This window comes from Streptomyces sp. NPDC032822, from assembly GCF_055578825.1.
The window spans coordinates 112,675-169,457 of sequence record NZ_JBVIOL010000014.1 but is presented as its reverse complement, the minus strand read 5'-3'; the positions used below and the strand labels follow the sequence as shown (position 1 = coordinate 169,457).

Annotated in this window: 49 protein-coding genes (2 of these 49 only partly in view); 26 read left to right on the top strand and 23 right to left on the bottom strand. The window is 72.8% G+C overall.

What is annotated here, in order from left to right; all coding sequences use genetic code 11:
- The 3 genes from ACZ5VD_RS32735 to ACZ5VD_RS32725 all read right to left on the bottom strand — a co-directional run.
- Positions 1-15 carry the beginning of an ABC transporter ATP-binding protein gene (locus ACZ5VD_RS32735; RefSeq protein WP_468551546.1) on the bottom strand. Its footprint begins 756 nt before the window's first position, so 15 of the gene's 771 nt are visible here — the first part of the coding sequence; the start codon lies at positions 13-15; its stop codon lies off the left edge, out of view.
- Positions 16-17: 2 nt separating this feature from the next.
- Entirely contained in the window at positions 18-1,073 is a 1,056-nt protein-coding gene (locus ACZ5VD_RS32730; protein ID WP_468551545.1) for a FecCD family ABC transporter permease, read from the bottom strand.
- A 320-nt stretch (positions 1,074-1,393) separates the two neighbouring features.
- Positions 1,394-1,537 (bottom strand): hypothetical protein, encoded by a 144-nt coding sequence (locus tag ACZ5VD_RS32725; protein ID WP_468551544.1) that lies wholly within the window; start codon positions 1,535-1,537, stop codon positions 1,394-1,396.
- Here ACZ5VD_RS32725 and ligA point away from each other — a divergent pair.
- Together ligA and ACZ5VD_RS32715 are read left to right on the top strand one after the other, a co-directional pair.
- Positions 1,536-3,650 carry an NAD-dependent DNA ligase LigA gene (gene ligA, locus ACZ5VD_RS32720; protein WP_468551543.1) on the top strand — a complete coding sequence of 705 codons (2,115 nt, stop codon included), beginning with the start codon at positions 1,536-1,538 and terminating at the stop codon, positions 3,648-3,650. The two genes, ACZ5VD_RS32725 and ligA, sit on opposite strands and share 2 nt — an antisense overlap.
- 124 nt (positions 3,651-3,774) lie before the next feature.
- The gene (locus ACZ5VD_RS32715; protein ID WP_468551542.1) at positions 3,775-4,998 is read left to right on the top strand and encodes a TolB family protein; all 1,224 of its coding nucleotides are present in this window, start codon (positions 3,775-3,777) and stop codon (positions 4,996-4,998) included.
- 26 nt (positions 4,999-5,024) lie between these two features.
- Here the strand turns inward: ACZ5VD_RS32715 and ACZ5VD_RS32710 are convergent, their stop codons facing one another.
- The gene (locus ACZ5VD_RS32710) at positions 5,025-5,789 is read right to left on the bottom strand and encodes an alpha/beta fold hydrolase (protein WP_468551541.1); all 765 of its coding nucleotides are present in this window, start codon (positions 5,787-5,789) and stop codon (positions 5,025-5,027) included.
- Between the two features lie 370 nt (positions 5,790-6,159).
- Between ACZ5VD_RS32710 and ACZ5VD_RS32705 the strand changes: the two genes are divergently transcribed.
- The 3 genes from ACZ5VD_RS32705 to ACZ5VD_RS32695 all read left to right on the top strand — a co-directional run bounded on the left by ACZ5VD_RS32705 (position 6,160) and on the right by ACZ5VD_RS32695 (position 8,995).
- Positions 6,160-7,251, top strand: a complete 1,092-nt coding sequence (locus ACZ5VD_RS32705) for a C40 family peptidase (protein WP_468551540.1) — start codon at positions 6,160-6,162, stop codon at positions 7,249-7,251.
- Between the two features lie 4 nt (positions 7,252-7,255).
- The gene (locus tag ACZ5VD_RS32700; RefSeq protein WP_468551539.1) at positions 7,256-8,170 is read left to right on the top strand and encodes a hypothetical protein; all 915 of its coding nucleotides are present in this window, start codon (positions 7,256-7,258) and stop codon (positions 8,168-8,170) included.
- 291 nt (positions 8,171-8,461) lie between these two features.
- Positions 8,462-8,995: an excalibur calcium-binding protein gene (locus ACZ5VD_RS32695; RefSeq protein ID WP_468684263.1), complete on the top strand. Its 534-nt coding sequence runs from the start codon at positions 8,462-8,464 to the stop codon at positions 8,993-8,995.
- 124 nt (positions 8,996-9,119) lie between these two features.
- Here ACZ5VD_RS32695 and ACZ5VD_RS32690 read toward each other — a convergent pair whose 3' ends face one another.
- Both ACZ5VD_RS32690 and ACZ5VD_RS32685 read right to left on the bottom strand, forming a co-directional pair.
- Positions 9,120-9,959 (bottom strand): chitosanase, encoded by an 840-nt coding sequence (locus ACZ5VD_RS32690; protein WP_468684261.1) that lies wholly within the window; start codon positions 9,957-9,959, stop codon positions 9,120-9,122.
- Between the two features lie 170 nt (positions 9,960-10,129).
- Positions 10,130-11,101, bottom strand: a complete 972-nt coding sequence (locus ACZ5VD_RS32685; protein ID WP_468684259.1) for a helix-turn-helix domain-containing protein — start codon at positions 11,099-11,101, stop codon at positions 10,130-10,132.
- Positions 11,102-11,237: 136 nt separating this feature from the next.
- On the opposite strand from ACZ5VD_RS32685, the gene ACZ5VD_RS32680 reads away from it, so the two are divergent.
- The 3 genes from ACZ5VD_RS32680 (at position 11,238) to ACZ5VD_RS32670 (ending at position 14,513) form a co-directional block, all read left to right on the top strand.
- Positions 11,238-12,269 (top strand): saccharopine dehydrogenase family protein, encoded by a 1,032-nt coding sequence (locus ACZ5VD_RS32680; protein ID WP_468551535.1) that lies wholly within the window; start codon positions 11,238-11,240, stop codon positions 12,267-12,269.
- A gap of 476 nt (positions 12,270-12,745) precedes the next feature.
- Positions 12,746-13,810 carry a DMT family protein gene (locus tag ACZ5VD_RS32675; RefSeq protein ID WP_468551534.1) on the top strand — a complete coding sequence of 355 codons (1,065 nt, stop codon included), beginning with the start codon at positions 12,746-12,748 and terminating at the stop codon, positions 13,808-13,810.
- Between the two features lie 49 nt (positions 13,811-13,859).
- Positions 13,860-14,513, top strand: a complete 654-nt coding sequence (locus tag ACZ5VD_RS32670) for a hypothetical protein (protein WP_468551533.1) — start codon at positions 13,860-13,862, stop codon at positions 14,511-14,513.
- An 11-nt stretch (positions 14,514-14,524) separates the two neighbouring features.
- Here ACZ5VD_RS32670 and ACZ5VD_RS32665 read toward each other — a convergent pair whose 3' ends face one another.
- A complete protein-coding gene (locus ACZ5VD_RS32665) occupies positions 14,525-15,658 on the bottom strand; it encodes a sulfite oxidase (protein ID WP_468551532.1) in 1,134 nt (377 codons plus the stop codon).
- A 205-nt stretch (positions 15,659-15,863) separates the two neighbouring features.
- Between ACZ5VD_RS32665 and ACZ5VD_RS32660 the strand changes: the two genes are divergently transcribed.
- Complete coding sequence (locus ACZ5VD_RS32660; RefSeq protein WP_468551531.1) at positions 15,864-17,126, top strand: outer membrane protein assembly factor BamB family protein; 1,263 nt, start codon at positions 15,864-15,866, stop codon at positions 17,124-17,126.
- On the opposite strand, the gene ACZ5VD_RS32655 is transcribed toward ACZ5VD_RS32660, so the two are convergent.
- The 7 genes from ACZ5VD_RS32655 to ACZ5VD_RS32625 form a co-directional block, all read right to left on the bottom strand.
- Positions 17,103-17,762, bottom strand: coding sequence for a DUF6629 family protein (locus tag ACZ5VD_RS32655; RefSeq protein WP_468551530.1), 660 nt, complete (start codon positions 17,760-17,762; stop codon positions 17,103-17,105). The two genes, ACZ5VD_RS32660 and ACZ5VD_RS32655, sit on opposite strands and share 24 nt — an antisense overlap.
- Before the next feature lie 142 nt (positions 17,763-17,904).
- A complete protein-coding gene (locus ACZ5VD_RS32650) occupies positions 17,905-18,540 on the bottom strand; it encodes a maleylpyruvate isomerase family mycothiol-dependent enzyme (protein ID WP_468551529.1) in 636 nt (211 codons plus the stop codon).
- 105 nt (positions 18,541-18,645) lie between these two features.
- Positions 18,646-19,254: a TetR/AcrR family transcriptional regulator gene (locus tag ACZ5VD_RS32645; RefSeq protein ID WP_468551528.1), complete on the bottom strand. Its 609-nt coding sequence runs from the start codon at positions 19,252-19,254 to the stop codon at positions 18,646-18,648.
- Positions 19,255-19,330: 76 nt separating this feature from the next.
- Entirely contained in the window at positions 19,331-21,385 is a 2,055-nt protein-coding gene (locus tag ACZ5VD_RS32640; RefSeq protein ID WP_468551527.1) for a galactose-binding domain-containing protein, read from the bottom strand.
- 248 nt (positions 21,386-21,633) lie between these two features.
- Positions 21,634-23,133, bottom strand: coding sequence for a HEAT repeat domain-containing protein (locus tag ACZ5VD_RS32635; protein ID WP_468551526.1), 1,500 nt, complete (start codon positions 23,131-23,133; stop codon positions 21,634-21,636).
- Between the two features lie 353 nt (positions 23,134-23,486).
- Positions 23,487-24,062, bottom strand: a complete 576-nt coding sequence (locus ACZ5VD_RS32630; protein WP_468551525.1) for a phosphatase PAP2 family protein — start codon at positions 24,060-24,062, stop codon at positions 23,487-23,489.
- Positions 24,055-25,434 (bottom strand): diacylglycerol/lipid kinase family protein, encoded by a 1,380-nt coding sequence (locus tag ACZ5VD_RS32625; RefSeq protein ID WP_468551524.1) that lies wholly within the window; start codon positions 25,432-25,434, stop codon positions 24,055-24,057. The genes ACZ5VD_RS32630 and ACZ5VD_RS32625 overlap by 8 nt, the downstream gene beginning before the upstream one ends.
- A 379-nt stretch (positions 25,435-25,813) precedes the next feature.
- Between ACZ5VD_RS32625 and ACZ5VD_RS32620 the strand changes: the two genes are divergently transcribed.
- Positions 25,814-26,929 carry an SGNH/GDSL hydrolase family protein gene (locus tag ACZ5VD_RS32620; RefSeq protein WP_468551523.1) on the top strand — a complete coding sequence of 372 codons (1,116 nt, stop codon included), beginning with the start codon at positions 25,814-25,816 and terminating at the stop codon, positions 26,927-26,929.
- Between the two features lie 34 nt (positions 26,930-26,963).
- On the opposite strand, the gene ACZ5VD_RS32615 is transcribed toward ACZ5VD_RS32620, so the two are convergent.
- The 4 genes from ACZ5VD_RS32615 to ACZ5VD_RS32600 all read right to left on the bottom strand — a co-directional run bounded on the left by ACZ5VD_RS32615 (position 26,964) and on the right by ACZ5VD_RS32600 (position 32,182).
- Complete coding sequence (locus ACZ5VD_RS32615; RefSeq protein ID WP_468551522.1) at positions 26,964-27,620, bottom strand: YceI family protein; 657 nt, start codon at positions 27,618-27,620, stop codon at positions 26,964-26,966.
- Positions 27,621-27,839: 219 nt separating this feature from the next.
- Positions 27,840-29,432: a solute symporter family protein gene (locus tag ACZ5VD_RS32610; RefSeq protein WP_468551521.1), complete on the bottom strand. Its 1,593-nt coding sequence runs from the start codon at positions 29,430-29,432 to the stop codon at positions 27,840-27,842.
- Positions 29,426-29,866: a DUF485 domain-containing protein gene (locus ACZ5VD_RS32605; protein ID WP_468551520.1), complete on the bottom strand. Its 441-nt coding sequence runs from the start codon at positions 29,864-29,866 to the stop codon at positions 29,426-29,428. Before ACZ5VD_RS32605 ends, ACZ5VD_RS32610 begins: the two co-directional genes overlap by 7 nt.
- 501 nt (positions 29,867-30,367) lie before the next feature.
- Positions 30,368-32,182: an FAD-binding dehydrogenase gene (locus ACZ5VD_RS32600; protein ID WP_468551519.1), complete on the bottom strand. Its 1,815-nt coding sequence runs from the start codon at positions 32,180-32,182 to the stop codon at positions 30,368-30,370.
- A gap of 228 nt (positions 32,183-32,410) precedes the next feature.
- On the opposite strand from ACZ5VD_RS32600, the gene ACZ5VD_RS32595 reads away from it, so the two are divergent.
- The 11 genes from ACZ5VD_RS32595 (at position 32,411) to ACZ5VD_RS32545 (ending at position 47,586) form a co-directional block, all read left to right on the top strand.
- A complete protein-coding gene (locus ACZ5VD_RS32595) occupies positions 32,411-33,166 on the top strand; it encodes a carbonic anhydrase (RefSeq protein ID WP_468551518.1) in 756 nt (251 codons plus the stop codon).
- Between the two features lie 629 nt (positions 33,167-33,795).
- A complete protein-coding gene (locus ACZ5VD_RS32590; RefSeq protein ID WP_468551517.1) occupies positions 33,796-34,749 on the top strand; it encodes a GNAT family N-acetyltransferase in 954 nt (317 codons plus the stop codon).
- Between the two features lie 163 nt (positions 34,750-34,912).
- Positions 34,913-35,431, top strand: coding sequence for a hypothetical protein (locus tag ACZ5VD_RS32585; RefSeq protein ID WP_468551516.1), 519 nt, complete (start codon positions 34,913-34,915; stop codon positions 35,429-35,431).
- Between the two features lie 115 nt (positions 35,432-35,546).
- Complete coding sequence (locus ACZ5VD_RS32580; RefSeq protein WP_468551515.1) at positions 35,547-36,215, top strand: class F sortase; 669 nt, start codon at positions 35,547-35,549, stop codon at positions 36,213-36,215.
- Positions 36,216-36,372: 157 nt separating this feature from the next.
- Positions 36,373-36,822 carry a hypothetical protein gene (locus tag ACZ5VD_RS32575; protein ID WP_468551514.1) on the top strand — a complete coding sequence of 150 codons (450 nt, stop codon included), beginning with the start codon at positions 36,373-36,375 and terminating at the stop codon, positions 36,820-36,822.
- 279 nt (positions 36,823-37,101) lie between these two features.
- Positions 37,102-38,613 carry an acyl-CoA carboxylase subunit beta gene (locus ACZ5VD_RS32570; RefSeq protein WP_468684273.1) on the top strand — a complete coding sequence of 504 codons (1,512 nt, stop codon included), beginning with the start codon at positions 37,102-37,104 and terminating at the stop codon, positions 38,611-38,613.
- 81 nt (positions 38,614-38,694) lie between these two features.
- On the top strand, positions 38,695-40,470 hold the full coding sequence (locus ACZ5VD_RS32565; protein ID WP_468551513.1) for a fatty acyl-AMP ligase: 1,776 nt from the start codon (positions 38,695-38,697) through the stop codon (positions 40,468-40,470).
- Positions 40,467-44,477 (top strand): acyltransferase domain-containing protein, encoded by a 4,011-nt coding sequence (locus tag ACZ5VD_RS32560; RefSeq protein WP_468551512.1) that lies wholly within the window; start codon positions 40,467-40,469, stop codon positions 44,475-44,477. Before ACZ5VD_RS32565 ends, ACZ5VD_RS32560 begins: the two co-directional genes overlap by 4 nt.
- 21 nt (positions 44,478-44,498) lie before the next feature.
- On the top strand, positions 44,499-45,443 hold the full coding sequence (locus tag ACZ5VD_RS32555; RefSeq protein WP_468551511.1) for an alpha/beta hydrolase: 945 nt from the start codon (positions 44,499-44,501) through the stop codon (positions 45,441-45,443).
- 122 nt (positions 45,444-45,565) lie between these two features.
- Positions 45,566-46,795: a PucR family transcriptional regulator gene (locus tag ACZ5VD_RS32550; RefSeq protein WP_468551510.1), complete on the top strand. Its 1,230-nt coding sequence runs from the start codon at positions 45,566-45,568 to the stop codon at positions 46,793-46,795.
- 149 nt (positions 46,796-46,944) lie between these two features.
- Positions 46,945-47,586, top strand: a complete 642-nt coding sequence (locus ACZ5VD_RS32545; RefSeq protein WP_468551509.1) for a cutinase family protein — start codon at positions 46,945-46,947, stop codon at positions 47,584-47,586.
- Positions 47,587-47,700: 114 nt separating this feature from the next.
- Here ACZ5VD_RS32545 and ACZ5VD_RS32540 read toward each other — a convergent pair whose 3' ends face one another.
- The 4 genes from ACZ5VD_RS32540 to ACZ5VD_RS32525 all read right to left on the bottom strand — a co-directional run bounded on the left by ACZ5VD_RS32540 (position 47,701) and on the right by ACZ5VD_RS32525 (position 52,670).
- Positions 47,701-49,425, bottom strand: coding sequence for a hypothetical protein (locus ACZ5VD_RS32540; protein ID WP_468551508.1), 1,725 nt, complete (start codon positions 49,423-49,425; stop codon positions 47,701-47,703).
- A gap of 174 nt (positions 49,426-49,599) precedes the next feature.
- Positions 49,600-49,773, bottom strand: a complete 174-nt coding sequence (locus tag ACZ5VD_RS32535) for a CsbD family protein (protein WP_468551507.1) — start codon at positions 49,771-49,773, stop codon at positions 49,600-49,602.
- A gap of 90 nt (positions 49,774-49,863) precedes the next feature.
- Positions 49,864-50,502, bottom strand: coding sequence for a class I SAM-dependent methyltransferase (locus ACZ5VD_RS32530; RefSeq protein WP_468551506.1), 639 nt, complete (start codon positions 50,500-50,502; stop codon positions 49,864-49,866).
- A 263-nt stretch (positions 50,503-50,765) separates the two neighbouring features.
- Entirely contained in the window at positions 50,766-52,670 is a 1,905-nt protein-coding gene (locus tag ACZ5VD_RS32525) for a DUF1996 domain-containing protein (RefSeq protein ID WP_468684272.1), read from the bottom strand.
- A gap of 269 nt (positions 52,671-52,939) precedes the next feature.
- On the opposite strand from ACZ5VD_RS32525, the gene ACZ5VD_RS32520 reads away from it, so the two are divergent.
- From ACZ5VD_RS32520 to ACZ5VD_RS32505, 4 genes are all read left to right on the top strand, one after another.
- Positions 52,940-53,473, top strand: coding sequence for a DoxX family protein (locus ACZ5VD_RS32520; protein WP_468684256.1), 534 nt, complete (start codon positions 52,940-52,942; stop codon positions 53,471-53,473).
- 146 nt (positions 53,474-53,619) lie between these two features.
- Positions 53,620-54,348, top strand: a complete 729-nt coding sequence (locus tag ACZ5VD_RS32515; RefSeq protein ID WP_468684255.1) for a nucleotidyltransferase domain-containing protein — start codon at positions 53,620-53,622, stop codon at positions 54,346-54,348.
- Complete coding sequence (locus tag ACZ5VD_RS32510; RefSeq protein ID WP_468551503.1) at positions 54,345-54,638, top strand: BON domain-containing protein; 294 nt, start codon at positions 54,345-54,347, stop codon at positions 54,636-54,638. Before ACZ5VD_RS32515 ends, ACZ5VD_RS32510 begins: the two co-directional genes overlap by 4 nt.
- Positions 54,635-55,360 (top strand): metallophosphoesterase family protein, encoded by a 726-nt coding sequence (locus ACZ5VD_RS32505; protein WP_468551502.1) that lies wholly within the window; start codon positions 54,635-54,637, stop codon positions 55,358-55,360. Before ACZ5VD_RS32510 ends, ACZ5VD_RS32505 begins: the two co-directional genes overlap by 4 nt.
- 13 nt (positions 55,361-55,373) lie before the next feature.
- Here the strand turns inward: ACZ5VD_RS32505 and ACZ5VD_RS32500 are convergent, their stop codons facing one another.
- Complete coding sequence (locus tag ACZ5VD_RS32500; protein WP_468684253.1) at positions 55,374-56,558, bottom strand: amidohydrolase; 1,185 nt, start codon at positions 56,556-56,558, stop codon at positions 55,374-55,376.
- A 171-nt stretch (positions 56,559-56,729) separates the two neighbouring features.
- On the opposite strand from ACZ5VD_RS32500, the gene ACZ5VD_RS32495 reads away from it, so the two are divergent.
- Positions 56,730-56,783: the beginning of a hemerythrin domain-containing protein gene (locus ACZ5VD_RS32495; protein ID WP_468684252.1), read on the top strand. 510 nt of this gene lie beyond the right edge of the window; 54 of the gene's 564 nt are visible here — the first part of the coding sequence; its start codon is at positions 56,730-56,732; the stop codon falls past the right edge of the window.

Genomic DNA, 56,783 nt, shown 5'->3' with positions numbered 1-56,783 from the left:
GATGTCGAGCCTCATGGTCAGCGCCCTCCGAAGGCGTAGCCGCCGCGTCGCATGAGCAGCAGGAAGACGGGCACCCCGACCACCGCGGTGATCACTCCGACGGGCAGTTCGGCGGGCGCGAGCAGAAGCCGTGACAGCACGTCCGCCCAGACCAGCAGCACCGCACCGGCGAGCGGCGCCACGGCCAGCACCCGTCGGTGGTCGGCGCCGACCAGCATCCGCACCACGTGCGGCACCATCAGCCCGACGAACCCGATCGCGCCGCTGACCGCGACGACCGTCCCGGTCACGGCCGCGGTGACGAGGAAGAGTTCCCTGCGCAGCCGCCCCGGTGGAACGCCCAGCGCGGCGGAGGTCTCGTCGCCCATGGCGAGGGCGTTGAGCGGCTCGGCCCGCCACCGCAGCCACGCCCATCCGGCCGTCACGGTCACGGCGGCGAGCGGCACCTGTGCCCAGCCGGCCCCGCCGAGGCTGCCCAGCAGCCACATCATCGCCGAGCGGGCCGCCTCGCCGCGGGCCGCGCCGAACACCATGACGGTCGTGACGGCCTCGAAGCCGTACGCCAGTGCCGTCCCGGTGAGGATCAGCCGCAGCGGGGTCAGCCCGTGCGGGGAGCGGGCCACGGCGTACACGAGCAGCATCGCGGCGAGCGCCGAGACGAACGCGGACACCGACAGCGCCCACACCCCGAGGCCCGCGAACGCCCCGAGCAGGATGACGGCGTTGGCACCGACCGCCGCCCCGGAGGAGATGCCCAGCACGAACGGATCGGCGAGCGCGTTGCGCACCATCGCCTGCACGGCCACACCGACGGCCGAGAGTCCCGCTCCGACGACGGCCGCGAGCACGACCCGTGGCAGCCGGATCTCCCAGACGATGGTGTACGAGGCGAGGTCCCCGGGGGGCAGGGTCCCGCCGGTGAGCCCGGCCCACAGGAGGCGGAACACCTCGGCCCGGCCGATGCCGGACGCCCCGAGCGACACCCCGCACACGAGCGACACCAGGAGGAAGACGGCGAGCCCGGCCACCAGGGGCGGGACCGGTATGCGGCTGGGGGTGGGGCTTCGGCGCACGGTCGGGGCGGTCCTTCGCCTGGGGCCGCCTGGTGGACATCGGACAGGAGACGGCCCGTACGACCGTGCCGGCCGCGCGGTCCCCTCTCGCAGTCCACGGCGAGCGTTCAACGGGTCGCACCACCCACGGGCGATCGGACTCGCGCGACGGACCGTTCGACCGCCGCGCACACCGTTGCGGGTCAGCGCCGGACTCTCACCGGACTTCCCCCGCGGGAGGCAGCGGGAGCGTAACAAACGCGACCGGCGGTCCCACGGCCGCCCCACCTCGCGGCACCTCCCCCTGCCCACCTCTCGGACAGGGAGTTCCGCCTCGCCCCTCACCTCGGCACGGCCGGAAGCGGGGCCTTGCCGCCGCCGACCATGCGGACGTCGGCGGCGAGGAGGTCCCGCGGTCCGTGACACGGCTCGGGCGGCGGCGCCCCGGGGGCGTTGTCAGTGGTGGCGGGCAAGATGGCGTACATGACCACACCAGCTGCACAGATCGTGGATGCCGCCGCCTACGCGCAGGCCGTCGAGGACGCGGTGAAGGCCTCGGCCGCCTACTACGCGGGCGGCACCTCGCCGCTCGACGACGACACCTACGACCGGCTGGTGCGCGGTATCGAGGCGTGGGAGACCGGCCATCCGGACCAGGTGCTGCCGGACTCCCCCACCGGGAAGGTCGCCGGCGGTGCCGCGGAGGGGGACGTCCCGCACACGGTGGCGATGCTGAGTCTGGACAACGTGTTCTCCGCCGAGGAGTTCACCGACTGGACCGCGTCGGTGGCCCGCCGGATCGGGCACGAGGTGTCCCGGTTCAGTGTGGAGCCGAAGCTGGACGGTCTCGCGGTCGCCGCCCGCTACACCCGCGGCCGGCTGACCCGGCTGATCACCCGCGGCGACGGGACGGCCGGGGAGGACGTCTCGCACGCGATCGGCACCATCGAGGGCCTGCCGGAGCAGCTGGCCGAGCCGGTGACCGTGGAGGTGCGTGGCGAAGTCCTGATGACCACCGCCCAGTTCGAGCACGCCAACGAGGTGCGCACCGGGCACGGCGGGCAGCCGTTCGCCAATCCGCGGGGCGCCTCGGCGGGCACCCTGCGGGCGAGGGAGCGCGCCTACACCGTGCCGATGACGTTCTTCGGCTACGCCCTGCTGCCCCTGCCCGACACCGACACCGTCCTGGCGGAGGAGCTGGGCGAACTCGCGCACAGCGACCTGATGGCCCGGGCCGCCGGGTACGGGGTGAACACCACCGCCACCACCGACGTGCCCGGCAGTACCGCCGACACCGCCGAGCAGGTTCTTTCCCGCGTCCAGGAGATCGCGGCGCTGCGGGCGGAGTTGCCGTTCGGGATCGACGGGATCGTCATCAAGGCCGACCTGGCCGCCGACCAGCGGGCCGCCGGATCCGGCTCGCGCGCTCCCCGCTGGGCCATCGCCTACAAGTTGCCCGCGGTGGAGAAGATCACCCGGCTGCTGGCGGTGGAGTGGAACGTGGGCCGCACCGGCATCATCGCCCCGCGCGCGGTCCTGGAGCCGGTCGAGATCGACGGGGCCACCATCACCTACGCCACCCTGCACAACCCCGCCGACATCACCCGGCGTGACCTGCGCCTGGGCGACCACGTCATGGTCCATCGGGCCGGCGACGTCATCCCCCGTGTCGAGGCCCCGGTCGCACATCTGCGCAGCGGCGAGGAGCAGCCGATCGTCTTTCCCGAGGTGTGTCCGCGGTGCGGGTCCGGCATCGACAGCGGCGAGCAGCGCTGGCGCTGCGAGAACGGCCGCGACTGCCACCTCGTGGCCGCCCTCTCCTACGCCGCCGGCCGCGACCAGCTCGACATCGAGGGGCTCGGCCACACCCGGGTCGTCCAGTTCGTCGAGGCCGGCCTGGTCGCGGATCTCGCGGACGTGTTCGCCCTCACCCGCGAGCAGCTCCTCGGCCTGGAGCGGATGGGTGAGACCAGCACCGACAACCTGCTCACCGCGATCGCCACGGCCAAGGACCAGCCCCTGTCCCGGGTGTTGTGCGCGCTCGGTGTCCGGGGCACCGGCCGCTCCATGTCCCGCCGTATCGCCCGCCACTTCGCCACCATGGACGGTATCCGGGCCGCCGACGCCGAGGCGATGCGGCGGGTCGAGGGCATCGGCACGGAGAAGGCCCCGTCGATCGTCGCGGAACTCGTCGAACTCGCCCCGCTCATCGACAGACTCGTGGCGGCCGGGGTGAACATGACCGAGCCCGGCGCGACCCCGCCCGCGCCCGCGGCCGACGACAGCGCGGACGCACCGGCCGTCGACCCAGCCGCCGACCCGGCGGTCGTGACCGGGGCGGAGCTGCCCCTGGCCGGGATGACGGTCGTCGTGACCGGCGCGATGACCGGCGTCCTGGAGAAGCTCAGCCGGAACCAGATGAACGAGCTGGTCGAACGTGCCGGCGGGCGCTCCTCCTCCAGCGTCTCCAAGAAGACCAGCCTGGTCGTCGCCGGGGAGGGCGCCGGATCCAAGCGGGCCAAGGCGGAGACCCTCGGCGTCCGCCTGACCGGCCCGGACGAGTTCGCCGCGCTCGTCGCCGACTTCGTGGATGGGTGAGCGTCCGGCCGGTGCGCAGGCGTTGACTCTTGGCAGGCGGCACGCTTTCATCGCGTGCACACACATCGCGAGCACTCGGGGGAGGGCTGCCGTGGCCGTTCCCCGCCGAAGGGGGAGCCACCTGATGAGACCTTCCTTACGCAGCTCCATGACCGCCGCTCTGACGGTCGCCCTCAGCTGTCTCGCCGCCCCCGCGGGGGCGGCGGGCGACGCGGAGGTACCGCGCACCGAGCGGATCAGCGTGGCCCCCGACGGGACCGGCGGCAACGGCCACTCGGGGGAACCCGTGGTCAGCGCGGACGGACGGGTGGTGGCCTTCGGATCGGCGGCGACCAACCTGGTGCCCGGCCCGGGCGTCGGCTACGGCGTCTTCTACCGGACGGCTCCGGGGCGGCCCTTGCAGCGCGTGGTGATACCGGGCGAGACGACGTCGACGCCCCAGCTGTCCGAGTCGGGACGGTATCTGACCGTCAACTCGTACGCGCCGACGACCGGGACGTCCTCCGTGCACGTCCTGGACCTGCGCACCGGGTCCGTCGAACGCCTGGCACCCGTGATGGACGAGGGCTATCACGTGTCGAACGGCATCGCCCCGATCAGCGCGAGCGGGCGGTACGTCGCCTTCGTCGCCCGGCCCGAGGTCGACGAGCACGGCGCGTTCGCCTGCCGCGTCATGCTGCTGGACCGCCGGACCCAGCAGGTGCGGCGGGTCAGCCGGCCCTCGGACGGCTCCAAGGACGTCCACCAGTGCCAGCAGATCTCGATGAGCGCCGACGGCCGCAAGGTCGCCTATCTGGAGGGCTACTCGGGCCCGTCCGCCGACGACCAGGGCGACATCCTCGTGTACGACCGGGTGACCGGGCGGACCGTGCAGGCCGACGCCACCCATGACGGCGCGCCCGCCGACACCTCGGCCATCGCTCCGGTGCTGAGCGCCGACGGCTCCAAGGTGGGCTTCAACTCGCTCGCCACCGGCCTGGTTCCGGACGCCGACACGAACAACGGCTGGAACGCCTTCGTCCGCGATCTGCGCACGGGCACCCTCCGGCGGTACGACGGCCACTCCCCCACCGATCTCACCCTGGTGTCGGACCTGTCGGTGACCGGCTCGAAGCTGCTGCTGAACACGGCGGACGCGGACCGCAGGACGTTGGGGCTGGTCCTGCGTGATCTGCGCACCGGCCACGAGGAACTGCTGGCCCCCGGGCAGGACGGGCTGCCCGTCACCGTGGGGCGGGCGGCACTGAGCGCGGACGAGTCGACGGCGGTCTTCGACTCCTACTACCCCGGCCTGGTGCCCGACGACACGAACCTGACCGGGGATGTGTTCGTCCGCACCCTGCGCTGAACCTCACGCGCGCGGGCGAGCGCGGCTCAGTCGAGGAACTCGCCCAGCAGCGGCAGGAGCAGGGCGGTACGCCCCATCAGGGACATGTGCGTGGTGGCGGGCAGCACGGCCAACTGCGAGCGGGGAATGAGCCGTTGCATCTCCGCGGCGTGCTCGACCCGGACGAAGTCGGTGTCGCCGATGACCAGCAGCGTGGGCGCCTCCAGTCCGCGCAGGTCGTCGGCGGTCCAGGGCAGGGGGCCGTGCGCCGCCGCCGTGCACTTGGCGATGAAGTCCTGGAAGTTCCCGGGATCCGGTGCGGTGGCCGCGTAGGCGTCGGCCATCTCCTGGAAGTCCGCCTCGCTCGGCAGCCGTGGCGAACCGTAGTCGGGCACGCGGACCTCGTCGTGGTAGCCCTCCTGCTCGTACTGGACGGCGGCGAGCACGAGCCGCCCGACCCGCTCGGGGTGCCGGTGGGCGATCTCCAGCGCGGTCAGCCCGCCGAGGCTGAACCCGAGGAAGTCGGCCTGCCGGATGCCGAGTTCGTCGAGCAGCGCCACGACGTCGGACGCCAGGTTCGGCACGGTGATGTCCCGGTCGATGTCGGCGGTGTGACCGTGCCCCTGGAGTTCGGGGGCGACGATCCGCCGGTCGGCGGCGAGGGCGGGCAGCACGGCACCGAAGGTCAGCCCGACGGTGAGGACGCCTCCGTGCAGCAGCACCAGGGGACGCCGGGCCTTCTCGTCCGCCCCGTGGATCTCGTAGTACATCTCCAGGCCGTTGACCTTGGCGTAGCCGGAACTGTTCGGCACGGTCGTCACATCCGTTCGGGGAAGGTCGTCTGTACCAGGGGAGACCGGTCCGAGGTCCACAACTCATCGGTTCGCCGATCCGCTGGCCTGTCGGTCTGTCGGTCTGTCGGTCCGGCAAGCCCTTCCCGGGAGAAGCACCCGCGGATCGTGCCCGACATGAAGCACGGCCAGCGGAGGCCGAGGGGGACCGGCTGCGGCGGATGCGTTGCGTGCGGAAGGTTGACACACGCGGGGACGAAGGGGTCAGACGTTCGAGTGACGGTAGTGTGTTCAAGACTCGAACTGATCTCCGTATGACGCGCGGTGGCGACTGCGATGAGCACGTCGTCGGTCCCGGCCCGCCGGCACACGACCCCTGAAAGTGGTGCTGATGAACGTGTCGACCGGCGGCAGACGGCTGCGGAGCCGTGCCGCCTTAGCAACGCTCGCCTGCGCGATCGCGCTGTTACCCGGCCCGGGTTACGCGGCCCCTGGCGAGCCCGACCCGCAGGACGACCCGTCGATCGAGGACATCCGTGTCCAACTGGACGGCCTCTACCGGGATGCGGAGGTGGCGACCGAGGCGTACAACGCCGCGGACGTGAAGGCCACCCAGCAGGAGAAGCGGCTGACGTCGCTCCGCAAGGACCTGGTCCGCGCCAAGGACCGGGTGGACGATCTGCACGACCTCGCGGGTGCGGCGGCCCGGACGCAGTACCGCGGGGGCGATCTCGCCGCCACGGGTATCCAGTTGCTGCTCGGCGACCACCCCGACCAGGCCCTGGACGAGGCGACCCAGGCCCGTCAGGCCATGCGGAACGTGGTCAGTGTCTCCGGGATCCAGAAGACGGCCCGCGCCGAGCTGAGCGGGCAGACCGAGGCCGCCGCGGACAAGCTGCGCGATCTGGAGAGCAGCCGCACGGACAAGGCCGCGGCGAAAGAGAAGATCGAGGGGAAGATCGCCGAGGCCGAGCAGATCGAGGCGGGCCTCGAAAAGGAACAGACCCGCGAACTGGCCCAGTTGGAGGAGCGAGCCGCGGAGAAGGCCAAGTCCCGTTGGACGGGCTCCGGTTCGGGTGGCGACAGCCCGGCCACCACCGGCGCCGGCACCGGCGGCGGCACGAAAGCGAGCGGAGCGGCCGCGAAGGCCGTCGACTTCGCGATGGCGCAGATCGGCAAACCGTACGGATGGGGTGCCGTGGGCCCCTCGGCGTACGACTGCTCGGGGCTCACCTCCGTGGCGTGGGCGAGGGCGGGGCACCCCATACCCCGTACGTCGCAGGCCCAGTGGCAGGGACTGACCCGGGTCGGCCTGGCGTCCGCGCGCCCCGGGGACCTGATCATCTACTTCAACGACGCCACACACGTGGGCATGTACATCGGGGGCGGGCAGATCGTCCACGCGCCGAGGCCCGGACGCACGATCACGACCGCGCCGGCCGCCTCCATGTCCATTCTCGGTGTCGTCCGACCCGGAGCCTGAGCGGATGTCCCACTCACTGACACCTCGTGACGCGAGGAACCTGCCCGCGCTCAGCGCACCGCCACTGATCCGTCTCGACGCCTATGTCGCGGAGGACGGGTCGACGGTGGTCAACGGCCACTTGTTGGAGATGAGTGGCACGCGACCGCCCAACGAGGCGATCCTCGACGCCGTCGCCATGTTCGCCCGCACCCTGGGGGCCCCGGTGGCGGCCACCGTGATCGACCGCACCGTGATGCAGGTGGCACGCCTGCGGGTGCACCCCGACGGTTCGAGCCGGACCATCGACGACGAGGACGACCTGCCGCCCGGCCTCGAACGTACCGCCGCGGAGGAGGAGGCGTTTCCTCCGCTCGCCCGCGTCGAGCGCATCATCCAGCACGCGCAACGCGAGGAGCTGCACGCCGCGTTCGTCCTCGCCAGCGCCCTGCGCGAGCACCTGACCCTGCGCCGGGGAACGGAGGACGAACTCTCGCTGGAGGCACGGGCGATCGAGGCGTACCTCGCGTATCGGCGTGGCGACCACGTGCTCGCCACGGTCCTCGCGCTGACCGTCGCGCGCATCCGCTGCCGGACCGACCTGAAGCGGGCGGCACCGGAGGTGGCCCGCGCCACCGCGGCGTGGCAGGGGCTGATGGACGAGAGCCAGGTGGCCACCCGGGGACAGGAGCTGCTGCACATGTGGGAGCGGCTGTCCGCGGAGGGTCTGCTGCTGGAACCGTCCCACCAGGCCATGGCCCAGGCCGTCCGGAGCCGGCTCGAACGGAGCAGCAGCTCCGTAGCGGCCTCGTCCATGACCCCGGCCCTGTCCGCCGGCCAGGGACCGGTCGCCCCCGAGGACAAACCCCTCAAACCCACGCGACGGGGACTACGCCGCTTCACCCGACGACCCGGCAGATCCACCGAGTCCTCGCCCTGACGCGCGACACCCCGACCGGCCCGGCGCCGCCCCACCCCCGCGCCGGCGGGGGCACCTCACCCTCCGCAGCGGATCACGCCGAGCGAGACGTCCACCGGCTGTCCGGGCGGCGCCGTCGGGCGAAGCCTCAGGCGGCTCACCGTCGAGCGGGGAAAGGGTCCGATAGCTGCAGGGTCCAGAAGACATCGGCTCCGGGTGGCTTCGGGCCGGGCAGAGTACGGACGTCCTCGAAGACCGGAACGGGACGCACGTCGATGCTCGGAGTCCCCGCAGTGGCACGTCGTGCCGGGGGTGCGGACCTGCGGTGCCGTCGCCCGTACGGCTCAGCGCATCGCGCCGCCGCACCGCGCGTTTCCTGACGTCGAGGCGACGGCCGGCTTCGGCCACGAGGAGACGCTCATGCAACGCCGTTCCGCGATCACCGGCATAGCCGCCACGCTCTTGTCCGTCGTCCCGCTCGCCGGGATCGCCCACGCCCAGGATCTCGACTGCCGCGACTTCGCCTACCAGGAAGACGCGCAGGCGGAGTTCGATCGGAACACCGGTGACCCGGACCGGCTGGACGAGGACCAGGGCCCGGACGACGGTATCGCCTGCGAGGCCCTGCCCCGCCGTGTCACCGCCCTGTCGACCCCGGTGGCGACCAGCCCGGCCTCGGCGGTTCCCACGCTCGGCGCGCGGGCCGGGGTGGGGAGCACGTCCACCTCCGGCCCGTCCGACACGGACCTCGCCCTCGGGATCAGCCTGGCCACCGCCGGAGCACTCGGCGCCGTCGGGTATGTCGCACTGCGCCGCCGACGCGGCCGGGGCAGCGCGCGAAGGTGAAGGGGGCGCGGGTCGTCCGGTGACGGCATCGCCGGACGACCCACCGGACCGACCCGCTGAACCGATCCTCCGAGCGGCCCACCGGACAGCCCTCCGGCCCCGCCGCGTGGATCAGTCGCACGGATCAGCCGATGTGGTAGCTGTCCCCGTAGACCTGCCAGGCGAGCGGCGGGTTCAGGTCGAGGTTGCCCAGGCGCAGGAAGACGCGTTGTGCGGTGTCGACCCGGCTGGTGTCGCTGTGCGCCTCCTCCTGCTTCATCGCCCACACCCGCGCGTCGAGGAAGGCGTCGAGGTACGTCGTCTCGTCGCCGCCCTGCGCGGGCGGCTGCGCGCTGCGCAACGCGCGCCGACGGATGTTGCGGAAGCTGGTGGAGTCGTTCCCGTCGCCGTGCATCACGAGGGCGTCGTAGTAGGCGAACTGGCCGAGCACACGCAGGCCGTCGGTCTTGCCCTGGCGGACCGCGGGGTCGAAGTAGACGCGGTCGCGTTCGTCGTTCTGCGCCTGCCGGAACACCGCGTCCTGTGCGGCCCCGCGCCAGTCCTCGGGGAAGTCCGGGTCGAGGCCGTCGTGCGAGTCGGTGCCGTCGACGCGGTGCAGGGCCGCGAGGTACGGGGCGAGCACGTTGCCGGGCCTGCGGGTGGCGTAGAGCTCCACGAGGCCGAGCATGTCGCCGGTGCCGGAGCAGAAACCGATGATGCCGGCGGTGTAGCCGCGGCCGTCGCCGATGTCCTCGATGTACTGGTACTGGGCCTTCCAGTCGAGCGAGGAGTTCTCCGCACTCGACACCAGCTGCATGGCGATCTCCTTCTTCGCCGGATCGTCCAGCCCCGGTGCGGCCGTCGGCACCGCGACGACGGGCTGGGCGCCGATGACGGTGACGGATCCTAGCGCGCCGAGCAGGGCCAGCACAGTGCGGCGGGAGGGGCGAGCAAGGCGTGCGGAGGCTGCTGTCTCAGGGTCCACGGAGACTCCAAACAGGGTGGGGGGAGTTGGTCCAGACCTGGATCGTTAGGAAAGTTTCCTATCAGGCTGTGGACCGAGTCGGGAACCCACCCCGCGGGAAATTCGTAGGATCAACTGAAAAGATGAACGTACTTACGCCACTTGAGAGTTAGGGCGGGGCGGCGCGGCCCTCAGCGCCGCCGGTCGCCGTTCGCACCGAGAGGGGAGCCCGAGCGGAAGGTACGGCGGTAGGTGTCCGGGGGCACGCCGACCGTGCGGTGGAAGTGACGGCGCAGCGTCGTGGCCGTGCCCATGCCGGTGGCCGCCGCGACGGCGTCGACGCTGTCGTCCGTGGTCTCCAGCAACTCCTGGGCGCGCCGGATTCGTTGGGTCAGCAGCCACTGCAGCGGGGTGGTGCCGGTCGCCGCCCTGAAATGACGGCCCAGGTGGCGTGAGCTCATCCCGGCCCGGCGCGCCAGGTCTTCCACCGTCAGCGGATGGTCGAGGCGTTCGATCACCCAGGGCAGCAGTGCGGCGAGCGGGTGGTCGTCCTGGGCGGGGACCGGGGCGGCGACGAACTGGGCCTGGCCACCGGCCCGGTGGGGCGGCACGACCAGCCGCCGGGCGACCGCGTTGGCGATCGACGAGCCGTGGTCGAGGCGTACGAGGTGCAGGCACAGGTCGAGCGCGGCGGCCTTGCCCGCGGAGGTGAGCACACTGCCGTTGTCCACGTAGAGCACGTCCGGGTCGACCGTCACCTCGGGGTGGCGGGCGGCCAGGACGTCGGTGTGCGCCCAGTGGGTGGTCGCGCGCCGGCCGTCCAGCAGACCGGCCGCGGCCAGCACGAACGCGCCGGTGCACAGGGACGCCACGCGTGCGCCCGCCTCGTGGGCGGCACGCACCGCGCCGACCAGTTCCGCGGGCGGATCCACGTCGACGTCCGCCCAGCCGGGGACGATCACGGTGTCCGCGCCGATCAGCCGGTCGAGGCCGTGGTCGGGCTCCAGCCGGAACCGGCCGACCCGCACGGTGTCCACCCCGCAGACGGCGAGGTCGTACCAGTCGGCGCTCACACCGGCCGGAGGAGCGCCGAACACCTCGTAGGCCACGGACAGTTCGAAGTGCAGCATTCCTTCGGTGACGGCCAGCGCGACAGTACCCATGTCCGAAATTGTACGGGGCGTGTCGTTCCGGACACTCACGGCCGGGCGACCGCCCCCGACAGGATGGTCGCGGCGGACCGGTCGAGAACACGGTGGTCCGAGAACGACGCGGACAGTGCGAGAACGGGGAGAACTCATGGGGTCGGGGCAGACGGTGGCGGTGTTCGGGGCGTACGGGCACACCGGGCGGTTCGTGGTGGCGGAGTTGCGGGATCGCGGGTTCGTTCCGGTGCTCTCCGGGCGGGACCCCGAGAAGCTGCGGGCGTTCGCGGCGTCCGGTCCCGGAGGGGACGTCCGGCCGGCCTCGGTCGACGATCCGGCCTCGCTGGACCGCGCGCTGGCCGGTGCGGCAGCCGTGATCAACTGCGCCGGGCCCTTCGCCACGACCGCCGCGCCCGTGATCGAGGCGGCGCTGCGGGCGGGGATCCCGTATGTGGACGTGGCGGCGGAGATCGAGACCAATGTCGACACGTTCGCGCACTTCGCGGAGCGGGCCCGCGCCGCGGGAGCGGTCGTCGTACCCGCGATGGCCTTCTACGGCGGTCTCGGCGACCTGCTCGTCACCGCGGCGATGGGCGACTGGACGGCGGCCGACGAGGCGCACCTCGCGTACGGGCTGGACAGCTGGCATCCCACCGCCGGAACGCTCGCCGCGGGCCAGGTGTCCCGGCAGCGGCGCGAGGGCCGTCACGTCCGCTACACCGGCGGACGACTGCGGTACCACCATGACGAACTGCCCGTCCTGAAGTGGCCCTTCCCCGAACCGCTGGGCACCCGGACCGTCATCGGGGAGTTCACGATGACCGACGTCGTCACCGTCCCCAGCCATCTGTCCGTCCCCGAGGTGCGCACCTATATGACGACCGAGGCGGCCGGCGACCTGTCGGCCCCGGGCGCCTCGGCGCCAAAAGCGCTCGACGAGCGTGGCCGGTCCGCGCAGACCTTCCTCGTCGACGTCGTCGTACGCTCCGGCGGCACGGAGCGACGCGCCGTGGCCAGGGGCCGGGACATCTACGCCGTCAGCGCGCCGCTCGCGGTGGAAGCGGTCCACCGCATCCTCGCGGGCCGGACCAGGACGGTCGGTGTCGCCTCCGCCGGCCACATCTTCGACGCCCCCGACTTCCTCCGCTCGCTGTCCCCGCACATCTCCCTGTCCCTGGATCACTGACGTCACCGGAGGGCGGGCGCGCACCCCTCGCGGATGCGGCGGGCGGTGGTGTCGCACCGGCGGCCACCGGGTCGTCGACCGCGCCGCGGAGATCGGATGGTGGGCGACGTCGGGACTGCCGTCGGCGCCCCAGGCCGGCAACGGCGCCTGCGTGCGGGGGCGCTCCCGTGTACCGGAAGTCCCTCAGTCCGAAGTCGGGCCGGGGTCGGCGGCGTCGCCCTGAGTCCGCCGGTGATGGGCGTGAGGACGCGCCGCGGCCGTTCCTCGCGCCGCGGGCCGGGTCGATCCGCCACAGCGCCCAGCAGGCCAGGGCCCTCCTCGACGGCAGCCACGGCCCGCCCGGCGAACGGCGTTCGATTGCACCGAGAGCCTGATCGCACGGGGTGCCGCCTAAGAAAACGCTTGCGTTTCGCTCAGCCGCTCCGTAGCCTATCGGTACGAAACCGTTTCGTATCGAGCATCGAGGAGGTGGCCCGGTGACGACGTTCTCTCCGGTACTCCTGGCCGTCGCCCTCTCGCTGGTCTCCGCCATCGCCTACGCCGCTGCCGCCGTGGTCCAGGAACGGACCGCCGCCGACACCGCGAGCGTGCGCGGCGCGCTGGCCCGCGGCTCGTGGTGGTGGTCGGTGGGCCTGAACGCGACGGGCGCGCTGCTGCACGTGGTCGCCCTGCGATACGGGCCGCTGACCCTGGTGCAGCCGCTCGGGGCGCTGAGCCTCGTCATGGCGGTGCCCCTGGGTTCACTGGTGACGGGGCGCCACACCTCCCGCATCCAGTGGCGCGGCATGGTCCTCACGCTCGTCGGACTGATCGCCCTGCTGACGGTGGCGTCCTCGGCCTCCGGGCCGGACGACACCCTGGACGGCGCCCAGGTCCTCGCCGTCGTCCTCGCCGCCGCCGGGGTGATCGCGCTGCTCGTCCGCTTCGCCTCGACCCGCGCCGCCCTCAGCGGCCTCGCGTTCGCCGCGGCATCCGGCATCGCCTCGGGGGTCGGCTCCACCCTGGCGCAGAAGCTCGCCGTCGGACCCGCCCTCTCCTGGAGCGGCGCACTGGTCGCGGCCCTGACCGTCGCGTTCGCCGCGGCCGGACTGCTGCTGTCCCAGCAGGCGTATCGCCACGGCCTCGGCGGTCCCCTCGCCGTGCTCACCCTCGTCAACCCGGTCGCCGCGTCCGCCATCGGCCTCACGCTGCTCGGCGAGGGCTTCCGGTACGGCGCCACGGGCACCCTGCTGGCGCTTGCCGGTGCCGCGGCGGCGGCCCACGGCGTGACCCTGCTCAGCCGTCCCGAGCCCCGCCACGACCATCCGGGACGCGGACACGGTGACGGACGCGGTGACGGACACCGTGCCGGCCGGCCGATCACCCTCGCCCGGCCGCGTGTTCGGCGCCCGGTACCGGCCTCGACCCGGATTTCCGCTCCGGCTGTCGCGGTCGCCGCACCGGCCCCCTCGCCCGGTCCGCGCCCCGTCCGGCTCCCGCGTTCCGGGCCGCGGCGGCCGGTCGCCGCCGCCGAACTGACCGGCTCCGGCCGGTCCCTCTGACCCACGCGAAAGGAAGACCCCGAACATGAGCCCGACGATGAGCCCGCCCATGACGACTCTTCAGCTGTCCTCCCGAACCGCCGTGCGCATGGCCCAACTGGTGGACGTCCCCGCGGTGGTACGCCTCTTCGCCCCGTCCCCCTCCCCGGCCACGCATCCGGGCGGCGACGCCGTCGTCGACTGGGAACAGGCCCGGCGCGCCATGCGGCTGATGCTCGCCCACCACGCCCTCGAAGAGGGCCAGGTGTGGGTGGCCGAACGGGACGACGGAGCCCTCCTCGCGGCTGCCGTCTGGCTGCCGCCCGGGGCCGGCGTGGAGCCTCCTCACACCCGGTTCAGCAGCCTCCTCTCCCGCGAACTCGCCACCTGCCCGCCCCAACGCCCGGTGCTGGAGACGGCGTTGAAGGTGGCCGGGCCCGGCGTGCCGCACTGGACGGTGGTCACCGTCTGTGCGCCGGGCGAGACAGAGGCCTGGGACCGTGGCGTGGTCGCCGAGTTGCTGGCCCCCGGGCTGCGTGCCGTCGACGATGACGACGCCATCGCCGTCACGGTCACGGTCTCCGCGCGCCACCTGGACCCGTTGCGGCCCCTCGGGTTCCGCGCGCCACGCGCGGTGCCCGTCGCGCCGGGCGCGGGCGTATGGCTGGCGACCCGCCACCCGCGGAGCCGGCCGCACGGTCGACAGGACCCTCGCCACGGCTGAACACCCCGTACCTACAGGCAGACCACCGGTACACGCTGGACCAGGTTGTTGCCGAACCCGCCCCGGTTCCACGGCGGGGTGAGCGGCTGGGCGGTGCCCTCGGCGTCGGTCGCGCGGGCCGTTAGGAGGTGAGGGCCGGGGGTGGCGGTCCAGGGCGCGTGCCAGTGGCGCCAGGCCCAGGGGTGTCCGTCCGGCGGGGAGAGCTCGGCCTCCTGCCACCGGTCGCCGTCGTCGACGCTGACCTCGACCTTCGTGACCGGTGCGCGACCCGACCAGGCACGGCCCTCCAACCGCAGCGGGCCGGGGCGGACGACCCGGGTGCGGGACATGAAGTCCGGGAAGCCGGGCGGGATCATCAGGGCGCGGGGCGCGATCCGGGTGACGGGGTCGCCCGGTTCGTCGGGAGACCTGCGGTAGCGGTACGCCACCGTCTGCTGGAAGCCGGTGAACGGGATGTCGGTCAGCGTGATGTCGTGCAGCCACTTCACATGGGCCATGCCGTACCAGCCGGGAACGACCAGGCGCAGCGGGTGTCCGTGCTGCGGCGGCAGCGGGGCGCCGTTCATCTCGTACGCGACCAGGACCTCCGGGTCCGGGGCGGTGGCATCGGTGAGCGGCAGGCTGCGCCGGTAGTCCTGCTCGACACCGCGTTCCACGCCGTGGTCGACTCCCGTGAAGACCGCCTCCACGGCGTCCGCTGCCACGCCGGCCTCGGCGAGCAGGGTCCGCAGGGGTACGCCGGTCCAGTCCGCCGTGCCGACCGCCTCGACCAGCCAGGGCTGGCTCACCGGCCGCGGGGTGAGGCGGGCCCGGCCGTTGCCCGCGCACTCCATGGTGACGCGGTGGGTGACGGACGGGCGGGAGCGCAGGGCACTCAGGTCGAGGGCCAGGGGCGTGTGGACACGGCCGCGCACGGTGAGCGTCCAGGTGTCCGCCTCGGTGGCCGGGATGTCGTAGTGGACCAGCACGTAGTGGAGGCCGGGTGGGGTCACCTCGTAGCGCAGGGCCTCCAGGGGGAGACCGTGATTGCGGGCCGCGAGGGCGAGTTCCTCGTGGCTGATGCCTTCCTCGGGGTCCGCGACGCGCCCGGGCGGGCTGACGCGGGCCAGTGAACCGGCCTCACCGATGGCTCCGTGGCTGTCCATGACTCCATGGTGCTCCCGCGGCCCGGACCGGGCCCGGTCGAGGAGGCCACCGGCCCGGTACAGGCGCCGCCGAGGGCCCCGGAACCCGCGAGAGCCACGCCCCGTCCCGGGCGGGGAACGTCGCCGCCGCGACGAGGGGCCGCGCCCGGGATGTGTCGAGGCCGTCGCGTCTGCCAGCATGGGAACTCGACGCGAGGGGCTGCTGATGCGACGGGTTCGGTACGTGCGAGAAGCGGCGCCCGCGGTGGGGGCCGTCCTGTGCGCGCTGGTGCTGGCCGCGTGCTCGGGCGCCGGGTCGGGGCGTACGGCTGCCTCCCCGTCCGGGTCCGGTGCGGCGGCTTCGGCTCCCCGGCCCTCCCCCACGACCGTGGCCGTCCGGGGCCCGTGGCGTGCCTGGACCACCCCGCTCTCCGGCCCGGAGGCCTCGGCCGGCTGTGCGGCCACGGCCCACCAGGTCGTCTGCGGCACCGCCTCGGGCGGGATCGTCGGGCGGTCCCGGGCCGACGGCTCGATCACCTGGACCGTACCGGCCACCGGAAAGGCCGCGAGCGTCGTCCTCGCCGTCGACCCGGCCGACGAACGCGCGGTCACCGGCGCGGGCCGTGAGCTGCGCGCCGCGAACCTGCGGGCCGGCACGGCCGCCTGGTCCCACCGGTTGCCCACCGGGCGGGCGTACGCCGCCGTCACGGCGGCCGACGGGGTCCTCTACGCGCTCGACTCGACCGGCGCCGCCGGCTCGGACGGCTCGGTGGACACCACCCTCGGCGCCTTCCGGGCGTCCGACGGTGCGGCCCTGTGGCGGCGGAGCGTCGACGCGGATCCCCACGACGGCCTCGCCGCGTTCGGCGGTCGCGTATACACCACCGACGGGGCGCGGGTCACCGCCCGGGCCGGCCGCACCGGCCGGACCGTCGCCACCAGCCCGGCCGGCGCCGTCTGCCCCCACCTCGTCTCCGGCACCCACCACCTGGTGTGCACCGGCAGCCCGCACTCCGCCGAGGACACCTTCCCGCCGCTGCGTCGCCTCGACCCGGCCGACCTCCGACCGCTCCCGACCGCCGAGGACACCGGCATGAAGCCGGAACGCGGTCTGATCTCGGCCGACGGGGTGCTGATGCTGTACGAGGACAGCGCGGAGGATCCGGGCGCCGGAACCTGGAACGCCTACGACCTCGACCGTCACCGGAGACTGTGGAGCTACGCCACCACCACGCGCGAAGCCGGCCTGGTCGGCGAGCGGTTCGTGACCTTCACCCCGGACAACGACGACACCAGGGGGCGCGTGATCACGATCGACCTGCGGGCCGGACCGGACGGAACGGGGACCGCCGCGCCACGTATGTCACCGCCGTACCCGCAGGCCCGCGGAAGCGTGTTCCCCCACCTCGTCGCCCCGGGAGGCGACTTCGGCCATGTCGTCGTGCAGCCGACGACCGGCCACGAGCTACGTTCCGTACCGCTGCCGTGAGTCCGGGGCGGGCGACAGGGGCGAGGCCGGCGGGCGTCGGCGTACCCAGCCGAGCAGCAGCAGTGAGGCCACGGCCGCGAACGCGCACCACGTCGAGGCGAACTCCAGCCGCCACGCGGCCCAGCAGACCAGCGCGCCCGACCCCATCAACACCCCCAGCGCCACGAGCCGCCGGTCACCCGACAGCACGAAGGAGCCCACCGTGGCCAGGAGGTAGCCCGCGATCAGCAGACGGGCCTGGGAGAGGTCGACGGCGTAGCCGACCGTGCGGCCCCGGATCTCGGCCGTCACCGGGCTGGTGGCCAGGCCGTGGGCGAGCATCGCGGCCGTCGCGGTCCCGACCGCCAGCAGGACGGCCAGCCGGGGCCGGGCGGGCGCCGCGGCGGCGCACAGCACCGCGCCGGGCACCCACACCGCCAGCAACGGCAGCGCGATGACGGCCCAGACCACGGTGGCCGGCCCGCTGCCCCCGTCGGCGTCCCAGACCGCCGACTCGGCGATCTGGTGGGCCCCGAGGATCAGGGGCAGTGCGGCGAGCGGCAGGTCGCGGCGGCTGCGCACCCGCGCCACACAGGCCGCGCCGACCGCCGCGACCCCGATGCCCGCCGCAAGATCAGCCGTCGCACTCCAACACATCACGCCACCATGGGATCGACCGTCGCGTGTATCCGCCCTGCCGTAGGCAGCACGCTACGTCGCCCCCGGCCGTCGGCCGCCGTGACACGAGGGCCGCACCCCGATCGCCACCCGCGACGGCACGCGGGCCGGGCCGGGTCCGCTACGACAGTGCGGTGGCGAGCCGCTCGGTGCCCGGCCCGGTCACCCCTGCCAGTCCGGCGGGCCGCCCGGTCGCCAGCAGGAGGAGGTCGCCCACCGGTCCCCGCACCTCGTCCGGGCCCTTGCCCGTCGTCCAGTCCACGTCGGTCGCCACCAGCCGTACCCCTCTCAGCCGTCGACGGGCCCCGTAGAACGGGCTGGCCACGACGTGCCCGAGGGCGGCGATCGTCTCCTGCGGGGGCATGGCGCGCACCCGCCCGAGGGGGCGGGCGATGTCCTGCCCGTGGACCAGGATGTCGACGAGCGGGTCCAACGGGGCACTCAGCGGAGCCCGGTGCGCGGAACCGGCCGTCTCACGGATCTGCGCGACGAGTTCCGCCGCCCCGAACCGGCCGGCCCGCTCCCTGGCCAGGTCGAACTCCATCCGGTTCCAGTCCCCGCGTGCTCGGACCGCGCCCTTGATGGTGCCGAGGAGCGTGCTGCGCGTCGACAGCGTCAGGTGTGCCACCACGTCGTGCACGGTCCAGCCGGCACAGAGCGAGGCCTCCTGCCAGTCGTCGACGTCCAGCGCGTCGAGGAAGTCGGCGAGGCTCAGCCTCTCGGCCTCGGTCCGGCGGAGAACCAGGTCACGGTCCATGTCCAACACTCCTCGTGCGCGTTGCGGCCGGCTGCGCCGATGTCGCTGCTCTGACCACGGTCCACGGGAGAACTGACCGACCTCAAGGAGTGACGCGCGTCACCTTCACGGGGAGGGGGTGTCGTCCCGGACCAGCCCGGCGACATGGGCGCTGACCGTGTCGAGGATGTCGGTCCAGGTGGTCTCGTCGCCGAGGACGAGGAAGTTGAGGGTCAGGCCGTCGGTCATCGCGGCCAGATAGCGGGCCAGCACGGGCACCGGGACGCGGAGCCGGAGGTCCATGTCCCGGCGCAGCTGGTCGATGAGCCGGGTGTACGCGTCGGCGTAGAGCTCGTACTGGCGTCGCGCCAGATGCTCGAACCCGGGCTGGCGCAGGGCGTACTGGGTGAGTTCGTAGGTGAGCATGTGTTCGTCGGGATGGGCGCGCACATGGTCCCAGTACGCCTGGAACGCGGCCCGGACGGTGTCCTCAAGGGTGGCCCTCGGACGCAGGGCCTCCTGCACCAGGGTGACGTAGTGGTCGGTGATGGTGGTGATGACGGACTCGATCAGGGCCTGCTTGGAGTCGAAGCAGTAATGGAAGACGCTCAGGGACACGCCCGCCTCGCCCGCGATGGACCGTGTCGTCGTCCTGGCGACGCCGTCGCGGGCCATCGCCCTGATCGCCGCTTCCGTCAGCTGTCGGCGCCGTTCGACCAACGGCATCCGAGCCATATGCGCGTCCCGTCCTCACCCTCGCAGCTCGTCCCGCCGGTCCCCGGACATTCCCGGGGACCGGCGGGACGGTCCGTCAACTGCTGTGTACGCCCACCTCGTAGAGCGAGTATCCCCAGTCGGTGCCACGGTCCAGGCCCAGGACGCGGACGTAGCGGGCCGGGGTGCCGGTGAAGCGGGCCGTGTCCAGGCCGCCGTCGCCGACGGTCGTGGACCAGGCGGTCTGCCAGCTCGCCCCGTCGGTGGAGAGCTCGATGCGGTACGACTTGCCGTACGCCCGTTCCCAGTCGAGGGTGACGCGGCCGACCAGGTTGGTGGAGCCCAGGTCGATCTGCAGCCACTGGTCGTCGCTCCAGTCGCTCGCCCAGCGGGTGTCGTCGGCGCCGTCCACGGCCCGCCCGGGCGCGTAGCTCGTGAACGGGTTCGACTCGGCCGAACTGGCAGTGACCGAACGGCCCTTGGCGAGGTTGACGCCCGCCTGGTGCTTCTCCGCCGCCCCCCAGGTGCCGAGGTAGGACTCGGCGCCGCGGAAGAGGTCGTCCACCACGTCCTGGCCGCCGACGAGCCGGATGTCCTCGATCCAGTCCGGGATCATGCCGACATGGGCGGCACCGTCGGTGTTGAAGTCGAAGGTGCGCGAGCCGCTGGTCTGCTTGTCGATGACCGAGCCGCCGTCGACGCTCTTGAAGGGGTACGTGACCTTCTCCGCGGCGTCCGAGCCGCTCGGGGCGGGATGGTCGCCGATGCCGTTGAAGTCGGTGCCGTAGCCGTAGCCGACGTCGTACTTCTCGCGCAGCGCGTTCGTGCGCCCGGCCTCCGCGCTGAACTCCTCGGAGCCGTGCATGTACTGGGCGACGAAGCCGCCGAGCGAGTAGACCCGCTCGGTCCAGTTGAGGTCCATCCAGCTGTGCGAGGAGAGCACGCCCGGGTAGGACGCGGCCTCGAAGATGTCGAGCGCCTGGCCGGTGGCCTTGACGCTCATGTGGTCGATCTCCAGCATCATCTTGCGCTTCATCAAGCCCTGCACCGCGTACTCACCCAGACCGGTGAGCCCGCGGGTGTTGCACTGGGCGTTGTCGTTGTACTCCGGGACCTCGGCGCCGGCCGGCAGGTCGTCCTCCGCCTCGGAGGCGGCGGTGCCGATGGGGTTGTCGTGCATCGCGGTGGTGCACTTCTCGGTCTGCCAGAAGGTGCCGGTGGACAGGAACTGCCCGACGTTGATGGCCGTTCCGAGGCCGCCCTCGTCGAAGCGGACGCCGCACAGCGCGTTGTCGAACTTGTGGCACAGGAACATGCTGCGCACGCCCAGCGCGTACAGCTCGTCGAGCCCCTTGTCGATGTCGGCCTTGCTGCACTGCGCGATGTCGAGGATCTGCTTGCAGCCGAACGGCTCGGAGGTCTCGACCCCCAGGACGACCGCCAACTTGCCCTGCTGGATGACCTGTCGGGCCTGCGCGCTGTCGGTGACGATCCGGAACCAGCCCTTGCCCGTGCCGCCGTACTGCTTGTCGATGTAGGCCTGGAGGTCGTAGGTCAGCTTGGCCTGCAGCCGGATCGACGTCATCTCGTCGCAACTGCGGTCCTTGAACGGGTAGATCGAGCAGATCATGCCGTTGGTGACGAGGTCGTTGACCAGGACGCGCTGGCCACCGCGCCAGGCCCGCTCCACCCAGGCGTAGTAGTTCGCCTGGTGGGTCATCGAGTCGTAGGCGGGCCAGTCCTTGAAGGTGGGCCAGCCGACCGGGTCGTGCTTGCCGTCACCGCCGTGGGTGATGTAGTCGAAGAGGGCGAGGCTGCCGTCGGGGTAGTGCTCGGGACAGTCCTTGAGCGCGGCGGCGACGCCCGCCTCGGAGAACACCTTGCCGCAGATCAGCCGCCCGCCGAAGGCCTCGTTGGAGAACAGGTGGTTGTGCGCGTCGACGAACCCCCGTACGTCTCCTGCCGAGTTGGTCCCGGTGAACGGCTCGCCGGTCACGTTGATCTGTGCTTCGACGGCGGGGCGGGAGGTCGGCAGCCACCATTCGGCGCCGGCCGCCGAACTCGGCGTCGGGCCGAGGATCGTGGCCAGCACGAGAAGGAGCAACGACACGACGGTGACGTCTTTGTGTCTGCGGTACGGGCGTCCAGCCATGGTCACTGCCCACGTCCCTCGGTCGGCGGGGTGGCGCGGTCGAGGACACGGACGGTCCCGGATCCGAAGGCGGGATTGTCATGACCGGCGCAACATATGCGATGAGGATCGCGACTGGGGGATTCCGAGTCAAGAGTCCGGGTCAATTGACCTGATGACGTGATCTCGGCTGGGGGCACGGCCTGGGAAGGAACACCCCTCCGGGTCGGCAACCACCCGGCGTCCAGGAGCGGTTGCCACCCGGCGGGTCAGCCGCCCGGATCGGCGGGCAGGGCGGCGAGCGTGCCGGTGGCGGCCTGGCGCAGACGGGGCGAGGGGTCCGTGGCGAGGGCGAACAGCCGGTCGCGTACGGCCCTGTTGTCCGCGAGGAGGCCGCCCGTGGCCTTCGCCCAGCGGGTGAGGCCGAGCGCGGCGTGGTAGCGGACGGGCTCGTCCGGGTCGTCCAGGCCCCGCACGAAACGGCGTACGTCCCCACGGGTGTTCGCGTCGTCGGCGTCGTCCGCCTCCAGGAGGGAGAGCGCGGCGGCCCGGACGTCCGCGGTGGGCCCGTCGTCGGCCAGGTGCCGCACCGCGGAGAGCGCCTGGGGCAGTCCGTCGAGCGCGTTGCGGGTCCGCCAGACGTCGCCCTCGTCGTCGGTCAGGTGGGCGACGAGCGCCCAGGCCACCGCATGACGCTCCCACAGCCGCAGACCGTCATGAACCCGTGCGCCGAGCCCCTCCACGGCACCGGCGCGCACCTCGGCGCCCGGGTCGTCGAGCAGCGGGAGCAGCAGCCATACGGCGTCCCAGGCCCCCGACTTCCCTACGGCCACCGCGGCGGCGCCCCGGGTCGCGCCGGTCAGCGTCCGGTCGTCGAGTGCCGTGCGCAGCTGCTCGGCCGCGGCGGAGGTGTCGAGGTCGCCCAGGGCGCGTGCGGCCCAGGGGCCGGTCCGCGGGTCGCGCAGCCAGCGCACCGCCGGTCCGACGGCCCGCCGGTCACCTCGCCAGGCGAGGCTGCCGAGGAGCACCGCCGCCGCTTCCGGATCCCGTTCGGCGTCGAGGGCCGCGGCCAGCGCGTCCTCCGCCGTGTCGGAACGGGTGTCCGACAGACGTCTCGCCACCGCGATCCGTACCTCCGGGGACGGGTCCCGCAACCCGGTGAGCAGCGAGTCCATCAGCTGCGCGGTGCGGTCGGCCGGCAGCATGACCAGGGCCCGGGCCCGGGCGGCCCCCACCCCGTCCGTCGCCGTCCGCCACACCTCGGCCCGGACGACGGGATCGTCCTCGTACCTCCACAGCAGGTGGCGGGCGCGTCCCCACACGGCACCGTGTGGATCGCCGAGCAGCGCCGCCACGGCCGGAATGTCGTCCGGCCTGCCCAGGACCGCCCACGCGTCCAGCGCGTTGATGCGGACATGGTGGTCCGGGTCACGCAGCAGCCGGGTGAACGCCTCGGTGACGGCCGGGCCGCGCAGTTCCAGCCGGAGCGCCGCGAGCGAGGCCCTGCGCCGCACCCGCGGATCCGAATCGCCCATCAGCCCCGGCAACACCCCGGCACCCGCCTCCCGCACCCCCAGCCGGCCGAGGCCCTGGGCCACGGCGGCCCGTACTTCCGGCGCCCGGTCACCGGCGGCCCGTACGAGAGCCTCGGCATGCTCCGGCCGCCCGGTCCTCCCCAGCCCCTTGGCCGCCGCCGCGCGCCGCTCCGGGTCCGCTCCACCTCCGGCCAACTCCCGCAGGAAGTAGTCGATCTGATGCTCGGCCTGCATGGCACCCCCGCAAGGTAAGACTCCCGAGCGGCCCGGAGGTTGTGCTCCACGCGCCCCGGGCCCGCAAGGCCTCGGGCACCGCGAGCGCGGCCGTCGGAAGGAGAGCGCGGGTCGTCCCGGCCACCGGCGAGCCGTCCCCCACACCTCGACGCACCCGGCCTTCTCCGACACCCGCGGCACGCCCCGCAGACGACCGCGACGGGACATGCCCAGAAGACAGCGAACCGGACCACCCCTGCCCCGGCCCCACCCCCGGCTCGACCGCCCCGGACACAAAACGCACAGTCGACGTCCCGCCCTCGGCCCGAGTCCCCGTCAGGCCGCCACCCCGGCGGGAGGGGACTCGCCGCCGCTCAGTCGTCCCAGTGGGCCGCCGCGAGGACCGCCGCCGCCGCGCCCGTTCCCAGTACCGCACCCGCCACGACGTCGCCCGGATAGTGGACGCCGGTGTGGATCCTGGAGTAGCCCACCGCGCAGGCCAGCAGGCCGAGCGGGACCGTGGCGGCCGGGAACGCGGGTCCCACGGCCGCGGCGAAGGCGACCGCCGACGCGGTGTGGCCCGAGGGGAAGGAGGCGGACGCCGGCATGGGTACGTGCCGTCCGGGGAACGGCGAGTCCTCGGCGCGGTGCGGGCGGGGACGGCGGACGAGCCGCTTGCCGAGCAGGTTGGCGGTGGTCGAGGCGACGCCGATCGCGGCGAGGCCCAGGGCGGCGGCGCGGCGCGGCCGGCCGGGGCAGAGCGCCAGCACCCCGGCGACGGCGAACGAGATCTTCGAGTGGTCCGCCGCCGCGGACAGCCGCCGCAGGGCGGAGTCCAGCGCGGGTGTCTTCGTGACCGTCACGGCCTCGTAGAGCGCCTGGTCGAGGGTGGCGAGATCACGCATCAGCCCCTGCTGCGCGCGGTGGTCCGACGACGGGCGGTCAAGCATCGCTCTGCTCCTGGTTCTTGTGGGACGAGAGGGGGCTGCGGCCGAGCGCCAGGCGGACCACGCGCCGCCAGTCGACGGACGGCGCGACGTACGGGGCGCCGGGACGGTGCCGGGGCACGCGCACGCGCAGCGCCCCGGGACGCACCGTGCACACCACGGGCGGGGGCAGGGTGAGCGCCTCGCCGTCGACGGCCACCGCGATGAGCTCCTCGTCGGCCTCGACGACCACACGCCGCGATGTCAACGCCGTGATGCTGCTGGCCCGTTCGCCGCGCAGCGCGAGTTCGGCGGCCTGTGCCGCGCCCTCCACACGGACCGCGATCACCCCGAGGGTGCCGCCGTCGAGCCGCGGTCTGCGCCCGCCGCCGAGGGGGTCGGCCCGGACGTAGGGGTTGTTGCTCACCAGCAACGTCTGCGGGGCGTGGAGACGTTGCTGGTCCGTCTGCACCTCCAGGGTCGTGGCGGCGTCGCCGACGAGGAGGTCCGGCAGCTGGTCGAGCGCGGTGGCGGCTTTGGCGTCCCGGTACTCGGGGCTCTGCACGATCTCGGCGTACGTGCCGAAGGAGACCGTGTTGACGAAGGGCTGCCCGGCCACCTCGCCGAGGTCGACGCGGAGTTCCACACCGTCCGAGAGGGCGTCCAGGCCGCTCGCCGGATCCTCGCGGTCCAGGCCGAGGTCCATGGCGAAGTGGTTGCGGGTCCCGGCGGCCACGACGACGAAGGGCAGACCGTGCTCGGCCGCCACTCCCGCCACCAGGGCCTGCGTGCCGTCGCCGCTCGCCACTCCGAGCAGATCCGCGCCCTCGGCCACGGCCTGGCGGGCCAGAGCCACCGGGTCCGGGTCGGCGTCGAGGTCGAGCAGGATCACCCGGGCGCCCAGCGCTTCGGCCCGCTCCACCAGGTCGTACTTGCCGACCTTCCCGGCCCCGGACCGCGGGTTCATGATCAGGACCGGGCGGCGGGCCGCCTTGGCCGAGCGGGAGCGCATGCCGTGCGGTGTACGCAGGTGGCGCAGCGCGCTCCTGGCGCAGGCCAGCCCCGCCGCCCACAGGGCGAGTCCGGCCACCGCCCCGACCCACAGTCCGGACACGGCGTACAGGATCAGGACGCCGACGGGTGCGGCGAGCGCCAGCACGGCGCCGAACAGGCGTGCCGCTCCCCGGTGGGCGAGGGCCCACCAGATGCCCGCGCCCGCCAGGGCGAGACCGCCCAGGCCGAGAAGCAGGATCATCCACTGACCGGCGCCGGCCACCACGGCCGCGACGGCACCGGCGACACACAGCACGGCCAGCCGAGCCAGGGCTCGTGCCGACGTCTCGTCTCTGTCGGAGCCGTCCGGCCCCGCCTCGCTCGTCGTTCGGGTCGCGTTCATGATGCGTCGGGCGGTCCCCCGGGTCCGGTGGTCCGTGGGTGCACGGTGTCATCGGTCTCCCTGTGTGCTCGGGGTCCTGCCCTGGTTCTCCCTCCATGGTCGTCATGTCCGGCCGGCTCGGCATCCCGACGTCCGCCGCACCGCGGCCGCGTGAGCGGGTGGAGCGGTGTCTCGGGACCGGTGGGCCAACGATCTCATGGCGGGTCCGGCCGATCCGGCCCCAGGTCGGCCGGACCTGCCCGGGCCCGCGTCGCGAAGACGGTGCGCCAGGGGTTGACGGAGACGCGTGGGACGGCCACCTTCGATAGCACACGTATGGGAGCGCTCCCATCCACGCCTCGCCGTTCCTCTCCCGTCCCCCACCCCGCAGGAGGACCGCATGGCCACACCCGGTCGCTTGTCCAGAAGGACGTTCGTCACCGCCGCCGCGGCGGGTGCCGTCACCGCGCTCGCCCCGCCCTCTCGGGCATCCGGCACCCGGGCCCGCTTCCACACGGTCGGCCGGGTCGAGCGGGACACCGACGGATCGGTGCGGTACTCGTGGCCCGGCGTCTCCTTCGAGGGGCGGTTCCGCGGCACCGGCGTAGGGATCGACCTCGACGACCCCGACAACGACTACGACGTCCAGATCGACGGGACGACCTCCGCCACCCTGGTGACCCCGGGCCGGACGGTCGCCTGGATCGACGGCCTCCCCGACACCGAGCACCGTGTGCGGCTCGTCAAGCGCACCGAAAGCCCGTGGGCCGCGGCCCGGTTCGGCGGGTTCGTGGCCGCTCACGGAGGCGCGCTGCTGCCCGGACCGCGGGCGCGGAGCAGACAGATGGAGTTCATCGGCGACTCGTTCACCGCCGGCTACGGCAACACCTCGGACACCCGCGACTGTTCGGGCAACGGAGGGGTGAACCGGAACAGCAACGCCGACCTCGCCTTCGGCGCCCTCACCGCCCGCCGGCTGGGCGCCGACCACCAGATCAACGCGTTCTCCGGCCGGGGCATGGTCCGCAATTACGACGGCGGCAGCCCCGAATCCGACTTCCGTACCTACTACGACCGGGCGCTGCTGAACGTCGAGGGCGACGTGTGGCACAACCCCGGCACCTGGCGGCCTCAGGTCGTCGTGATCGGCCTGGGCATCAACGACTTCTCCACGCCGCTGCGCCCGGGCGAGCGCTGGGCGACGGAGGACGACCTGGTCGCCGCCTACGAAACCGCCTACCAGGGCTTCCTCGACAAGTTGCGCGCCCGGTACGGCCCGAAACCCTTCATCCTGGTCAGCGCCGCCCGCCTCTCCCGCACGACGGCGCTCACCGACGCCACCGTGCGGATCGTCAGGCAGCGCAACCGGCGGGGCGACGACCGGGTCCGCCACTGGTACTACGACGACCCCGCACTGGACTACCTCGGGTGCGACTGGCACCCCTCGCTCCACGACCACCGGATCATCTCCGGCCTGCTGGAGGACCGTCTCGCGGCCCTTCCGCTGCGCTGGTAGCCGGGCGGCGGGCCGAAGGAGCCGCCGCGGGGCATCAGCCGACCGGCGCGGTACGGATGGCGGCGATGTCGAACTGCAGCCGCACCTTGTCACTCACCATGGCGCCGCCTTCGGCCAGTTTGGTGCTGTACGTCAGCCCCCAATCGGTGCGGTTGATGGTGGTGGTGCCGTCGAAGCCGACCCTCTGGTAGCCGAAGGGGTCGGTGACCTGGCCGATGTAGGTGAGTTCCAGGACGACGGGGCGGGTGACGTCCTTGATGGTGAGGTCGCCGGACATGCGGTAGACCTCGGGGCCGGCGAGCTGTACGGCGGTGCTGGTGAAGCGCATACGGGGGTAGGCCCTGGAGTCCAGGAAGTCGCGGCCCACCAGATGGGCGTCCCGTTGTTCCACGCCCGTGTCGACGCTGCCGGTGTTCACGATGATCTCCGCCTGCGAGCGGGCCGGGTCGCGGCCGTCGAAGTACAGGCGGCTCTGGTAATCCGCGAAGGCCCCTCGGACCGTGGTCACCATGGCGTGCCGGACGGAGAAGCCGATCCTGCTGTGCGCGGGGTCGATGACCCATTCACCGGTCAGGGGTGCCAGCCCTGGATCCGGCAGAGTCGCGGCGGCGGCCGGTGACGCGGCGGCGGGCTGGGGGGCGGCAACGGACTCCGGGCGGCGGAGCGAGGTGCCACGGCTGAACAAATTCATGATTCACCTGAGTACTGCACATGAGTTGATGCCGCAAGCCTGCGTCCGGCTCCTGGGCTTTCCGGAGCCGCACCGCACAACCTGCGCACTTCCCGGTCATCTCCGGTGAACGAAAACTCCACACATTCACCATCCGGCTTCAAAGGAACAGCAGGAATGGGCCGACCGTAAGTCGGCCCACTCTTCCCTGACTTCTCGGACCAAACCCGTCGAATACCTCTACTCGACTCCCACGAGGGTCCGGACCTCGAAGTCCTCGAAGGTTTCGGGGGTTTCGGGCCGGCTCAGTACCGAGCCGAGCCAGCCGAGGAGGAAGCCGGCCGGGATGGAGACGATCCCGGGGTTCTGCAGCGGGAACCAGGCGAAGTCGGCGGCCGGGTAGAACGAGGACGGGGTGGAGGAGACGACGGGCGAGAAGACCACGAGCAGGACGGAGCTCAGGAGGCCGCCGCAGAGGCTGAGCAGGGCGCCCTGTGCGGTGAAGCGGCGCCAGAACAGCGTGTAGACGAGGGTCGGCAGGAGGGCGGACGCGGCGATGGCGAAGGCGAGGAAGGCCAGTGTGGCGGTGTTGGCGCCCCAGGAGACCAGGGCCAGCAGCATGCCGAGGATGCCGATGACGGCCGCTCCGAGCCGGGCCACGGCCAGTTCCTCCCGCTCCGTCGCCCTGCCCTTGCGGATCACCTCGCCGTAGAGGTCGTGGGCGAGGGAGGAGGCGGCGGCCAGGGTGAGGCCGGCCGCGACCGCGAGGAGCGTGACGAAGGCCAGGCAGGACAGCAGGGCCGTGAGGACTCCGCCGCCCAGGGACTGGGCCAGCAGGAGGACGGCCGCGTCTCCCTTGCGGTCGGTCTGCGCGATGGTGTCCCGGCCGACGATGGCGGTGGCGCCCAGGCCGAGGATGCCGGCGGCCAGACAGACGAAGCTGACCAGGCCCGTGGCCCACACCACGGAGGAGCGCAGGACGCTGCCCGACTTGGGGGCCAGGAGCCGCATCATGACGTGCGGGAGGGCGGCCAGGCCGAGCACGATGGCCAACTGCAGGCTGAAGAAGTCGAGTTTGCTGGTGGTGCTGGCGCCGTAGCGGAGTCCGGGTTCCAAGAACCGTGTTCCGGAGTCGCTGTTGTCCGCGGCGGCGGCGAGCAGGGCGTTGACGTTCCAGTCGAAGTGGTGGAGCACCATCACGGCGGTCACGGTGACCCCGGAGATCAGCATGACGGCCTTCACGATCTGGATGAACGTGGCTCCGGGCATGCCTCCGATGGCGGCGTACACGATGACGATGGTGCCGATGACGACGACGCACAGGGTGCGGGTGGCGGCGCTGGGCTCGCCGGTGAACTGGGTCAGCAGGGCGACGCTGCCGACGAGTTGGGCGACCAGGTAGAGGGTGGTGATGGCCAGGGTGCAGACCGCCAGGGCGAGTCGGACCGGGCGCCGCAGGCGCTTGAGGCGCAGCGCGACGGTGTCGCCCAGGGTGAAGTTCCCGGCGTTGCGCAGGGGTTCCGCGATCAGCAGCAGGACCATCATCCAGGCGACGGCGGTGCCGCACAGGTAGAGCAGGCCGTCGTACCCGGTCAGGGCGACCAGGCCGGTGCTGCCCAGGAGGGTGGCCGCGGACAGGTAGTCCCCGCACATCGCCAGCCCGTTGCGCAGCGGTGACATGGCGCGGTCGCCGAGGTAGAACTCGCTGATCTCGTCGCGTTGCGGAGCGGTGAGCAACGCGGTGAACAGGGTGACCACGACCACGGACAGGAAGAGCACGAGGGTCAGTTGGAGGCTGAAGCGGTCGACGACCGCGGCACCGGTCCTCACCACGGGCGGAACTCCTCCGCGCGGGGAGCCATGGGCCGCCGGGTCGCCGCCCGCTCCCGGGCCGCGGCCTCCTCCTGGTGGCGGGCGAGGCCGCGCAGACCGCGGGCGAGCGGCGTGATCCGGGTGCGCGTGTGGAGGAGATAGCGCCACACGATCACGGCCATCAGCACGAACTGCCCCAGGCCCAGGGCGAGTCCGATGGTGAGGTGACCGCTCACGCGGGTGTTCATGAGGCCGGGTACGAAGCCGGACAGCAGGACGTACGCCAGGAATCCGCCGACGGCGGCGGCCGTGGCCCTCGCCCCGAATCGGCGGTGGGCGCGGCGGAGCGACTGATAGGCGGGTTCGTGGAACACCGAGGGCGGGTCCGTCGGCCCGGGGTCCGTTCCGGGGTGGGGCGGCGGCCCGCTGAGCCGCGTGGAGTGCCGTGACACCATGCACCTTCTTCTTCGCTGCCGCACGCCGCGCAGCGGACTCGTTCGAGCGGTCGGCCATCCGCTCGTGGGCATGCGGGGGCATACCGGAGTTCGCGCACTGTGCGGAGTGTGTGGGGGGAATCGTGAATCCGATATTCGCGTGGCCGAATTTCCGGCGAGCGGTGGGGCCTTGTCCGGCGACCGGCCGATACGTCGGTGGGTGACGACGTGGCCGGGAGTGGGGATTGTTGCAGCGCCCCCGTTGAACTATCAACCGGGAGAGCGATTCGAATTACCCCGCTGACTCATTCGCACACTTCCGTGTGCGCACGCGGCACCGCTCGGCCTGCGAAAAGGAGCACACCTGGAACAGGTCTGAACCTACTCCCCGGTCAGGTTGTCTCAAATGCAGTGCACAACGTGGATGCAGGGTGAATCCGGCGCACCCCTGCGTTCCTCCCGACGGCGGGCGCCGGGAGGAACGCAGGGGTGCGAGGTACCTGAGGGGTGCGAGGGGAGCGGTCAGGTGCCGGTGGCCGCTGCCGCCGCCCGGCCGGCCGCACGGCCGGAGAAGAGGCAGCCGCCGAGGAAGGTGCCTTCCAGCGAGCGGTACCCGTGCGCCCCGCCACCGCCGAAGCCCGCGACCTCACCGGCCGCGTAGAGCCCGGAGATCGGGGTGCCCGCGGCGTTCAGGACACGGCCGGAGAGGTCGGTCTGGAGGCCGCCGAGGGTCTTGCGGGTGAGGATGTTGAGGCGTACGGCGATCAGCGGTCCGGCGGAGGTGTCCAGGATCTTGTGCGCCGAGGCGGTGCGGCTGAGCGTGTCCCCGGGGTAGGCCAGCGCGTTGCGGATGCCCATGACCTGGACGTCCTTGGTGTACGGGTTGTCGATCTCGCGGTCGCGGGCCTCGACCTGCCGCTTGAGGTCGGCGAGCTGGATCAGGTTCTTGCCGGTCAGCTTGTTCATGCCGGCGACGAGATCGCTCAGGTTCTCGGCGACGACGAAGTCCTCGCCCTTGTTCTTGAACCGCTCGATCGGCTCGGGGGTCTGCCAGATACGGGACAGGAGTTGCAGGATGTCCTTGTTGGTCAGGTCCGGGTTCTGCTCGGAGCCGGAGAGCGCGAACTCCTTCGCCATGATCTTCTGGGTGGTGACGAACCAGGAGTAGTCGTAGCCGGTGTCGGTGATCGACTTGAGGCTGTGGAGCGTGTCGTATCCCGGTATGTCGGGGGTATTGAAGCGTTTGCCGGTGGCGTCGAACCACATGGACGACGGGCCGGGCAGGATGCGGATGCCGTGGTCCGGCCAGATCGGGTCGTAGTTGCGCAGACCCTCGGTGTAGTGCCACATGCGGTCGGGGTTGACGATCCGGCCCCCCGCCTTCTGGGTGATCGCCAGCATGCGGCCGTCGACGTGCGCGGGCACACCGGTGATCATCTTCGCGGGCGGGGTGCCGAGCCGGGCCGGCCAGTTCTGGCGTACGAGGTCGTGGTTGGCACCGATGCCGCCGGAGGTCACGATCACGACCGGAGCGCGCAGTTCGAAGCTCCCGACGACCTTGCGGGAGCTGGACTTGCCGCGGGCGACGCTGCTCGGCTCCAGGACGGCTCCGCGGACGCCGGTGACGGCGCCGCCGGTGACCACCAGTTCGTCGACTCTGTGCCGGAACTTGAAGGTGACCTTGCTGTCGGCCACCCCGGCCCGGACCTTCTTCTCGAACGGCTCGACGATCGCCGGGCCGGTGCCCCAGGTGACGTGGAAGCGGGGCACCGAGTTGCCGTGGCCGTCCGCGAGCCCGCCGCCGCGCTCGGCCCAGCCCACGATGGGGAACCAGCGCACGCCCAGCCCGGACAGCCAGGACCGCTTCTCGCCCGCGGCGAAGTCCACGTACGCCTCGGCCCACTTGTGGCCCCAGTAGTCCTGACCGGTCGGGTCGCTGATGCCCCGGTCGAAGCCGGCCGTGCCCAGCCAGTCCTGCCACGCCAGTTCGTGGGAGTCCTTGATGCCCATCAGGCGCTGCTCGTCCGAGTCGACGAGGAACAGTCCGCCGAAGGACCAGAACGCCTGGCCTCCCAGGCTCGCCTCCGGCTCCTGGTCCAGCAGCAGCACCTTGCGGCCGGCCGCCACCAGCTCCGCGGTGGCGACGAGTCCGGCCAGGCCGTGGCCGACGACGATCGCGTCGGCGTCGTACGCCGCGCTCGCGCCGAAGACCGGCGTGGACTGCGCCGCGAGGGCGGCACCGGCCAGTACGCCACCCGCCACCGTGAGGGCCTGACGACGGCTGACGCCCGCGGAGGACGGGGCGTCCACGCCGGGGATGTGTCCGGGTTTCTGCATGGGGCTGCCTTCCCGAAAAAGTGCGGTGAATACGGGAGTTGCTCGACGGACTGCCGAGGCGGCAGCGCGTTACCGACGGTAGCAGTCACGTCGATCCCCGGGGAAGGTCAAGGAAAGCGCTCGCTGATCCCAAGAACCGACCAAGATCAGCTGATGACTTCACCGCGCCCCGGCCATGGTTCGGCAACGTGAGGGATCACCCCCGGAGTCGGACATACGTTCCTCTCCGTGAACTCTGAAGACACCCCCCTCAGACCCACCCGCGCACGGTTCCTCGCCGCCCGCCCGGCCCGGCGTGGCTTCCTGCGCGCCGGACTGACCGGGGCCGCGACCCTCGGAGCCGGCATCGCCCTGGGCACCACCCCCGCCTCGGCCACGACCGCCGCCACGAGCCGCCGCCCCGGCACCGCCGAGGAGGTGCTGCGAGAGCTGGCGGCCGGCAACCGACGCTGGCGCACCTACCGGGAGCGGCACCCGGACGAGGCCCCCGCGATCCGGCAGAGCCTGACGTCGGGTCAGCATCCCTTCGCCGTCGTGCTCGGCTGCGTCGACTCCCGGGTCCCGCCGGAACTCGTCTTCGACCAGGGCCTCGGTGATCTGCTCACCGTGCGCACCGCCGGGGAGGTCCTCGACGAGGCGGTGCTCGGCAGCGTCGCGTACGGCGTCCTCGAACTGCGGATACCGCTCGTCGTGGTGCTGGGTCATCAGTCCTGCGGTGCCGTGCGGGCGGCCGTCGAGGCGGACACCTCCGGCGCGGAGCTGCCCTCCCACATCCAGTACCTGGCCGACCGGATCGCACCGAACATCGACCGCGCCAAGGAGGGCGACGCCCGCGTCGACTCCACCATCGACGCCAACGTCCGGGCCGTCCGCAACCGCCTCGCCGCCGAGCCGGATCTCGCCGCGAAGGTGGCCGCCGGCCAACTCGCCATAGTCGGCGCCCGCTACGAACTGACCAGCCAGCTCGTCCACCCCCTCACCTGATCCCCCCACCCGTCGACGCGCGGACCACGCGGCCCGCGCGTCGGCGGCACCCGACGCCGCTCGGCTCCGGCTCGGCTTGACCTCGCCCCCGAAGCCGACGTGTCCGGCGCGGCGGAAGGCGTTCGCCATGGGCCTGTCGCCGAGATCCGTGCGGGCGCGGAGGCGGAGAACGCCCTGCTCGGCGAGGACGCGGGAGCCCTCACCGAACAGGACGCCGATCGGGCCGTGACTGCGATGGCCGGGCGATACGGCGACGTGGGCGGCGATCACGTGGCAGCCGGTGTGGGTCGGGACGGCCATCCCCACCGGCTCCCCGTCGGGACGGGCCGTGAGCCGCCAGCGGCCGCGTGGGCTGGTGCAGCGGCGAGTTCGTCCGTGCGGTGACGGGGGCCGCCTGCACCCTCGCCGTCCGGAAGTCGCCGTCGACACCGAGGCTGTCGAGGAGGACGTCGAGGACGAGAGGGCCGCCGTCCCCCGTCCGGCTCCGCCGCGGGAGTCCGACGCCCCCCCGCCCCGGGGCAGGTCGCCGGTCCCCTGTCGTGGGACAGCGCCGGACGGGCACCGCGCCGCCGTGCCCGTCCGGCGAAAACCCGTTGCGGGCCGGCGCCGCTCCCCCGGACCCTGACCCCATGTCGACTCTCCCGGACCCTGACCCCCCGTCGACCCGGCTGCGCCCTGCCACGTTCGCCGACGCGCCGCTCATCACCGGTCTGCTCAACGCCGTCGACGTGATCGAGATCGGCCGGGGCGAGACCGATCTGCACACGGTCGAGGCCGACCTCAAGCACCCGGACACCGACCTCGCACGCGACTCGTGGCTGGCCTTCGACGGACAGCGGCTGGTGGCGTACGGGCTGCTGTGGGACGAGTCGCAGGGCGAACGCATCGACGTGGACCACTATGTGCTGCCCGATCACCAGCCGTCCGGGGCGCGGATCCTGGACGCGCTGGAGGCCCGCGCCCTGGCCAGGGCGCGGGAGAACGGTGCCGAGCGGGCCGTGGTGCATCTGCAGCTCAACGTGGCGCCCACCCTCGACACGGAACTGCTGCGGGCGCGGGGATGGCGGGTCGTACGCCGGTATCACGTGCTGCGGCGCCGCCTCGGTCCGGCGCGGGACCTGCCGCCCGCGCCGCCCCCCGGCGTACGGGTGCGGTCCTGCGGCACCGAGGCGGACCGGGCGCGCGTCCACGAGCTGTACCAGGCCGGGTTCGCCGAGCACTTCGACTTCCAGCCGCGCCCCTACGACCAGTGGCTGCACGACGTCGACGCCGACACCCTCGACTGGTCGCTGGTGTGGCTCGTCGCCACCGACGACCTCGGGGACGTGGGGTTCCTGATCGCCCGGGACGACCGCGAGGCGATGGGCTGGATCCGCAGCATCGGCGTGTTGCGCGCGGCGCGGGGGCGAGGGTTGGGCGGGTTCCTGCTGCGGCACGCGTTCGCCGCGTTCGCCGCACGGGGGCGGGACTCGGTGGGACTCGGCGTGGACACCGCCAACGCCACCGGGGCACCCGAGTTGTACGCCCGGCACGGAATGGATGTGCACTACGCCGTGGACACCTGGGAGACCGTCCTGACGTGACCCCGGGCCGGGGCCGGGATGCGGACGGCCCACGCCCGGTTCGCCCGAGTGAGCCTCTGGAGTGGTGGGATCCCGGCGCCTGACTGACGGTGGATCACGTCGAGGTCGGGTCACATCGGCTGACGAAGTGGCAGCTGTCCCGGCCGAGGCGGAAGGAATGCAGATGCGCTCTACACGCTTGCTCCTGGCCGCGGCCGGGGCCGCGGCCGTCGTCGGAATCTCCGCACCCGGTGCCTACTCGGCCGAGGACGACTGGGACGGCGACAAGTCTTCCTACAGTCGTGAAGACTCTTCATACAACAAGGAGCACGACAAGGACGACAGGCACGACACACCGCGCGGCGGCATGCACACCGGTGGCGGTGCGCTGACCGTCGCGGGCGACGACGAGTGGGGCACCACCCGCGACCCCAAGCACGATCCGGAGACCTACCGGAACGACGGCGACGGCGCGGACGCCTACAAGGACAAGGACGCGGACGACGGCGGCTACTCCAAGGGCGACCACGACAAGGGAGAGCACGGCAAGGGCGAGTACGACAAGCCCCGTGGCGGCATGCACACCGGAGGCGGCGCACTGGCCTCGCCGGGTGTGACCGCCGGCGGACTGGCCGTCCTCGCGGTCGCCGGCACCGGCCTGTACGCGGCGCGCCGCAACCGGTCCGCCGGGAACGTGGCCTGACCCGTGCCTGATGCGATAGCGGCCCGTGGCCGCCACTCGTGCGCCGGGTGGCGGCCCGGTCGGTGTCCCCCTGTTCCCATCCCTGTGCTGCCGTGCCCGAGTGAGGTGGTGTCCGATGGCAGCTCCTTCTTCCCCTTCCGGCGTCACCGAGCCGGCCCCTGCCGGGCCGAGGTCCCGGTCGACCGGGCTGGTGCTGTGTGCCGTGGCCGTTCTGCTGGTGACCCTGAGTCTGGCCGGCGGTGGTGACGAGTCGTCCGACAGCGCTCCCCCGCCCCGTGCCGCCCAGCCCGGTGCCTCGGCGGGCCCCGCCGGTCAGCGGGCGGGAAAGCGGCTGCCGCGCTCCAGGCCGCTGCGCCTGATCATCCCGGAGATCTCCGTCGACGCCCCCTTCACCGCCCTCGCCATCGGGCCCAAGGGGCAGCTCAAGCCGCCGCCCGCGGACGACGTCAACCTCGTCGGCTGGCACGCCGAGGGAGCGTCCCCCGGCGAGTCGGGTACGGCGATCATCGCCGGCCATGTCGACACGGCGACCTCACCGGCCGTCTTCGCCGACCTCGCGGAGCTGGACAAGGGCGACACCTTCCGTGTCACCCGGGCCGACCGGCGCACCGCGACCTTCGTGGTCGACAGCGTCGAGACGTTCGACAAGAAGGACTTCCCCGACCGCCGGGTGTACGGCGACACCCCGCGGGCCCAGGTCCGGCTCATCACCTGTGCGGGTGACTACGACCGCACGGTCCGGGACTACACGGAGAACCTCGTGGTCTTCGCCCACCTGGCCTGACCTGCGGCGCGGCGCGTCGGCCGGCTCCCGCACACCCTGACATGTGTCAGGTACCGGCCCGCGCCGCGCGCCTTCTAGGGTCGCCAGGCGGGTCGCGGACGGGGGAAGCCGGTCGGCGACCGTTCGTCATGACGTCGCCGACACAGGGAGAGGGCTCATGAGCCGTCGATCCATCACCACACTGCTGGCCGCCGGAGGTGCCGCCGCCGTCCTGGCGCTGACCCCGGTCTCCGCACAGGCCGCCCAGTTCCAGGGCGGGAACTACGGGGCCTACGGCATGGAGGGCCAGTACCCGACCATCTCCAGCTGCGCCGGCACCTTCGCGCAGGTCGGCGCCACCAAGTACGCCTCGGGGATGGCCCTGAAGTACTTCTACTCCAGCAAGTGCGGATCCTTCGCACGGATCGAGAACTCCCGGACCAACTGTGCCGCCGTCCTCGAACGGTCCAACAACGGCGCCGGGCGCTCCGACGGATGGGTCTCCGAGACCGTCGACTCGGGCATCTCCTACGCCTTCTCGATGATCGGCAACAACCTCAACGGCCGGGTCTCCCGCGCCCTGCTCACGTGCGACGGCCATGTCCTCGCCGAAACCGGCTGGTACTGACGCCTGACGGCGGTCCGCTTGTCACGCCGGGACGAACCGGCGTGACGACGCACTCACCTCAGGCAAACGCGCCGCCGATCCGCCCGGTCCGCCCCCTGGTCGCTGCCATTCTCGAAGGCGACTTCGGAGGTGGCTGTGACGACAGAGGTGACGACACCCCAGGCGACGGAGGCGGCGTGCTCACCCGGCCCGGACCCCCACCCGGACCCCCACCCGGCCCCTGACCTGGACCCGGATCCCGGTCCGGAACCGGGTGCGGACACCGGCCCGGACCGCACGATCGACCGTGTCGCCGAGCTGGAACGGCTTCGGGCACGGGCGACGGCCCCGGGCGGCCCCAGAAGACGCGGGGAGTTCGGGGCCCGGGAACGCATCGACCGCCTGCTGGACCCGGACTCCTTCACCGAGACCGGCCAGTTCGTCCGGGCCCGCCCGACCGTGGGCGCGGGCTCCCGCCCCCACGGCGACGGGGTCGTCACCGGCCACGGCACGATCGACGGCCGCCCGGTGTGTGTCTTCGCCCAGGACTCCACCGTCTTCGGCGGCAGCATGGGCGAGGCCTTCGGGGAGAAGACCGTCGCCCTGATGGACCTCGCCCTGAAGACCGGCTGTCCGGTGGTCGGGCTGAACGACTCGGGCGGCGCCCGCATCCAGGAGGGCGTCGCCTCCCTCGCTCTCTACGCCGAGCTGGTGCGCCGCAACGTGCAGGCGTCCGGGGTGATCCCGCAGATCTCGGTCGTGCTGGGACCCTGTGCGGGCGGCGCCGCGTACTCCCCGGCGATCACCGACTTCACCGTGATGGTGGACGGCGCCTCCCACATGTTCGTCACCGGGCCCGATGTCATCGAGGCGGTCACCGGCGAGCGCACCACCGCCGAGGAGCTGGGCGGCGCGCGGGCCAGCAACACCGTCAACGGCAACGCGCACTTCCTGGCCGCCGACGAGGACGACGCCCTGGACGCCGTACGCCAGTTGTTGTCGTACCTGCCCGCCAACAACCTGGAACGCCCGCCGGACTACGCGCCCGGGGCCGCGTCCGCCGGGGACGGGCTCGACACGGTGGTCCCGGACCGGCTCGGGCAGGTCTACGACATGCGGGACATCCTGCGGGCCGTCGTCGACGACGGTGAACTCCTCGACGTGCAGGAGCTGTTCGCACCGAACATCATCTGCGCCCTGGCCCGGGTCGAGGGTCACTCGGTCGGGGTCGTCGCCAACCAGCCGCTGCACTCGGCCGGTGTGCTCGACATCGACGCCTCCGAGAAGGCCGCCCGCTTCGTGCGGTGCTGCGACGCGTTCGGCATCCCCCTGCTGACCTTCGCCGACGTGCCGGGCTATCTGTCCGGGGTCCGGCAGGAGCGCGGCGGGATCATCCGGCGGGGCGCCAAGCTGTTGTACGCCTATGCCGAGGCGACCGTCCCCAAGGTGACCGTCGTGGTGCGCAAGGCGTACGGGGGCGGGTACGCCGTGATGGGTTCCAAGCATCTGGGCGCCGACGTCAACCTCGCCTGGCCGACCGCCCGGATCGCCGTCATGGGCGCCGAGGGGGCCGTCGAAGTGCTGCACCGGCGTGAACTCGCCGCCGCGGACGACCCCGAGGCCCTGCGGGCGAAGCTCGTCGCCGCCTACGAGATCACGCACGGCACCCCGTACCAGGCCGCGGAACGCGGGTACGTCGACGCGGTCATCGCCCCGCGCGAGACCCGCGACCAGATCTGCCGCGCGCTGCGTGCCCTGCGGGGCAAGCGGGCTCCGATGCCGCAGCGGCGGCACGGCAACATCCCGCTCTGAGACCGGCCCCGCCCGCCCGTTCCCGCTTGCCACGCCTGAGCCCCGCAAGCCGCTTCCGCGACGTGAGGAGCCACTCCCCTGATGGACAGCCGCCGCCCGATCACACCCCCGTGCCGGACCCTGCCGGAGTATCTGCGGCACTGGGCCGAAGTCGCCCCCGACCGCCGCGCGTTCACCTTCGTCGATCATCCCGCCCCGCAGTCGCGGGGCGTGCACCGCACCCTGACCTGGCGCCGCCTGGACCTGCGGGTACGGGCGCTCGCCGCCCGGCTCGCCGAGGAGGCCCGACCCGGGGACAGAGTCGCCCTGTTGTGCCCGCAGGGCGTCGAGTACGTCACCGGTTTCCTGGCCGCGCTGACCGCCGGGATGGTCGCCGTACCGCTGTATCCGCCCGGTCTGCCGGGGCATGCCGGGCGGCTCGCGGGCGTCCTGGCCGACGCGGATCCCGCGGTCGTCGTGACCACCGCCCGCGAACTCGATGCCGTACGCGACTTCTGCGCGGGTCGGTCCGTGCCCGTCGTCGCCGCGGACCAGGTCGCCGACGCCGCCGCCGGGCACGCGCGGCCGGTGGCCGTCGACGAGGACGCGGTCGCCTATCTGCAGTACACCTCCGGGTCGACGCGGGCCCCGGCCGGCGTCGAGATCACGCACGGCAATGTCGTCGCCAACGCCCGGCAGGCACTGTCCGCCTACGGTGCCGACGCACACCCGGTGACCTGTGTCGGCTGGCTGCCGCTCTACCACGACATGGGGCTGGTCCTCAGTGTGGCCGCGCCCGTGACCCGGGGGCTGCTGTCGGTGCTGATGGACCCGGCGGCCTTCGTCCACCAGCCGGTGCGCTGGCTGCGGCTGCTCGCCGCGCACCCGCGGACGCTCAGCGCCGCGCCCAACTTCGCCTACGACTACTGTGCCTCCGCCGTCACGGCCGAACAGAAGGCCGACCTGCGGCTCGACGGGGTCGCCGCGCTGATCAACGGGAGCGAGCCGGTGCGCCCGGGCACCGCCGACCGGTTCCACGCCGCCTTCGCGGACCAGGGACTCGCACCGGACCGGCACTGTCCCTCCTACGGGCTGGCCGAGGCCACGGTGTTCGTGAGCGCGGCCCGGCCCGGTCATGAGCTGCGGCGGTTCGCCCTCGACCGGGACGCGCTCGCCGCCGGGAAGGCACTGCCCGCACGGCCGGACGATCCCCGCGCCGTCCTGCTGGCGGGCTGCGGCACGCCCGCCGGTCAGCGGGTGCGGATCGCCGACCCCGCGACGGGGACCGTCCTGTCGGAGGGCGAGGTGGGCGAGATCCGGGTGCAGGGGCCCAACGTCGGCCGTGGCTACCGGAACCGGGAAGCCGAGACCCGGGACGTCTTCGGCGGTGAGCTGGCCGACACCGGGGCCCCCGCGGGCGGGTGGCTGCGCACCGGCGACCTGGGGACCGTGCTGGAGGGGCAGTTGGTGGTCACCGGGCGGCTGAAGGACCTCATCGTCGTCGACGGGCGCAATCACTACCCGCAGGACGTGGAGGCCACCGCCCAGGAGGCGCATCCCGTGGTGCGCCGCGACCGGCTCGCCGCGTTCTCCGTACCCGGGCGGGAGGGTGAGCGGGTCGTGGTCGTGGCCGAGCACACGCGCGGCGCGAACCTCGACACGATCGACGTACCGGACCTGGTGCGCGCGGTGCGCGCGGCCGTCTCCGTACGGCACGGGGTGCGGCCGGCGGACGTGGTGCTGGTGGCGCCGGGGACGGTTCCGCGCACGTCGAGCGGCAAGGTGTCACGGGCGCTGACCAGGACGCGCTACCTGGAGGGTGCCTACGGGCGGCCCGCCATGGCGGTCAGGGGAGCGGTGTCCGAGGGAGCGGCATGACGGCCGTCGACGCGGCCGTGCTGCGCCGGCTGATCGCCGAGCGGGTCGCCGTCTGGAACGAGACACCCGGCGAAGACGTCCCGATGGACCGGCCGCTCGCGGACCTCGGCATGTCCTCACGGGACGCGGTCGCGCTGGCCGGTGAGCTCTCACAGCTGCTGGGGCGCGAACTGCCCGCCACCCTGCTGTGGGAGACGCCGACCGGCGAGGCCCTGGTCGCCCGGCTGTGCCGCGGGGCGCAGGAGAGCGCCCCGCACCCGGCGGCTCGCGAGGCGGCGCCCGGCGAGCCCGTCGCGGTGGTCGGGGTCGGCTGCCGGCTGCCCGGCGGGGTGCACGGGCCGCAGGAGTACTGGCGGCTGCTGTGCGACGGCGTCGACGCGATCCGGCGGGTCCCCGAGGACCGCTGGCGCGACTTCACCGCCTACCCGCCCGCCGACGCACCCGCCCATGGCGGCTACCTCGACGACATCGCCGGGTTCGACGCGGACTTCTTCCACATCACCCCGCGCGAGGCCGCGGTGATCGACCCCCAGCAGCGCATCCTCCTGGAGGTCGTCCACGAGACCCTCGCCCACGCCGCCGTCCCGGCCGCGTCCCTGGCGGGCACCGCCACCGGTGTCTTCGTCGGCGTCTCCGCGCCGGAGTACGGGCAGCTCACCGGGGCCGACCCGGACGCCGTCGACCCGTGGGCGCCGGCCGGTGCGGCCCTGAGCGTGGCCGCGGGACGGCTGGCGTACGTCCTGGACACCCACGGGCCGAGCGTGGCCGTGGACACGGCCTGTTCCTCCTCCCTGGTCGCCGTGCACCAGGCCTGTGTCAGCCTGCGCACGGGCGAGAGCGACACCGCGATCGCCGCCGGGGTCAACCTGCTGCTCTCCCCCACCGTCGGGGTCGCCTTCGGACGGGCGGGGGCGCTGGCACCGGACGGGCGGTGCAAGCCGTTCTCGGCGGCGGCCGACGGGATCGGCCGCGGTGAGGGCTGCGCGGCCGTGCTGCTCAAGCGACTGTCCGACGCCGAACGCGACGGGGACCGGGTGCTGGCGGTGATCCGGGGCACCGCCGTCAACTCCGACGGCCGGTCGGGCGGCCTGATGGCACCCAACCCGGCCGCCCAACAGGCCGTGCTGCGCAGCGCGTACGCCCGGGCGGGGCTCGATCCGGCAGGTGTCGACTACGTCGAGGCGCACGGCACCGGCACACCCCTCGGCGACCCCATCGAGGCGGGCGCGCTGGCCGCCGTGCTCGGCGCCGGCCGGGACCCCGACCAGCCGCTGCTGCTCGGCTCCGTGAAGAGCAACCTCGGCCACCTGGAGTCGGCGGCCGGGATCGCCGGCCTGGTCAAGACGGTCCTCGCCCTCCACCACGACCGCGTTCCGTCCTCCCTGCACTGCGCGGACGGCGGCTCCCTGTCCGATGCCCGGCTGCGGGTGGTGACCGAGCCCGAGCCGTGGCCGCGCTACGGCGGGACGGCCACCGCCGGGGTCTCCGGGTTCGGGTTCAGCGGCACCAACGCCCATGCCGTACTGGAGGAATGGCGGCCGGACGCCCTGTTCCCCGACCCGGGCCAGGAGCCCGTGGCCCGCCTGTACGCGCTGTCCGACGTCGACGGCGAGCGTCTCGGCGACACCGCGGGCCGGGTCGCCGACTGGCTCCGCACCGGTGCGGGCGGCTCCGCCCGTCTCCTGGACGTGGCGCGCACGCTCGCCGGACGCACCGGTCGCGGGCCCGTGCGCGCCGCCGCGGTCGCCGGTGACCGGGCCGAACTCGCCGACGCCCTGGGCGCGTTGGCGGCGGGGCGTGCCGATGCCCGGGTCGTCACGGGCGAGGGCTCCCTCGCCGGGCACGGTCCGGTGTGGGTGTTCTCCGGATACGGCAGCCAGTGGGCCGGCATGGGCCGGCGGCTGCTGGAGGAGGAGCCCGCGTTCGCGGCCGCCGTGGAGAAACTCGATCCCCAACTGGCCGCGGAGTGCGGGCTGTCGCTGTACGACCACCTGGCCTCCGGTGCCGACCTGGACCGTCTGGAGGTCGCCCAGCCCGTTCTGTTCGGCCTCCAGGTGGCACTGGCCGAGCTGTGGCGTTCCTACGGCGTCGAACCGGCCGCCGTGATCGGCCACTCGCTGGGCGAGGTGGCCGCCGCGGTGTGCGCGGGCGCCCTGGACGTGACGGACGGGGCGCGTGTGGTCGCCGTACGGGCCCGGCTGCTCAGCCGTCTGAGCGGTGGCTCGATGGCGGTCGTGGACGTCGAGGACGAGGAACTGGACGCGCTGCGCCGGGACCTGCCCGGCGTGCATGTCGCCGTGCACTCCTCGCCCCGCCAGAAGGTCGTCACCGGCGAGGAGGCCGAAGTGGCCTCTCTCGTGCGGCGGTTGGAGGAGCGGGGCCGGGTGGCGCGGGCCATGCGGGTGGTGGGCGCCGGGCATTCGCCGCAGGTGGACGTGCTGGTGCCGGAGTTGACCGAGGCGCTGGCCGGGGTGCGGGGGCGGCGGCCCCGGGTGCCGGTGTACTCCACCGTGCTGGACGACCCGCGCGGGGACTGCCTGTTCGACGCGGCGCACTGGGCCGCGAACCTGCGGCGGCCGGTGCGTCTGGACCGGGCGCTCGCGGCGGCCGCCGCCGACGGTCACACCGCCTTCGTCGAGATCTCCCCGCATCCGGTCCTGACCCGGGCCGTCGTCGACACCGTCCCCGACGCCCTCGCCGTGGGCACCCTGCGCCGCGACGCGGACGGCGCGGCCGGGTTCGTCCGGCAGCTCGGGGCCCTGTACGTCGCGGGGCTGGCCCTCCCCCGGCCCCGCGGCCGGGTCGTGGACGTCCCCGCCCCGCGCTGGCGGCACTCCCGCCACTGGTGGACGGACGGGAAGCAGCACCGCGCGAGCACCCCGACAGGGGCGCCCGCTCAGCCCGTTCGGTCCATTCAGTCCGTTCGGGCGGAGTCCGGCTCCGTGCTCGACCGGCTCACCCACCATGTCGCCGCCGTCACCGGGCACCCCACGGCCCGGATCACGCCGACCGCCGGATGGGCGGACCTCGGCCTGGACTCCCTGATGGCGGTCCGCATCCGCATGGCCGTGGAGCGCGAGTTCGGCATCGAGCTGCCGCTGCGCGACCTGCTCGGCACCGCCACCGTCGAGGAGGCCGCCGACCGGATCCGGCGGGCGGCCGACGAGGGCTCCCCGGTGCGGATGCTGCGCGAGACCGGGTCCGGGGCCCCGCTCTTCCTCGCGCACGCCGCCGGCGGATCCGCCGGCGTCTACCGGGCGCTCGCCGAACGGCTCGGGGACGACCGGCCGGTCTACGGGCTGGAGCGGGTGGCCGAGGCGCGTTCCGTGACGGAGAAGGCGAGCCGGTACGCGCGGGCCGTCGCCGCCGTCCACCCCGAGGGGCCCTGTCTGCTGGGCGGTTGGTCCTTCGGCGGGTTCCTCGCGCAGGAGACCGCCCGGCAGCTCACGGCCGCCGGACGGTCCGTGGAGCTGGTCGTCCTCATCGACTCCGTACGGCCGCTCCCCCAGCCCGGCCGCACTCCGGCCGACCGGATCCGCGCCCACCTGACGGGCTTCGCCCGGCACGTCCGCGAAACGTACGGTGCCCGGCTGGAGTTGCCGTACGACGAGCTCGTGGCGACGGACGACGACGGTGACCGGATCGACGCCGTGCTGCGGGCGCTGCGCGAGGCCGTCGAGGTGCCGGCGGCGGCGCTGGAGCATCAGCGTGCCTCCTATATCGACCTGCGGGCCGGCGAGGCGCACCGGCCCGGGGCCCACGACGGCCCGGTGGTGCTGTACCGGGCCGGCGAGCCCGCACCGCACACCGTGCGCGACCCGGCGTACGAACGGGACGACGAGGCGCTGGGCTGGGACGAGCTGTGCCCGCGCCTGGAGGTCGTACCGGTGTCCGGGCACCATCTGTCGCTGCTCGACCCGCCGCACGTCGACGAGATCGCCGCCCATCTGCGGCGGCGGCTCGGCGAGCGCTCCCATGCCGCCGGAGGGGCCGAGCAGACCCCCTGAACCGAGATCCGAGGAGCCGCCATGCCTGACCGCCCCATCGAACCGCCCCGCCGTACCGTCGCCAAGGCCGCCGCCGTCGCCGGTCTGGCCCTCCTGTTCGGAGCCGGGGCCACGACCGGGCGGGCACGGGCCGCGACCCGCCTCGGGCCGCGCACGCTGGACGTGACCGTGAACTCCGCCGCGCTCGGCCGCGGCGCGCCGGTGCGGCTGATCCTGCCGTCCGGGTTCCACACGCAGCCCCACCGGACGTACCCCGTGCTGTATCTGCTGCACGGCGCCCACGACGACTACACGTCGTGGACCCGGGAGACCGACATCGAGGCCTTCACCGAGGGCCGGGACCTGATCGTGGCGATGCCGGACGCCGGCCCCACCGGCATTCCCACGGCCTGGCGCGACGGGACCGACTACGAGACCTTCCAGCTGGAGGAGGTGCAGGCCCTGCTCCGCGGCACCTACCGGGCCTCCGGGGTGCGGGCCGTCGCCGGGGTCTCCACCGGCGGGTACGGGGCGTTCGCGCACGCGGCCCGGCATCCGGGGGTGTTCACCGCCGCCGCCTCCTACAGCGGGATCCTCGACACCACCGCGCCCGGCGTGCCGGCCATCATGAACGCCATCGTGGCCCGCGAGAACCTGCTGTTCTCCGCCCTCTGGGGCAGCCCGATCCTGAACCTCCTCACCTGGCGCGACTTCAACCCGCGCGCCCGCGCGGCGGGTCTGCGCGGCACCGCCCTGTACGTGTCCAACGGCAGCGGGCTGGTCGGCGGGAGCGGTGATCCGCTGCCCGAGGCGCTGGAGAGCGCGCTGTGGCCCTCCGCGCACAGCTTCACGAACACGCTCGCCCTCCTGGGCGTGCCGGTCACCACGCACTTCTACTCGGGAGGGGGACACAGCTGGGCTTACTGGAAGGGGGAGTTCGCCGCCTCGTGGCCGATGCTCGCCCGTGCGCTGGGTCTGCCCGAGTGATGTCGGAGCCGGCGGGGCACGGAACGGAGCGCAGGGACCGTCCGTCCAACACAGGACGTCCCACTCGCCTCTCGGGCAACAGCCCTCGGGTGAGCCGCTTCCGGGTGAAAGGAGTGTCCGCGATGGCTGCCCCCGTCCCGCACGGTGTGCCGACCGGACCCGAAGCCCCGCCGGTCCCCCCCGAGCTGGCCGAACTGCTGCGCTCCCAGCTCGAATCCGTCGCCGACGAGGTGGAGGAGGAGGTCCGCAGACAGGTTCCCGAGTACGCCCGGTCGACCGACCCGGACCACCGGCACAACCTCAGAGCCGGCGTGGTGCAGGCGCTGACGCTGTTCGTCGACCACATCGCCGACCCACGCGGCCGGGGCGAGACGATCGCGGCCACGTACTACGAACTCGGGCGCGGCGAGGCCCTGGAGGAGCGCAGCCTGGACGCGCTCCAGTCGGCGCTGCGGGTCGGCGGGCTGCACGCCTGGCGGCTGATGGGCCGTACCGCGGAACAGCTCGGGCTGGACTCGGCGGTCGTCGCGGCGCTGGGCGAACTCGCCTTCCGGACCGTCCACGAGGTCGCGGAGGCGGCCGCGGCCGGCTACGCGGAGGCCCGCTCGCACAGCACGGACGAGCTGGAACGGCGCCGCAGAAGACTGCTCGACCTGCTGCTGGGCGAGGGCCCGGTGGCACCGGAGGCCGTGCAGGATCTCGCGCACGCCGCGCGCTGGCCGGTCCCCCGGCAGGTCGCGGTCGTGGCTCTGGCGGCCGGGCCGGAGCAGCGGGAGGAGGACTGGCCGCTGGCCGCGGCCGGCGCGCTGGTGGACATGGCCTCGCGACCGCCGCGCATGCTGGTGCCCGACCCGGACGGGTCGGGCCGTTTCGGCAGCCGGGGGTTCGCCCTCGCGCTGCGCGGCCGGCCGGCCGCGATCGGCCCGACGGTCGAACTCACCGAGGGGGCACGGTCCTTGCGCTGGGCCACCCGGGCCCTTGGTCTGATGGGCCGCGGGATCCTCCCGCGGCAGGGCGTGGTGCGCTGTGCCGACCATCTCTCGACCCTGCTGCTGTACGACGACGAGCCGCTGCTCGCCCAGTTGCAGGGGCGGGTCCTGGGCCCGCTCGACGCCGTCTCGGTGGGACAGCGTCCCCGGCTCGCCGAGACCCTGCTCGCCTGGCTGCTGAGCGGCAGCAACGTCCCCGACGTCGCCGCCCGGCTCCACATCCACCCGCAGACCGTCCGCTACCGCCTCCGGCAGCTGGAGAAGCTCTTCGGGGACGCCCTGCACGATCCCGACCTGCGACTGGACCTCGTTCTCGCACTGCGGGCCGAGGCATTACGGGAACAGGGGGCGGTCGACCAGTGAATGCGTTCCGGAGCGCCGTACTCATTCGGGCGCAAAAATCCGCACCCCTTCCATAATCCTCTGCATAACACCCCGACCGGAAAGGCGAATACGTTCGGGACCGTCCTTTTCGCAGGCGCGTCACGCGCCCGGAAATCGGAGGATCCCCCATGCGTATCCGCTTGTGCCTCGCCGCTCTCTCCCTGGCCGGCGGGGCCGGACTGGCCACCCTCACGGCGCCGACGGCGTCGGCCGCGGCCTGCTCCGACCTCGATGTCGTCGCAGCCCGCGGCACGTTCGAACCCGGCACGCTCGGCCTGATAGTCGGCGACCCGGTGTATTCCGCACTCCAGAAGAAAATCACCGGGAAAAGCTTCACCAGTTACAAGGTGAACTATCCCGCCGACCTTTCCCCGACCTCCGCGGCGCAGGGAAACGCGGATCTGGTGAATCACGTCAGGAGCCAGGCCTCTTCGTGCCCGAACCAGCGTTTCATTCTGGTCGGCTATTCCCAGGGCGCGAACGTCGTCGACAACTCCATCGGTATCAGCAGCGCCGGTGCGGTGGTCGGCAGTCCCATCGTGGCCACCCTTCCCGCCACCCTCGCGCCGAAGGTGGCCGCCGTGCTGCTGTTCGGCAACCCCATCCGGGCCCTCGGCAAGAGCGTCACCGGGACCTACCAGAGCCGCACCATCGACTTCTGCGCGGCGGGCGACCCCGTCTGCGAGAACGGTGGCGGTGACGTGGGCGCGCACCTCGGCTACACCGCCAACGCCGACGCGGCGGCCACGTTCGCCGCCGGGAAGGTGTGAGCCGTAGGCACGCGTGCCTGAGCCGTAGGCATGCCGTTCCGAGCCGGACGCAAGCCGGTGGGCCCGGGAGGATCTCCTCCCGGGCCCACCGTTGTACGGGTCCGTGCGGGGGTGCTAGGCGGGGTCGCGGGCGAACTGCGTGAGGTGGGTGGACACGGGCTCGGGGCGGCCGTTGTTCTGGACGGGCGCCGCGGTCAGCACGTCGAGGTGCTGGTAGCCGTCGGCGACCACGGCGTTCAGGTCGGGCGGCACCCGGCCCGCCAGCAGTCCGTCGCCCGCCAGGACGGTGAGCGTCGGGTTGGCGGTGAGCCCGTCGGGGTGCACGACCAGCCGCTTCACCTGCGGCGATGTGGACATCTGGATATCCGTGACCAGCTTGGTCGGGAAGTACTGCTCGGTGAAGTCCAACGGCTGCTCGGCCAGGCTGCGGGCGAGTTCCTGGATGTCGGTGACCTCCTTGCCCGCATGGGTGAAGGGGGTGCCGTCGGCGGACCGGTAGCCGGGGTCGTCGGCGTCGCCGACACGGTCGTAATTGCGCCACGTGTACAGCGGGCCGTGCGGCTGGTCGGGGATGGCCTTGTACTCGGTGCCGAAGAGCGCCGGCTGCTCGTCGTCACCGTTGGCGGCGGGGAAGTTCTTGTCGACGATCGGACCGCCGTCGAAGAAGCCGACGCTGCTCTGCAGGAACGCGAGCGGCACCGAGTGGTCGTCCAGCAGCGCTCCGAGGACGGCCTCGTTGGTGAGCCGGAAGTCCTTCACCGCCGGCGAGCCGGAGAGGAACGTGGCGGTGTCCTTGGAGAGCAGGAAACGGTTCGTCGTCTCGATGTTGACGTTGGCGGGCAGGTAGGCGGGCAGGTCGGCCTCGCCGCCGGGGTCGCCGACCGCGCCCATCCCGGCGATGGCCAGCAGGGTCATGGTCTCGGGGTTGAGGAGCACCGGCGCGGACAGGGCGCGGGGCAGGAGCCCGCTGTCGAGTCCGGCCTGCACCACCCCGTAACCGAGGCCGATGTCGGGCAGGTTGGTGTCGTCCGGGATGCTCCCGCTGAGGTCGCCCAGCGAGGTGGAGACGGTCGTGTCGAGGGCGAAGTACCCGGCGCACTGGTTGTGGCCGGCGTCGGCGGTGGTGGCCGGGTCGCCGTCGAAGTCGGCGGCGGCGAAGTAGCCGGTGACCACGCCGCCCAGGGAGTGGCCGCCGCACAGCACCTTCTGCTTGCGCAGGCTCTGGTCGGGCAGTTCGGCGGCGAGCAGGTCGTACTGGTCGCGGACGGTCTGCTCGATGCCCTGTTTCGCCATCCAGCCGAGCCGGTCGTTGCCGACGTATCCGGCGAAGGTCCGGCCTTCGACCTGCTTGCCCCGGTAGTAGTAGTCGACGGCCGTGTGCTGGTCGCCGGAGGCGATTCCGGTGGGGTCCTCCAGGCAGTTGGAGCGGCGGTCCAGCGCCCAGAACTCGATGTGGCGGCCCTCCGCGGCGGCCCGTGCCACGGTGTTGCGGGCGACACTGTCGAACGCTCCGGCACCTTCCAGGATGCCCGGCTGGGCCACCAGGACCCGGTCGGCGTCGGCCGAGGCCGCCGGTCCGTCGGCGGAGCGGTAGCGCAGGTACGACAGCCAGTCGCACGCCGCCGGACGCGCCCCTGCGGAGGCCGGCAACGGCACCTTCACCCGCACCACCGACTCGCTGACTCCGGCGACCGGGGACGTCGACGTCACCGGTGTCTCGGTCCGCTCGGTGTCCGCCCGCGCGTCGCCCGGGCTGATCGCCGTGAGCGCTCCCGCGGTCAGCAGCACCGCCGCCGCGGCGCTTCGCCACGTTCTTCTCTCGCTGCGACTCAGGTTCATAACCGGACGGTAGGGCCGCGAACGGGGTGCGCTCAGGCGGTGCTCACGGGAACGCAGCGGCTCGCGGAGCGTTTGTCATCCGGCAACAGCGGCGCCCGGGGTGACAGAGCGGTCGGCGGGACCCCCGTGGGTATCGGGGGTCCCGCCGAGATCCTGCGGGTGTCGGTGACGCTGTCAGTGCTTGAAGGCGTCCTTGCCCTTCTCCTTGGCCTGACGGACGTCACCCTTGGCCTGCTCGGCCCGGCCCTCGGCCGTCATCCGCTCGTTGCCCACCGCGCGGCCGACCGTCTCCTTGGCCTTGCCCTTGGCCTGTTCCGCCTTCGCCTTGGACTTCTGGTCTCCGGCCACGTTGCCTCACTCCCAGTCGTGTTCGACGTCGGTGTCCACACCTCGGGTAGCCGTCCCCTTGATCTCCAAACGCGGGCTCCGGGATCCGTCTCACCGACGCCGGAACCGCCACACGTTGTCCTCGCGGTAGCCCTCCACGCCCTCGGGCGAGACGCTGTCCCTGCGGACCGCGTGCATGGTTTCCACGCTCCAGCCCTCCTCCGGCAGCGCGAGCTGGGCGAGGGTGCCCTCCAGCGTGGGGAACTCCGCCTCGAAGGGCGGCTCGCTCTGCCAGGACGGCCAGCCGGCGTGCATGACGATCAGGAGCGTGCCGCCCTCGGCGACCGCCGCCGCGGCCTGTCGTAGGACAGCCTCCTGGTCGAGGGGGACAGGCGACTGCAGGAACTGGGCGTTGACCAGGTCGAAGGAGCCCTCGGGAAACGTCGTGCCGAGCTCGTGCCGCTCCCATGTCGTACGGTCTCCCGCTCCCGCCTCGGCGGCGTGCGAAGCGGCGCGTTCGAGGGCCGTGTGCGAGATGTCGACTCCGGTGACCTGCCAGCCGCGGGCCGCCAGCCACACCGCGTCGGCGCCCTCCCCGCAGCCGAGGTCCAGGGCGGTGCCCGGGGGGAGATGGCTCGCCTCGCGTACGAGCAGCGGATTGGGGCGACCGCTCCAGACCCGGACACTGTCCTGGTAGCGGGCTTCCCAGAACGCGGCGGCCGGGGTCGGGGGACGGTGCGTGTGCGCCATGTGTGTCATGGCACCAAGCCTGCGACGGGCCACGGTCGACGGCAACGAGAGTTGCCGGTACGGCAAAAACCTGGCCTCACTGCTCCGGTGCCCCTCGGCCCACGGCCGCGTGGACCTCCCTCTCCGTCTCCTGGCGTGCCCTGCCCTGTTCCCTCGCGTACTCGGCCACCGCGGACCGGGTGTCGCGATCGAGGTCACGCCGGGCTCGGAACGCGGTCTCGTAGGTGGTGGTCCGCTGCTTCCACGCGTTCAGCCGGCCGGGCCTACAGGGAGCCTCGCCTGGTGCGCCGGAGCAGGACGAATCCGGAGATCAGGAGGATCGCTCCGGCCGCGGCGGGCCACAGCTGGGTGCCGGTCTCGGCCAGTGAGCCACCGGCCGTCTGGGGTTCGGTCCGGTCAGCGGTGGACGGCAGTGCCACGACCTCGGTCGTCGGATCGTCCGAGACCTCGCTGCCCACCTCGCCCTCCAGGTCGTTCGACCATGCCTCGGGGAGGCTGGCGGGGGCGCTCGGCGGGGGCGTGGTGGCGACCTTGGGTGCGTCGGCGTTGTCCTTGCCGCCGTTTCCGTTGCCGTTGTCCTTGCCACCGTTGCCGGTGTCTCCGGTCGAGGGTGCGGGAGTCGCCGTCGGCTGCTCCTCGGGCTCGTCGGACGGCTGCTCGGACGGCTGCTCGGACGGCTCCTCGCTCGGCTGTTCGCTCGGCTCCTCGGCCGGCGGGTCCTGCGGGTCCTCGCCGTTGCCGGGGTCCTGGTTGTCACCGGGGCCGCACTGACGGCCCTCGTTGATGCAGTCGACCATCTCGCCCATCAGGTCCTCGTCGAAGACGTTGATGAAGTCACCGTGGTCGGTGACCGGCTTGTGCTGCTGCTCCGGGAAGGAGTCCACGGCGAACAGCGGGGTGGTACGGCCGCCGTCCTTGAGGCTCGGCGCGTCGACGTCGTAGACGATGCGCTGCACCAACTGCGGAACGGCCTCGAACCCGGCGGGGCAGGCGCCGTCGGCCTGGGCGAACGCCACGTGGGTACGGTGGTTGGCGCTGTCGATGTTGCGGCCGTCCCAGCAGCTCTGGAACTTGAAGGTGCGGACCACGTCACTGCCCTGCGGGCACAGCGGGTACTTGTCCTTGAGCTGCCGGTCCTCGAACCCGGTGCAGCTCCAGGACGCGTTGGCGTTGGCGGTCCCGTTGACGAACGCCTTGGCGTCGCCGGTGATGATGCGTAGCAGCCGCGGCATGGCCGTGACCTCGCCGCGCGGGCTGCCGACGAACGTCAGGGTGACCTGGCTCGGCGTGACGATCTCGCCGGCGTTGCCCTCGATGCCGCCGCCGGGAGAGTTGGCGTCCTGCTCCTGCGCGCCGTTCTGCAGGCGGATCACGGGCCAGTAGTACGTCGACTTGTCGCCCTGGTCCTCACAGCTCGTCTCGGCGTTCGCGAGGTCCTCGTCGCTGGCGAAGGCGTCGTTGGACTGGTTGCCGATGTAGTCGTGGAAGTGGTGGGCGCCGTTGGTGACGCCGGGGGCGACGATCACGTTGTCCGAGTTGAACAGTCCGTTCGCGTTCACTCCGCAGCTGGTGACGAAGGTGCCCTTGGAGGCGCCGTCCTGGTTCTGCGGGGCGGCCACGTCGGGCTGGACGCCGGTGATGTCGGCGAAGTCGGCGGCGACGGGGCCGTTGCCGGCCTGTCCGCCGTTGCCCGGCTGCTGGGCGCCGTCGCCCTGACCCTCGCCCTGGTCCTGGCCGTCGCCCTGGTCCTCGCCGCCGTTCTGCTCGCCCGTCTGGTTCTCGGGCTCGCGCAGGGCGCAGGACGCCAGGAAGTCGAGACCCTCGGGGCTCTCCCCCACCCGGTCGATCGCGGCGGATATGCGCGCGATCGTCCCGGCGCGGTCCTCCTTGAGCGGATCCATGATCCCGCTGTCGGGGTCCGCGTTCCTTGCCGGGTCCTGGAGTTGCCGGTAGGCCTCGGCTATCTGCTGGTCCAGGGCGGCGAGTTCGTTGCCGACCTCTCCCTGGGCCTCGTCGGGCACGGTGGTCAACTGGGTCCCGACATCGGGGCAGTCGATGGTCGGGGCTCCCAGGACCCGGGCGCGGCCCGATCCCTCGTCGTCCGACTGACCGCCGCCGGTGGCCGAGGCGTACACATTGACCGCCATCAGGCCACCACCGCCCAGCATCAGTGCCACTGCGGCGAAGGTCGCACGTCGTGCGCCTGTCGGACGTCTGCGCCTGTTGTGTCCCACGGAAGCTACTCCTGCACGTTTTGTCCTTACGGGCATGGAAATCCCCCGGCCCTATACGGAACAGAGGGGCGCAGTGTTCAACCGTCCCGGAAATTCACAGCAACCTCGTACGATCCGCAGGTCGGGGCCGGTGCGTCGAATGAGTCTCCGGTGGGTGGGAACCCGGGAACGCACCCTGCCCCCGCACCCCCTGGAGAGCCCTCATGAGTCTGCTGCGTCTGGTCGGCCGCCCGATGCTCGCTTCCATGTTCATCGCCGGTGGCCTGAAGTCCCTGCGCGATCCCAAGGCGGTGGCCCCCGCCGCCGAGCCCGTCGTCCAGCCGGTCACCGAGCGCGTCGAGGCGTTGCCGGACCGTACCGAGCAGGTCGTTCGCCTCAACGGAGCGGTCCAGGTGGCCGCGGGGGTGCTGCTCGGCATGGGCCGGGTGCCGCGGATCGCGGCGCTGGCCATCGCCGGCACGCTCGTGCCCACGACACTGGCCGGCCACCGCTTCTGGGAGGCCGAGGACCCCGAGGAACGCTCCCAGCAGCGCATCCACTTCCTGAAGAACCTCTCGATGCTCGGCGGGCTGCTCATCGCGGCGGACGACACCGCCGGACATCCCTCGCTGTGGTGGCGCGGCCGGCACACCGCCCATGACCTGCGGCGCGAGGCCGCTTTGGTGAGCCGCTCGGTCCACGCCACCGCCGGACCCGCCGCGGCGGCCGGCCGGCTGAAGGCCAAACTGCCCTCCTGACGGGCAGCCGGGGGGCGACGGCGGACATCGCGATCACCGCGCGGCGCGGCATCGCCCGCGCACGGTCCGCCTTCGTGTCGATGTCCGCGCTCCGGGTACTCGGGCCGCGGCGTCGACGAGGGAGTCGACCAGGGAAAGGGGCTCCGATGGCGCGGCAGGCGGACGACGACGCTCTGGGTCAGCTCGGCGGTGTGACGGAGCTGCGGCTGGCGTCGGGTGATCCCGAACTGGTCCCGCAGAACCGTGTGCTGGGCGAGGGTCTGCCCCTGGACCGCAATCAGGCGATCCTGGAGGCCGCCAAGCAGGTCGGGGCGATCCTGAAGCGCGCGGGGCACGCGTTCGCCCTCGCGGGCAGTGTCGCCGTGTACGCGCACGGCGGCACCCAGAACCTCCAGCACGACGTGGACTTCTGTTTCCGGCCCCAGGACGCGGACGCCGTGGCCGAGACCCTGCGCGAGGCCGGCCTGCCGGTGCACGCGCCGCCGGAGGACTGGCTGCTGAAGGCCGGCTGCCTCGGACAGCAGGTCGACCTGATCTTCGAGCTGGCGCACCAGCCGGTCACCACGGAACTGCTGGAGCGGGCGCAGGAGTCGTCGGTCGACTCGGTGTTCATGCCCGTGCTGTCGCCGACCGACCTGGTGCACAGTCTGGTGGCCGCCTTCTCCGAGCACCACTGCGACTTCGGGGCGGTACTGCCGATCGCCCGCACACTGCGGGAACGGGTCGACTGGGAGACCGTACGCCGGGCCTGTGGGGACGACCCGATGCCCGACGCGTTCTTCTACTTCCTGGAGCGGCTGGCGGTCATCGCGCCGCGGGCGAAGGAGGAGAGGGGACCGGAGGCGGGGACCAGCGCGGAGGCGGACCGGCGATGAGCGACCCCGGTGCGGGGCAGCCCCCGGGAGGCGGCCATCCCGCCGCGGAGCACGTCGAGTACCGCGTCGCCCATCTGCGCGACCGGCTCGCCGCCGAGGAACTCGGCGAACTGGGCGTACGGGCGGAGGTGCGGGCCGGCGCGGTCGTGGTGAGCGGCACGGTGCCCTCCGCGCAGTGCCGCGAGACGTTGCTGCGGACCGTCCACGAGGAGCTGGCCGGGCTGGTGGTGCACACGGACGTGGTGGTCGCGGAGACCGCCTCCCCCGACGGTGCGGAGGACCTGCCGTGATCCGCGTCGCCGCCGTGGGGGACATCCATATGGGGCTCGACAGCCAGGGCCTGCTGCGGCCCGCCTTCGAGACCCTGCCCGACTGCGCCGACCTGCTCCTCCTGGCCGGTGACCTCACCCGGCACGGCACTCCGGAGGAGGCACGGGTGGTGGCCCGGGAGGTCCGGGGGCTGCCGGTGCCGGTCGTCGCGGTGCTCGGCAACCACGACCATCACGACGAGCAGCCGGAGAAGGTCACCGCCATCCTCCAGGAGGCGGGTGTCACCGTCCTGGAGGGCGAGAGCACGATCGTGGAGTGCGGCGGCGCCCGCGTCGGCGTGGCCGGGACCAAGGGCTTCGGCGGCGGGTTCGTCGGGCGCAGCGCCGGCGAGTTCGGCGAGCCGCTGATGAAGGAGTTCGTCCGCCACACCCGGCGCTGCGCGGACGGCCTGCACACCGCGCTGGCCGAACTGGAGCGGGAGGGCTGCGAGTTGCGGGTCGCGCTCACCCACTTCTCCCCCGTCGCCGACACCCTCGCCGGTGAGCCGCCGGAGATCTTCCCGTTCCTCGGCAGCTATCTGCTGGCCGAGGCCATCGACACGGCCGGTGCCGACCTCGCCGTCCACGGGCATGCCCACATGGGCACCGAGCACGGGATGACGGCGGGGGGCGTGCGGGTGCGGAACGTGGCCCAGCCGGTCATCCGGCGGGCGTTCAACGTGTATCAGCTGCACGCCGGTTGACGGGTTCTGGGACTTACCGCACCCGAGTCGTGTGGTCCTGCCACGCCCGGTCCCGTACCTCCGGGTCCAGCAGCACCTCGACGGCCGTGCAGGCGAGGGCCTCGGTCGCCGCGAGCATCGCGTGCCGGGCACGGTCGGACGCCGCGGCGGCGGCGAACTCGGGGGTGTGGTCGGAGCCGTCCGGATCCATGATCGCCACGAAGGGGTGGATGGCGGGGACGCGTCCGCTGACGTTGCCGATGTCGGAGGAGCCCAGGTAGACGCCCGGTGCGGGGGGCGTGATCCCGAGGCCGGTGCGGGTCAGGTGCCGGGCGAACCGCTCGGAGAGTTCCGCGCTGTCGCGGAAGTGCTCGTAGCGGGGTGTCGCGCGTTCGACGGTGACCGTCGTCCCGGTGGCGCGGGCCACGCCCTGCGCGCAGGTCAACAGCTCCCCGGCCAGGTCCTCCAGTGCGGAGGTCGTCGCGGCACGGAGCCCGAACAGGCCCTGGGCGTACTCGGGGACGATGTTCGTCGCCCGGCCGCCGTAGGTGACGATGCCCTGGACGTCGGAGCCCTCGGGAAGTCTCCGACCCACCACCGCGAGGGTGTTGAACAACTGGATCAGTGCCGCGAGCGCGTCGACGCCCTCGGTGGGGTTGCCGGTGGGGTGCGCGGCGCGCCCGTGGAAGGCGACCTGGTACTGGGCCTGGGCGGTCAGTGGCGCCCACCGCCAGCTGTGCACGCCGGGATGGAACATCAGCGCGGCGTCGACGTCGTCGAACAGACCGGCCTCGACCTCGGTGACCTTGCCACCGCCCCCTTCCTCGGCGGGCGCGCCCACGGCCCACACCGTTCCGGCGTCCCGGGGCAGCACGGACCGCGCCGTCAGCGCGGCGCCCAGGCCGGCGGCGGCGACCAGGTTGTGCCCGCAGGCGTGTCCGAGGCCGGGCAGGGCGTCGTACTCCAGGAGGAAGGCCACTGCGGGCCGGGCCCGGGTGCCCGAGCGTGCGGTGAAGGCGGTGGGCAGTCCGGCGACTCCGCGCTCGACGGTGAAGCCCTCCCAGGCGAGTTCACCGCAGAGCAGTGCCGCCGCCCGGTGCTCCTCGAACGCGTACTCGGGCTCGGTGTGCAGAGTCAGGGCGACGTCCCAGAGCCGCTCGGCCCTGGCGGCCACTTCCCCGTGCACGCGCGCGAGCACCTCGTCCAGAGCGTCGGTCACGTGGGCCTCCCGGGGAGTCGTACGCGGGTGTCCCGGAGCGGGTTCCAACGATGGCCCCTGCCACACCCGTTCCGGGGGCCGGTCTCGGAGCGGGTAGGGCCGATGTGCGGGGGCACTCGGAGGCCGTGGCGGGCCCGCACCGGGACCGCCCCCGGACTGGAGGTGGAGAGCATGGGACACGGAGGAGACGTCGTCGACGAACTGGTGACCGATCACCAGGAGGTC

Excerpts from the sequence above, each read along its gene's own strand:
- ACZ5VD_RS32580 (WP_468551515.1), top strand. The coding sequence starts at position 35,547 with ATGGCAGCTCCTTCTTCCCCTTCCGGCGTCACCGAGCCGGCCCCTGCC.
- ACZ5VD_RS32725 (WP_468551544.1), bottom strand. The coding sequence starts at position 1,537 with ATGTACGCCATCTTGCCCGCCACCACTGACAACGCCCCCGGGGCGCCG.
- ACZ5VD_RS32575 (WP_468551514.1), top strand. The coding sequence starts at position 36,373 with ATGAGCCGTCGATCCATCACCACACTGCTGGCCGCCGGAGGTGCCGCC.
- ACZ5VD_RS32605 (WP_468551520.1), bottom strand. The coding sequence starts at position 29,866 with ATGGTGTCACGGCACTCCACGCGGCTCAGCGGGCCGCCGCCCCACCCC.
- ACZ5VD_RS32700 (WP_468551539.1), top strand. The coding sequence starts at position 7,256 with ATGTCCCACTCACTGACACCTCGTGACGCGAGGAACCTGCCCGCGCTC.
- ACZ5VD_RS32645 (WP_468551528.1), bottom strand. The coding sequence starts at position 19,254 with ATGGCTCGGATGCCGTTGGTCGAACGGCGCCGACAGCTGACGGAAGCG.
- ACZ5VD_RS32565 (WP_468551513.1), top strand. The coding sequence starts at position 38,695 with ATGGACAGCCGCCGCCCGATCACACCCCCGTGCCGGACCCTGCCGGAG.
- ACZ5VD_RS32685 (WP_468684259.1), bottom strand. The coding sequence starts at position 11,101 with ATGGGTACTGTCGCGCTGGCCGTCACCGAAGGAATGCTGCACTTCGAA.
- ACZ5VD_RS32615 (WP_468551522.1), bottom strand. The coding sequence starts at position 27,620 with ATGAATTTGTTCAGCCGTGGCACCTCGCTCCGCCGCCCGGAGTCCGTT.
- ACZ5VD_RS32525 (WP_468684272.1), bottom strand. The coding sequence starts at position 52,670 with ATGCTGGGCGGTGGTGGCCTGATGGCGGTCAATGTGTACGCCTCGGCC.
- ACZ5VD_RS32655 (WP_468551530.1), bottom strand. The coding sequence starts at position 17,762 with ATGTGTTGGAGTGCGACGGCTGATCTTGCGGCGGGCATCGGGGTCGCG.
- ACZ5VD_RS32540 (WP_468551508.1), bottom strand. The coding sequence starts at position 49,425 with ATGAACCTGAGTCGCAGCGAGAGAAGAACGTGGCGAAGCGCCGCGGCG.
- ACZ5VD_RS32680 (WP_468551535.1), top strand. The coding sequence starts at position 11,238 with ATGGGGTCGGGGCAGACGGTGGCGGTGTTCGGGGCGTACGGGCACACC.
- ACZ5VD_RS32530 (WP_468551506.1), bottom strand. The coding sequence starts at position 50,502 with ATGGCGCACACGCACCGTCCCCCGACCCCGGCCGCCGCGTTCTGGGAA.
- ligA (WP_468551543.1), top strand. The coding sequence starts at position 1,536 with ATGACCACACCAGCTGCACAGATCGTGGATGCCGCCGCCTACGCGCAG.
- ACZ5VD_RS32600 (WP_468551519.1), bottom strand. The coding sequence starts at position 32,182 with ATGCAGAAACCCGGACACATCCCCGGCGTGGACGCCCCGTCCTCCGCG.
- ACZ5VD_RS32705 (WP_468551540.1), top strand. The coding sequence starts at position 6,160 with ATGAACGTGTCGACCGGCGGCAGACGGCTGCGGAGCCGTGCCGCCTTA.
- ACZ5VD_RS32660 (WP_468551531.1), top strand. The coding sequence starts at position 15,864 with ATGCGACGGGTTCGGTACGTGCGAGAAGCGGCGCCCGCGGTGGGGGCC.
- ACZ5VD_RS32715 (WP_468551542.1), top strand. The coding sequence starts at position 3,775 with ATGAGACCTTCCTTACGCAGCTCCATGACCGCCGCTCTGACGGTCGCC.
- ACZ5VD_RS32640 (WP_468551527.1), bottom strand. The coding sequence starts at position 21,385 with ATGGCTGGACGCCCGTACCGCAGACACAAAGACGTCACCGTCGTGTCG.
- ACZ5VD_RS32550 (WP_468551510.1), top strand. The coding sequence starts at position 45,566 with ATGGCTGCCCCCGTCCCGCACGGTGTGCCGACCGGACCCGAAGCCCCG.
- ACZ5VD_RS32635 (WP_468551526.1), bottom strand. The coding sequence starts at position 23,133 with ATGCAGGCCGAGCATCAGATCGACTACTTCCTGCGGGAGTTGGCCGGA.
- ACZ5VD_RS32560 (WP_468551512.1), top strand. The coding sequence starts at position 40,467 with ATGACGGCCGTCGACGCGGCCGTGCTGCGCCGGCTGATCGCCGAGCGG.
- ACZ5VD_RS32620 (WP_468551523.1), top strand. The coding sequence starts at position 25,814 with ATGGCCACACCCGGTCGCTTGTCCAGAAGGACGTTCGTCACCGCCGCC.
- ACZ5VD_RS32670 (WP_468551533.1), top strand. The coding sequence starts at position 13,860 with ATGACGACTCTTCAGCTGTCCTCCCGAACCGCCGTGCGCATGGCCCAA.
- ACZ5VD_RS32520 (WP_468684256.1), top strand. The coding sequence starts at position 52,940 with ATGAGTCTGCTGCGTCTGGTCGGCCGCCCGATGCTCGCTTCCATGTTC.
- ACZ5VD_RS32650 (WP_468551529.1), bottom strand. The coding sequence starts at position 18,540 with ATGGACCGTGACCTGGTTCTCCGCCGGACCGAGGCCGAGAGGCTGAGC.
- ACZ5VD_RS32515 (WP_468684255.1), top strand. The coding sequence starts at position 53,620 with ATGGCGCGGCAGGCGGACGACGACGCTCTGGGTCAGCTCGGCGGTGTG.
- ACZ5VD_RS32630 (WP_468551525.1), bottom strand. The coding sequence starts at position 24,062 with ATGCTTGACCGCCCGTCGTCGGACCACCGCGCGCAGCAGGGGCTGATG.
- ACZ5VD_RS32510 (WP_468551503.1), top strand. The coding sequence starts at position 54,345 with ATGAGCGACCCCGGTGCGGGGCAGCCCCCGGGAGGCGGCCATCCCGCC.
- ACZ5VD_RS32665 (WP_468551532.1), bottom strand. The coding sequence starts at position 15,658 with ATGGACAGCCACGGAGCCATCGGTGAGGCCGGTTCACTGGCCCGCGTC.
- ACZ5VD_RS32590 (WP_468551517.1), top strand. The coding sequence starts at position 33,796 with ATGTCGACTCTCCCGGACCCTGACCCCCCGTCGACCCGGCTGCGCCCT.
- ACZ5VD_RS32555 (WP_468551511.1), top strand. The coding sequence starts at position 44,499 with ATGCCTGACCGCCCCATCGAACCGCCCCGCCGTACCGTCGCCAAGGCC.
- ACZ5VD_RS32625 (WP_468551524.1), bottom strand. The coding sequence starts at position 25,434 with ATGAACGCGACCCGAACGACGAGCGAGGCGGGGCCGGACGGCTCCGAC.
- ACZ5VD_RS32585 (WP_468551516.1), top strand. The coding sequence starts at position 34,913 with ATGCGCTCTACACGCTTGCTCCTGGCCGCGGCCGGGGCCGCGGCCGTC.
- ACZ5VD_RS32545 (WP_468551509.1), top strand. The coding sequence starts at position 46,945 with ATGCGTATCCGCTTGTGCCTCGCCGCTCTCTCCCTGGCCGGCGGGGCC.